The organism is Arenibacter certesii DSM 19833, assembly GCF_000429545.1.
GTDB classification, from domain to species: Bacteria; Bacteroidota; Bacteroidia; order Flavobacteriales; family Flavobacteriaceae; genus Arenibacter; species Arenibacter certesii.
Window position 1 is genome coordinate 1 of record NZ_AUCB01000018.1, and the last position, 57,671, is coordinate 57,671.

Annotated in this window: 43 protein-coding genes and 2 pseudogenes (1 of these 45 running past the window's edge); 33 read left to right on the plus strand and 12 right to left on the minus strand. The window is 36.3% G+C overall.

Annotated elements, in window-relative coordinates; all coding sequences use genetic code 11:
* The first annotated feature begins 100 nt into the window (after window positions 1–100).
* The 16 genes and pseudogenes from G466_RS24705 (at window position 101) to G466_RS21785 (ending at window position 15,502) form a co-directional block, all read left to right on the plus strand.
* Window positions 101–370, plus strand: coding sequence for a hypothetical protein (locus G466_RS24705; protein ID WP_034235316.1), 270 nt, complete (start codon window positions 101–103; stop codon window positions 368–370).
* 238 nt (window positions 371–608) lie between these two features.
* Window positions 609–1,604 carry a hypothetical protein gene (locus tag G466_RS0110655; protein ID WP_026813657.1) on the plus strand — a complete coding sequence of 332 codons (996 nt, stop codon included), beginning with the start codon at window positions 609–611 and terminating at the stop codon, window positions 1,602–1,604.
* 116 nt (window positions 1,605–1,720) lie between these two features.
* Window positions 1,721–2,272, plus strand: coding sequence for a hypothetical protein (locus G466_RS0110660; protein WP_026813658.1), 552 nt, complete (start codon window positions 1,721–1,723; stop codon window positions 2,270–2,272).
* Between the two features lie 433 nt (window positions 2,273–2,705).
* Entirely contained in the window at window positions 2,706–3,272 is a 567-nt protein-coding gene (locus G466_RS0110665; protein ID WP_026813659.1) for a Crp/Fnr family transcriptional regulator, read from the plus strand.
* Between the two features lie 84 nt (window positions 3,273–3,356).
* Window positions 3,357–3,674: a DMT family transporter gene (locus tag G466_RS0110670; protein WP_026813660.1), complete on the plus strand. Its 318-nt coding sequence runs from the start codon at window positions 3,357–3,359 to the stop codon at window positions 3,672–3,674.
* A gap of 739 nt (window positions 3,675–4,413) precedes the next feature.
* On the plus strand, window positions 4,414–5,121 hold the full coding sequence (locus G466_RS0110675; RefSeq protein ID WP_026813661.1) for a toll/interleukin-1 receptor domain-containing protein: 708 nt from the start codon (window positions 4,414–4,416) through the stop codon (window positions 5,119–5,121).
* Window positions 5,122–5,711: 590 nt separating this feature from the next.
* Window positions 5,712–6,113, plus strand: coding sequence for a lipocalin family protein (locus G466_RS0110680; RefSeq protein ID WP_026813662.1), 402 nt, complete (start codon window positions 5,712–5,714; stop codon window positions 6,111–6,113).
* Window positions 6,114–6,587: 474 nt separating this feature from the next.
* Complete coding sequence (locus G466_RS0110685) at window positions 6,588–8,258, plus strand: RNA-directed DNA polymerase (RefSeq protein WP_026813663.1); 1,671 nt, start codon at window positions 6,588–6,590, stop codon at window positions 8,256–8,258.
* Window positions 8,258–8,902 carry a hypothetical protein gene (locus G466_RS0110690; protein ID WP_026813664.1) on the plus strand — a complete coding sequence of 215 codons (645 nt, stop codon included), beginning with the start codon at window positions 8,258–8,260 and terminating at the stop codon, window positions 8,900–8,902. The genes G466_RS0110685 and G466_RS0110690 overlap by 1 nt, the downstream gene beginning before the upstream one ends.
* A 148-nt stretch (window positions 8,903–9,050) precedes the next feature.
* Window positions 9,051–9,206, plus strand: a pseudogene (locus G466_RS24470) (site-specific integrase); the annotation flags it as partial.
* Window positions 9,207–9,680: 474 nt separating this feature from the next.
* Entirely contained in the window at window positions 9,681–10,136 is a 456-nt protein-coding gene (locus G466_RS0110705) for a hypothetical protein (RefSeq protein WP_026813666.1), read from the plus strand.
* A gap of 1,000 nt (window positions 10,137–11,136) precedes the next feature.
* The gene (locus tag G466_RS0110715) at window positions 11,137–11,718 is read left to right on the plus strand and encodes an EndoU domain-containing protein (RefSeq protein WP_026813668.1); all 582 of its coding nucleotides are present in this window, start codon (window positions 11,137–11,139) and stop codon (window positions 11,716–11,718) included.
* Window positions 11,719–12,329: 611 nt separating this feature from the next.
* Window positions 12,330–12,617 (plus strand): helix-turn-helix transcriptional regulator, encoded by a 288-nt coding sequence (locus G466_RS0110725; RefSeq protein ID WP_026813669.1) that lies wholly within the window; start codon window positions 12,330–12,332, stop codon window positions 12,615–12,617.
* Complete coding sequence (locus G466_RS0110730; RefSeq protein ID WP_026813670.1) at window positions 12,614–13,807, plus strand: VapE domain-containing protein; 1,194 nt, start codon at window positions 12,614–12,616, stop codon at window positions 13,805–13,807. Before G466_RS0110725 ends, G466_RS0110730 begins: the two co-directional genes overlap by 4 nt.
* Window positions 13,808–14,035: 228 nt before the next feature.
* A complete protein-coding gene (locus G466_RS0110735) occupies window positions 14,036–14,911 on the plus strand; it encodes a toprim domain-containing protein (RefSeq protein ID WP_026813671.1) in 876 nt (291 codons plus the stop codon).
* A gap of 232 nt (window positions 14,912–15,143) precedes the next feature.
* A pseudogene (locus G466_RS21785) lies at window positions 15,144–15,502 on the plus strand (BfmA/BtgA family mobilization protein).
* A gap of 139 nt (window positions 15,503–15,641) precedes the next feature.
* On the opposite strand, the gene G466_RS0110745 reads toward G466_RS21785, so the two are convergent.
* Window positions 15,642–16,751 carry a Fic family protein gene (locus tag G466_RS0110745; protein WP_026813672.1) on the minus strand — a complete coding sequence of 370 codons (1,110 nt, stop codon included), beginning with the start codon at window positions 16,749–16,751 and terminating at the stop codon, window positions 15,642–15,644.
* A 355-nt stretch (window positions 16,752–17,106) separates the two neighbouring features.
* On the opposite strand from G466_RS0110745, the gene G466_RS0110750 reads away from it, so the two are divergent.
* The 3 genes from G466_RS0110750 (at window position 17,107) to G466_RS24710 (ending at window position 18,460) form a co-directional block, all read left to right on the plus strand.
* A complete protein-coding gene (locus G466_RS0110750; RefSeq protein ID WP_026813673.1) occupies window positions 17,107–17,403 on the plus strand; it encodes a type II toxin-antitoxin system HigB family toxin in 297 nt (98 codons plus the stop codon).
* A 4-nt stretch (window positions 17,404–17,407) separates the two neighbouring features.
* Window positions 17,408–17,770, plus strand: coding sequence for a helix-turn-helix domain-containing protein (locus tag G466_RS0110755; protein WP_026813674.1), 363 nt, complete (start codon window positions 17,408–17,410; stop codon window positions 17,768–17,770).
* A gap of 456 nt (window positions 17,771–18,226) precedes the next feature.
* On the plus strand, window positions 18,227–18,460 hold the full coding sequence (locus tag G466_RS24710; RefSeq protein ID WP_084418803.1) for a GNAT family N-acetyltransferase: 234 nt from the start codon (window positions 18,227–18,229) through the stop codon (window positions 18,458–18,460).
* 429 nt (window positions 18,461–18,889) lie between these two features.
* On the opposite strand, the gene G466_RS0110760 is transcribed toward G466_RS24710, so the two are convergent.
* A complete protein-coding gene (locus tag G466_RS0110760; RefSeq protein WP_026813675.1) occupies window positions 18,890–19,144 on the minus strand; it encodes a hypothetical protein in 255 nt (84 codons plus the stop codon).
* A gap of 432 nt (window positions 19,145–19,576) precedes the next feature.
* Between G466_RS0110760 and G466_RS23125 the strand changes: the two genes are divergently transcribed.
* The 4 genes from G466_RS23125 to G466_RS0110780 all read left to right on the plus strand — a co-directional run bounded on the left by G466_RS23125 (window position 19,577) and on the right by G466_RS0110780 (window position 21,731).
* The gene (locus tag G466_RS23125) at window positions 19,577–19,990 is read left to right on the plus strand and encodes a lipocalin family protein (protein ID WP_051315607.1); all 414 of its coding nucleotides are present in this window, start codon (window positions 19,577–19,579) and stop codon (window positions 19,988–19,990) included.
* A gap of 141 nt (window positions 19,991–20,131) precedes the next feature.
* Window positions 20,132–20,485, plus strand: a complete 354-nt coding sequence (locus G466_RS0110770; RefSeq protein WP_157373854.1) for a hypothetical protein — start codon at window positions 20,132–20,134, stop codon at window positions 20,483–20,485.
* 87 nt (window positions 20,486–20,572) lie between these two features.
* On the plus strand, window positions 20,573–20,812 hold the full coding sequence (locus G466_RS0110775; protein ID WP_026813677.1) for a hypothetical protein: 240 nt from the start codon (window positions 20,573–20,575) through the stop codon (window positions 20,810–20,812).
* 304 nt (window positions 20,813–21,116) lie between these two features.
* Window positions 21,117–21,731 (plus strand): class I SAM-dependent methyltransferase, encoded by a 615-nt coding sequence (locus G466_RS0110780; protein WP_026813678.1) that lies wholly within the window; start codon window positions 21,117–21,119, stop codon window positions 21,729–21,731.
* Window positions 21,732–21,887: 156 nt separating this feature from the next.
* Here the strand turns inward: G466_RS0110780 and G466_RS0110785 are convergent, their stop codons facing one another.
* From G466_RS0110785 to G466_RS21800, 3 genes are all read right to left on the minus strand, one after another.
* Window positions 21,888–23,594: a potassium channel family protein gene (locus G466_RS0110785; RefSeq protein ID WP_026813679.1), complete on the minus strand. Its 1,707-nt coding sequence runs from the start codon at window positions 23,592–23,594 to the stop codon at window positions 21,888–21,890.
* Window positions 23,595–24,098: 504 nt separating this feature from the next.
* On the minus strand, window positions 24,099–25,133 hold the full coding sequence (locus G466_RS21795) for a phytase (RefSeq protein ID WP_308427536.1): 1,035 nt from the start codon (window positions 25,131–25,133) through the stop codon (window positions 24,099–24,101).
* Between the two features lie 55 nt (window positions 25,134–25,188).
* Entirely contained in the window at window positions 25,189–25,752 is a 564-nt protein-coding gene (locus G466_RS21800; RefSeq protein WP_051315608.1) for a metallophosphoesterase, read from the minus strand.
* 345 nt (window positions 25,753–26,097) lie between these two features.
* Here G466_RS21800 and tyrS point away from each other — a divergent pair, with 345 nt between their 5' ends.
* The 4 genes from tyrS (at window position 26,098) to G466_RS0110820 (ending at window position 31,089) form a co-directional block, all read left to right on the plus strand.
* Window positions 26,098–27,306, plus strand: coding sequence for a tyrosine--tRNA ligase (tyrS, locus tag G466_RS0110800; RefSeq protein ID WP_026813680.1), 1,209 nt, complete (start codon window positions 26,098–26,100; stop codon window positions 27,304–27,306).
* A 505-nt stretch (window positions 27,307–27,811) separates the two neighbouring features.
* A complete protein-coding gene (locus tag G466_RS0110805; protein ID WP_026813681.1) occupies window positions 27,812–28,246 on the plus strand; it encodes a DUF1801 domain-containing protein in 435 nt (144 codons plus the stop codon).
* 39 nt (window positions 28,247–28,285) lie between these two features.
* Complete coding sequence (locus G466_RS0110810; RefSeq protein WP_026813682.1) at window positions 28,286–28,888, plus strand: YdeI/OmpD-associated family protein; 603 nt, start codon at window positions 28,286–28,288, stop codon at window positions 28,886–28,888.
* 158 nt (window positions 28,889–29,046) lie between these two features.
* The gene (locus G466_RS0110820; RefSeq protein WP_026813683.1) at window positions 29,047–31,089 is read left to right on the plus strand and encodes a BCCT family transporter; all 2,043 of its coding nucleotides are present in this window, start codon (window positions 29,047–29,049) and stop codon (window positions 31,087–31,089) included.
* 127 nt (window positions 31,090–31,216) lie between these two features.
* Here G466_RS0110820 and G466_RS0110825 read toward each other — a convergent pair whose 3' ends face one another.
* The 4 genes from G466_RS0110825 to G466_RS23130 form a co-directional block, all read right to left on the minus strand.
* Window positions 31,217–31,948 carry a 4'-phosphopantetheinyl transferase family protein gene (locus tag G466_RS0110825; RefSeq protein WP_026813684.1) on the minus strand — a complete coding sequence of 244 codons (732 nt, stop codon included), beginning with the start codon at window positions 31,946–31,948 and terminating at the stop codon, window positions 31,217–31,219.
* 109 nt (window positions 31,949–32,057) lie between these two features.
* The gene (locus G466_RS0110830) at window positions 32,058–34,466 is read right to left on the minus strand and encodes a condensation domain-containing protein (protein WP_026813685.1); all 2,409 of its coding nucleotides are present in this window, start codon (window positions 34,464–34,466) and stop codon (window positions 32,058–32,060) included.
* Between the two features lie 6 nt (window positions 34,467–34,472).
* The gene (locus G466_RS0110835) at window positions 34,473–39,122 is read right to left on the minus strand and encodes a non-ribosomal peptide synthetase (RefSeq protein WP_026813686.1); all 4,650 of its coding nucleotides are present in this window, start codon (window positions 39,120–39,122) and stop codon (window positions 34,473–34,475) included.
* 27 nt (window positions 39,123–39,149) lie between these two features.
* Window positions 39,150–40,424 carry a HupE/UreJ family protein gene (locus tag G466_RS23130; RefSeq protein ID WP_051315609.1) on the minus strand — a complete coding sequence of 425 codons (1,275 nt, stop codon included), beginning with the start codon at window positions 40,422–40,424 and terminating at the stop codon, window positions 39,150–39,152.
* 760 nt (window positions 40,425–41,184) lie between these two features.
* On the opposite strand from G466_RS23130, the gene G466_RS0110845 reads away from it, so the two are divergent.
* The 3 genes from G466_RS0110845 to G466_RS0110855 all read left to right on the plus strand — a co-directional run bounded on the left by G466_RS0110845 (window position 41,185) and on the right by G466_RS0110855 (window position 48,595).
* Window positions 41,185–45,582 (plus strand): non-ribosomal peptide synthetase, encoded by a 4,398-nt coding sequence (locus G466_RS0110845; RefSeq protein WP_026813687.1) that lies wholly within the window; start codon window positions 41,185–41,187, stop codon window positions 45,580–45,582.
* Window positions 45,583–45,607: 25 nt separating this feature from the next.
* Window positions 45,608–46,066, plus strand: coding sequence for a hypothetical protein (locus tag G466_RS0110850; RefSeq protein ID WP_169720750.1), 459 nt, complete (start codon window positions 45,608–45,610; stop codon window positions 46,064–46,066).
* Between the two features lie 297 nt (window positions 46,067–46,363).
* On the plus strand, window positions 46,364–48,595 hold the full coding sequence (locus tag G466_RS0110855) for a TonB-dependent receptor (protein WP_026813689.1): 2,232 nt from the start codon (window positions 46,364–46,366) through the stop codon (window positions 48,593–48,595).
* A gap of 229 nt (window positions 48,596–48,824) precedes the next feature.
* On the opposite strand, the gene G466_RS0110860 is transcribed toward G466_RS0110855, so the two are convergent.
* Window positions 48,825–51,032: a S8 family serine peptidase gene (locus tag G466_RS0110860; RefSeq protein WP_026813690.1), complete on the minus strand. Its 2,208-nt coding sequence runs from the start codon at window positions 51,030–51,032 to the stop codon at window positions 48,825–48,827.
* 866 nt (window positions 51,033–51,898) lie between these two features.
* Here G466_RS0110860 and G466_RS0110870 point away from each other — a divergent pair.
* The 3 genes from G466_RS0110870 (at window position 51,899) to G466_RS0110880 (ending at window position 55,442) form a co-directional block, all read left to right on the plus strand.
* On the plus strand, window positions 51,899–54,391 hold the full coding sequence (locus G466_RS0110870; protein WP_026813692.1) for a hypothetical protein: 2,493 nt from the start codon (window positions 51,899–51,901) through the stop codon (window positions 54,389–54,391).
* A 107-nt stretch (window positions 54,392–54,498) separates the two neighbouring features.
* The gene (locus G466_RS24235) at window positions 54,499–54,747 is read left to right on the plus strand and encodes a hypothetical protein (protein WP_026813693.1); all 249 of its coding nucleotides are present in this window, start codon (window positions 54,499–54,501) and stop codon (window positions 54,745–54,747) included.
* Window positions 54,748–54,908: 161 nt separating this feature from the next.
* Entirely contained in the window at window positions 54,909–55,442 is a 534-nt protein-coding gene (locus G466_RS0110880; protein WP_026813694.1) for a carboxymuconolactone decarboxylase family protein, read from the plus strand.
* Between the two features lie 111 nt (window positions 55,443–55,553).
* Here G466_RS0110880 and G466_RS0110885 read toward each other — a convergent pair whose 3' ends face one another.
* Both G466_RS0110885 and G466_RS0110890 read right to left on the minus strand, forming a co-directional pair.
* Window positions 55,554–57,284: an FAD-dependent oxidoreductase gene (locus G466_RS0110885; protein WP_026813695.1), complete on the minus strand. Its 1,731-nt coding sequence runs from the start codon at window positions 57,282–57,284 to the stop codon at window positions 55,554–55,556.
* 191 nt (window positions 57,285–57,475) lie between these two features.
* Window positions 57,476–57,671 carry the final stretch of a carbon starvation CstA family protein gene (locus G466_RS0110890; RefSeq protein WP_026813696.1) on the minus strand. Its footprint extends 1,253 nt past the window's final position, so only the last 196 of its 1,449 coding nucleotides appear in the window; its start codon lies off the right edge, out of view; its stop codon occupies window positions 57,476–57,478.

The following is a 57,671-nucleotide window of genomic DNA, read 5'->3' on the forward strand; positions in this document are numbered from 1 at the left end:
CTATCTTATTTTTCAAAGGGGGGTCAGCATCCGCCAGAACGGCAGTTACTTATTGATTAGGCTTTAGAGGGGTCAGCATGCTCCAGTATATCCAGGCGGCATGCCGCTTATAGGTTCCCCCGTTGGTGCGGGGGTCACGCTCGTGCTAAAGCCATACAACCTAACAATTATATACATTGTGACAACCGTAACCAAGGCTGGTATACGGGGGTTCATATTTCTACCAGAAAATTTTGCGTATATCTATACTGTTTCCAAACACCTAGCACACCGTGAAATTAGATCTACAGAGATCTATGCCAAAATCATTGACAAGAAAATGAAGGAAGTTGCGAACCTACTCCCTAAGTTGAATTTGGAATTGTTGTAATGGACAAAAAGGTTCCAATATCACGCGATTCATAGTATAGATTTCTAAACCTCATTGCAATTTCCTAGACTCTGATATTGCATATCTTCAACGATCCTAATTGGTTATAAACACCTGATTGTTATTTACTTTTAAGCAAACAATTGGTTGTTTTGGGAAATAAGGGCTATGTTAGTTACCGATAAAATTAGGGTATAGTAACTAATTATTATATCCATACGTAAGCTGCAATCTAAAAATGGAATCACCCTTAAATTTCTACAGAAACTTTAACGAAGAGACTTTCGATGATGTAAGTTGTTTTTTATGTGGAAAAGAATGTGATTCAAAAACAGCTGAACATATCTTTCCAAAGTGGCTTCAACATAAATTCGATTTGTGGGACAAAAAACTAACGATAACTAACGGAACAGCTATTCCATATAGAAACCTAACTGTGCCTTGTTGCTCGGAATGTAATAATGTACATCTTTCTCGGCTGGAAGAAAAATTTATGCTATTACTTGATAAATCTTTTCACGAACTAACTTTTGACGATGAAAAAATAATCTTTCAATGGACAGCAAAAATCTTATATTCTACTAGGTATAAAGAACTGTCATTACTCGTAGACAGAACTAATCCAAAGCTTGGAAAAGTAATTAGTCCTCAGGAATTAGAAAGCTATTCAAGCTTGCACTTATTTCTCCAATCAATCCGGTTTAAAACTAAATTTAACGAACCTAAACCGTGGAGTATTTTTATATTCCCTTGTAAAGATGAAGATTTTTGGTATCACAATAATATCCCTGCTCTTTGTCTGTCAATGAAGTTTGGAAAAATTGCCATAACAATTGTTTATGAAGAAAATAATTTGATTTCAGATTTTATGGCTCCCCTCAAAGATTTGTCTAAAATCGAGCTTAGTTTTCCTCAATATTTAGAGGCAAATGCACACATCTTTTATAGTGCAATGTTAAAAGAAAAAGTACCACATTATATATCTTCTTTTAATCAAAATACAGAAATCTTAATCGTAAATACCGTAGGTACTTTAAATTCAAGAAAGTGGGTCGATGAAGAATTTGCATCAGTATTAGATTTTATGCTATTTAGTTGTGGTATTAATATTGGAGCTAGTGTATTACAACCTGATGGACTAGTCACTACTTTTTTAGTAGATGAAAATAACGTACATCTTTTGAAGAAGCATTTCAAAAAAAAAAGACAGCAGCTAATAAGGGTTATAATTTAGTCTTTCATTATTCAAAAGTTAAAATTCATTACTTTTAATCCGCGATTTCATTACTGAAAAATCCTATCGAATTTCTCAAACCGAAATCATAGTCTAAACGTTATCAAATATTTAAAGTGAAGCCTCAAAAATTAGAAATCGGATTATTAAAATTCATCAAATCGAGTAGCAATACATATAATTTTGTGGAGTTACGACCATTTCTATTGCATAATTTCCCTGAAGAGAAAGAAATGCGTGAAAGGTTGAAAATGAAAAGATTTATAAAATTCTTCGAAGACGGAGATTTTATAGAAATTCAGTCTAAAAAGGGAATCTGGATTATAAGGGAGGCTGGAAAGCCAATTAAACGGAATGACATTTCTGTTGTCGCAAAATTAACTCCAAAAGGACTGGAATTACTAAATCAGGAAAAGAATAGTTTTTATAATAGATTTGGAATAATTAGTGCATTTCTAATAAGTCTATTTTCCTTGGGCTACAGCTACATTGAATCCCAAAATTCAAAACAATTAGAAACAGAAATAACTAAGATATTCGATACTGTAGAAAGCCTAAATACTGAATTAAATACTCAAAAGGAACTAATAAAAAGTTATGAGGCAAAGAATTCTGAATTACTAATTGAAATTAAAGATTTGAACAGAAGAATTAAAGCACAAGAATAAAAAATATTTGATAGTCGAGTAGGTAAAGGGAGTCTCACATCTAAACCTCTCACCCCCGTTGGTGCGAGCGTCGCGCTCGTACTAAAACAATACAACCTAACTACTTTATTCAGTGTAAATGCCTAAGCAAGAGTGTTATATAAGGGTTAATAATTCTACCAGATAATTTTGCAGACATCTACAACATCTCCAAACGTCTGGGACACCGCGAAATAAAAACTACGGAGATCTATGCCAAACTGATAGATGAAAAAATGAGGGAGACTGCCAACTTACTTCCCAAGTTGAATTTGGATTTGTTGTAGGGGTGGTTTAAATACAAATTGTTTAGCCTAAAGAAATAAGACATATATTAGATAGCGGTAAAATGGAGATGTAGTAACTTAATATTATATCCACTTGTTATGTGCTATGCCAAAATGACAACGTACTAATGACGACAATAAACAAAATTCTTGACAACATATATCCGCTTCCCGAAACGTCTAAACAGATGCTACAAAAGCACATTAACAAAGTTAGTTTTCCAAAGGGACATATCTTGTTACGAGCGGACAGAATTGAAAAGAACATTTACTTTATTAAACAAGGTATTGTTCGGGCTTATGCTAAAACAGCCGACAGCGAAATAACTTTTTGGTTTGGAAAAGAACACGACACCATTATTTCTATGAAAAGTTATATTGAAAATTTGAAAGGATATGAAGACATAGAATTGTTAGAAGATTGTGAACTGTATGAACTAAAAGCAGAAGACCTGAAAAGACTTTTTGAGGAAGATATAAGTATTTCAAATTTTGGAAGAAAGTTGGCAGAAAAAGAACTTATAAGAACCGAAGAAAAACTTATATCACAACAATTCAAAACAGCTACGCAAAGATATAAGGAACTGATTAAAAATAATCCCGATTTAGTCCAACGAGTGCAGTTAGGATACATTGCTTCCTATTTAGGTATAACTCAAGTCAGTTTGAGTAGAATTAGAGCACAAATAAAGTAAATAGCTATTATTTTTATCATTTGTAAAATTTACCCTCAATTTCATTTCCGACCTTTGCCAATAAAATTTTAAAGGAATGAAAATATGAATTGGATTTTCTTGATTGTAGCCGGGATTTTTGAAATAGGGTGGCCCTTAGGTTTAAAAATGGCTCAACAGACAGGAAGTAATAAACTTGGATGGATATTGTTTGCTGCAACATCTATGGCGATTAGTGGTGCATTATTGTTTTCTGCCCAAAAAACAATACCTATAGGTACGGCTTATGCGGTATGGACAGGAATAGGAGCTGTTGGAACTCTATTAGTTGGGATATTCTTTTTTAGCGACTCAGCCAATGTTTTAAGATTATTATCAGCAATGCTCATTGTTGCAGGAATAGTGGGGTTAAAGGTATTCTAATTATTTTTGCGATTACCCTTTATTACTACGCTAATAGCTCTATTGTTGAACTAAAAGTAGTTTCTACTAATCCTTACCAAGCACATAATCAAGTAGGTAAAGGGGAGTCTCACCCCTAAACCTCTCACACCCGCCTGGATAGAACGGGCAGGGAACCGTACGTGAACCTCTCGATTCATACGGCTCTTGTCATACAGTCGGTAGGCCTAAATAGTTAGACCAGCTTGTATCCCAATTCCCAAAACGTTTTCGAAAACCATAATTCCTTAATTAAATCCATGAGTACACCTTCTTACCTTTTTCCAGGCATACCAATGGGTTACAGTTATTAGAAAATGATGCAAATATCTATTCCGTCTCCAAACACCTTGGACATCGCGAAAAATGAACTACGGAGATCTATGCCAAAATCATTGATAAAAAGATGAAGGAAGCTGCGAACTTATCACCCAAGTTGAATTTGGATTTGTTGTAACACTCGTATAAATTCCTATTTAAAGTGGTACCAAAATTAGTGTTCTCAAACTTTATGGGCTTCTGATCTATGCTGTTCAAAATTTTTCACAATATTATTCGATTATAAACATTTGATTGTTAACTACTTTATAATAATCACTAGGATACTAATTCAAATAAGGCCTATGTTAGTTGACAATAAGATGGAAATATAGCAACTTGTTTTTAGATCATTACATTGTGCATTTAATTCCAAAAATCCGAACATATTAAAAAAGAAATTATGGCAAGATGCACAGCACCATCAAGAGGACACAGAACAGCTAGCGGAGCAGCTGCCTGCCCTGCCTGTGGAGGACGTTCACGCGGATATAGTTCATATCAAACTTATACTTTACCTTACTCTTCAAATAGCAGTGGTTATGGTAGTAGAAATTCCGGAGGTGGAAGTTCAAGAAGTAGAAAACCAAGATGGTCCAATCCTACATCTAGTGTTTACTATACACAAACTGAAATTCGGACTCTAACACCAGTTCGTGAGAACATTGAAAAACGTTCAATTATTCCTGACCTTCGAGATGTTTTTCTTTGCCACGCTTGGGATGACCGAAAAAGTGCTGCAAAGGAACTTCACGATTTGCTCGAAGAAAATGGAGTATCGGTATGGTTTAGTGAAAAGGATGTTTTATTAGGCTCATCTTTACTTCGAGAGATTGATAAAGGGTTAGCAAATTCAAGAGTTGGGTTAGTTTTGGTAACGCCATCGTTTATAGAACGAGTTAGAAATGAGGGAATTGCTGAAAAAGAACTTTCAGCTCTTTTGGCACGTGATTTACTTGTTCCAATTGTACATAATACAACATTTGACAAGCTTCGTGAAGTAAGCCCTTTACTCGGTTCAAGAAGTGGTCTTGACACCAATGAAGAATCAATGCTTAAAGTAGCATTGAAATTAGCAGAATTAGTGGAAGTTGAAGAAGAAGCTGTATAAAAGAACTAAACACAACAACGGTAACCGCTGCACAAGCCTCCAATTTGACAAAAAGAAACCAATCCAAGCTGTTTTTAAGTAATGGAAAATTTAGCCCGGCTTAGAAAACAGAATATATCCAGTGCTTTAAAAAGGCGGCCGAACATTTTTGGAAGCTTATTTTGGGCAACAAAAACAAGGCAAGGCTATTTGCCCCGCTGGTGTTAGCCTGCCTATGTTGACAGAAAGGTGTCACGCCCTTACTAAAGCAATACCAACTATACACTCTTTAAAATGGGACTACGATACCCAAAGCTGGTATATTAGGGTTTAGAATACAAAAAGAAAATGGTGCGGATATCTATACTGTTTCCAAACGTCTTGGTCACCGTGAAATAAGAACTACGGAGATCTATGCCGAAATTTCTACAAAAAATTAAGGAAGCCGAAAACATACTCATTAAGTTGAATTTGGATTTGTTGTAGTGGTGATTTAGAGGTACATTGGAGGTTCTAATAAAATAAGGCCTATATTAGTTATAGACAATATAGCTATGAAGCAACTCGTTACCATATCCGTACGAAGTAAAACATAAATCCAAACTTTACGAATGAAAAAACTGAATTTAATCTGCGGACTTTTAATTGGATTTCTAATATTAACAAGTTGCTCAAGTAATGATAATGATGAAAGAGAAAATGATGCTTTAATAATTGGAACTTGGAATGGCAAAACAACAAGTGATGGAGAAATCCCGGAAAACGATATTATAACATTTAATAGTAATAATACAGCTACTTTTATTTGTAGAAGTTTTTGCATAGAATACAATGGGATAGAAAGTAGTGTTGACGGTACTTGGGAGCTTAATAAAAACATTCTAAGTTTATTTTGGGATGAAAATGATGTCGAACACATAACAGTTTCTGAAATCACAAAATATACACTAACACTTAAAACGATTACCCCAAACGGAAAGGAATATATAGAATATTACGAAAAAGAAATTTAAATTCTTGGCTTCATGCTTACCGGCATCATAAAATACATCACCTTTAATTCCGCCAGGCATGCCAATGAGGTGTTGTTATTATAAAATGGTGCGGATAACTATACCGTTTCAAAACGATTGGGACACCGTGAAATACTAACTACCGAGATTTATGCCAAAATCATTGACAAAAAAATGAAGGATGCTACGAACTTACTACTCAAGTTGAATTAGGATTTATTGTAACAATTTTTTAAAGTTTAACTTAAGATAGTTCCAAAAATAGAATCCTCAAAGTCTACACGTTTCCGAACTTTGCTATTCTAAATTTTCTTCAATACCGTTTGTTATAAGCATCTGATTGTTAATTATTTTTAATTTATCAATATGGTATTTTATAAAATAAGGCCTATGTTAGTTACCTATAAGATGAGGGTGTAGTAACTAGATATTATATCCATACGTTGTATGCAATTAAGAAAACCAAAATAACTAATGAACAGTAAAGGTTTTAAAAAATGTTTTTCAGCAGACTCAATACTTCTTGCGTGGGAACGAGTAATATCTAGCGTTGGAACTGATGCAAAAGACTATTTTGGGATAAGTATTTACAGCGCTAATTTAAATCAAAATCTAAAAAAACTTTCCGAAGAATTATATAATGGCGAATATAACCCTACGAGACCTTTTAAATATTTTGAACCTAAAATAAATGGAACACAAAGAACAAAAACGGTACTTGGAATTAAAGATGCAATTGTTTACCAAGCAATTGCAAATTATGTAGCAGAATTAACATATGATTATTTTACTGAGACAAGACATTTTGTATTTGGTAGCGTGCTTAGTCCTGATGTAAAAAAAGGTACAAGCCTTCTTGAAGAGGATGGAATTGATTACTATTTTTTTGAATACTATGTTAGTCTGTATAATCGCTTTGTAGAAAGCATAAATGAGACAGTAGATAAACATTTTATTCAATATAGATTGGAAACCGATATAACTAGTTTTTTTGATACAATTCCACACTCTACTTTAATTATTGAACTTAATAATTTTCAAATAGATAAAGATATATTAGAATTATTCAGTAATTGCCTGAATTTCTGGTCTGGCACTAGAGATTCTGAAACTATTGGTGTCGGTATACCACAAGGACCAGCTGCTTCTTATTTTTTCGCAAACCTAATTTTAGACAGCCTAGATAGGTTGGCTATGAAAAATGGCTTGACCTATTTTAGGTTTATGGATGATATAAGAATTTACGATTCTAATAAAAGTAATCTTAGTTCAGCTTTAATAAGTTTTGATAGGCATCTTAAAAGTAAATCTCTTTCTATAAATATTAAAAAAACCTCGATACAAGAGGTGGAGCACTCAGAAAGTGAAAAAGGCAGATTACTTGATTCTTCTGGAATAAAAATTAAGAAGAATAAAAAATCTAAAGAAATTGATGTAGACATTCTAGAACACGATTCAACTCAAATAAGTGGTGATGAAGAGAAAAACATTAAAGCCTTAAATAAAAGAGAAGCTTTAAACTTTTACTATCAAGCTATTAGTCAAATTGAGGATGAATTATTAGATATTTACTCCGAAACAAAAAATGAAAATATTCTAGAATCTTCTTTTTTAACAGATGTTAAACTCGTTAGGAGATTTTTAACTCTAGCACAAAAATGGAGATTGGTAAGCAAAAATCTAATTGATATGGATGACAAAATTCCTGACTACAAAATGGTTGACATTTGGCTGTTTGGAATTTCACGAATTCATTGGAAAGCAAACAATCTTATTTGGAATTTGACTTATTATATTGATTTGAGTGATTACCACTCTGAGTTCAATAAATTATTGAATGATTTTAAAGACTACGAATGGGTGAAATATCAATTACTTGCTGTGTATGGTAAAACTATCAATTTTAACAGTTCAAAAATTAACTCTATTATAAAAAAAATTAATGATGAAAAAAGCCCTCTAGTAAGATTAGGCTATTATAAAATGTTGGTAGAAAAGATAAAGGTTAATTCTCAAATTGCAGATTCTCTAACATATTTAATAAAATCAGAACCTGAAATTTATGTGCAAGAAACGATTCTTAATTTGATACATCAAAAGCATTTAAATATCCCAATTGATAACTTAAAAACTTGGTTTCTATAATGGATTATTTAAAAACCCTTGATAACATAAAGAACTCTATAAGTAAAGGTGAGGAACTTAATGCAACTAATAAACTTATTGCAATTGGACTTATAGAAAAAGAAAAGGAATCATACCGTATAAATGAAGAAGATTCTTTTGTTTATTTCTATGAAGATGTAATTGACAGCGAAATTGCCTTTGATTTTGAAGAAAAACTAACCGCACCAGTCTATGAAGTTGCACAGAGTGATGCAACGAATTGTATTAATACTTTTTCTTCGATTAAAAAACTTGAAGAAAATTCATCATTGTATTCTTGGCTTCAAAATGCTATCCGATTTACAGACCACTTAGCTTTGCATTACCTTCAAGAAATTATCAATGAAGTACCAGAAAAACAAGGTGATGCAGGAACCGAAAGGTCGAGATATATTCAAATTAATCAAAAGAAAAATGATGCTGAAAAAGCAGGGAGAATAATGGACAATCTATATGATTGCAGAAATAATTTGGAACATCGAAAAATTAAAGATTCCGAAGTTTCTGATTACCAAAGAATTATACCACCTAATTATAAGAGAGCTAAAAAACAAGTAATAAAACGCTATCCCGAGGCGTTAATATGTTTTAGGGATTCATTCGTTGAATTTTACGCAAAATAATTGCATACAATCTACTAGACAGGTCCGGTCCTCGCTGGTGCGAGCCTGTCTATGTCGGTAGACAGGCTTCAAGCTCGTACTAAAAAAATTCAACCTAACCACTTTATACATTGTGATAACCGTAACCAAGACTGGTATAAAGGGGTTCATAATTCTACCAGAAAATTTTGCAGATATTTACACCGTTTCCAAACGTTTAGGCCACCAAAAAATTAAAACTACGGAGATCTATGCCAAAATCATTAAAAAGAAAATGAAGGAGGCCGCGAACTTAATTCTCAAATTGAATTTGGATTTGATGTAATACCATAAGGATTCAAAAGAAAATATTTCATAAGATAGAATTCCCAATCTGCATGCCTTACGAACTTTCTGTTCCAATTTACCCTCACACAATTTGTTTATAAACATCTGATTGTTAATTACTTTCCAACAATCAATGGATTGTTATACGAAATAAGACCTATGTTAGTTACTTCTTAAAAATGGGGGGGGGTAGTAACTTGTTATTATACCCATACGTTGTGAGCAATCTGAAAAATAACAATCATAAAGTAAAAAATATGACATATTCAGTAGGACAAAAATTAATATTCACGACACCGAACGGGAATAAAGAAGAAGTAACAATAATCAAAAGAAAAGTTGATTATAAAGACGGTTTTATTGATGAGCCGAACTTTAAAGGAAATTTCGACTATTTCGCCAAAGTCGAAATAAATGGTCAAATGGAACATATTTTCTGCCAACATAATGAACTGTCTTAATTTTTGAATATATGGGCTCATTAACATTTGGAACGGATACCGCAAAAGATAAGTATCAAGAATTTTTAGAAGAATATGCCGAATATAAAGATGACGAAACCTCAATAAAAAAGGCGAGTAATTTGGCTAATTCTGCTTGGCATCTCGTCGATTGGGCATTTGAAGATTATAAATCAATCCATAATTTTGATAAAATTGGAGATTTTAGAGAAACGCTTTATCCGAATTGCCAATCATTAAAAATTATGCACGATTTAGCGAATGCTAAAAAGCATAAAAATTTGCGCAGACCAAAAGCAAATCTAAGGAATACTAAAAAGCATAAAGGAGATTTCTCAAGTGATTTTAGCTCTGATTTTGATATAACTTATTTAGAGATTGAATTGGAGGACGGAAACAAATTAAGTTTTGAAAATGAAATTGATAAGGTAAAAGATTTTTGGGTAGATTATTTTGCTGACAAATAAAGATAAAAGACTGCTCATAGTCGAGCAGGTAAAGGGGAGTCTCACCCCTAAACCTCTCACAGAACCGTACGTGAACCTCTCGATTCATACGGCTCTTGTCACACAGTAGGTAAGGCCTAAATAGTTAGACCAGTTTGTATCCCAATTCCCAATGATAGAACAAATTTGGATATGACTTTGTAATAAATCGAAGCCATTTTACGGCTTTAATCTTGCTTCCCTTGAAGCTTTTATACTTGTTCAATATCCATCTGATCATACGATTGTGCAGGTAATAGAACACTGGTTGCAAGCTCCTATGAGTATTTCAGTTCGTTTTGTGCCAGTGTTATCGGTCGGGTTTGTGCCAGGCATATCGGTTTAAATTGTGCCATTTCTGGCTGAGCGTTGAACTTATAACGGTTCGTTTTGTGCCACTGGCTTTAAATCGATGAAGTTGTAACGGTTCGATTTGTGCCACTTTTGTTGTGAACGGGACTTATAGCGTTTCGTTTTGTGCCAATGGCTTTAGATCGATGTGTAGGCTTCCCTGCTGATGCGAGCCTGCCTATGCAGCCAGGCAGGCGTCACGCTCGTACTAAAGCAATACAACCTAACCACATTAAACATTGTGATTGCCATAACCAGGATTGGTATACTGGGATTGACATTCCAATCGGAAAATGGTGCGGATATCTATACCGTTTCCAAACGTTTAGGCCACCAAAAAATTAAAACTACGGAGATTTATGCCAAAATCATCTACAAGAAAAGGAAGGAAGCTACGAACTTACTTCTCAAATTGAATTTGGATTTTTTGTAATGCTGGGTTTAACGGTCATTAGACAAACTATTGAAAATATATTATATTAGATACTTTTAAGTAATTGAGGTATGGCTACATGCTGCTATATTTTTACGTTAGACACAAGCTCAACAAACCAATTTGAAATATCAATACTACATACATAAGGATACATTTACGACTAACAAACAAGGACTGAAAGTTGGCGTCACTATTATGAAAGTTCCAATATTTCACAAAATAGATTTTTTGGAAAGTGACGGACCTTTTGAGGACCTTTATAGTCTTAGAAGAAAATCTACAATCTATAGGAATCTTGTACTTAGAAATCCAAAAAGAGCTCAACAGATCTGCGAAGAAAGAAACATCGACGTAATGAAAGATTTCGTGTTTACAGAAGAGGACGTAAGTGTTTCTAAAGATTTCATTGAATTAATTGAACATTGTACAAAAGGAAAAGTCTCAAAAGGAAAAATATCTGGAATACATTTTTACGACGAAAAACATGTTAAAATTTTGAAGGTTCTAGAAAAGAACAATGTAAATGGAGTATTTGAGGCAGAAATAGAATATTTTGATTTAAATAGTAACAGATGGACTGAAAAAGAAAAATCCACTACTTTTTTTCCTTTGTCATGGTCATTAAATAAATTATTTCATGAATGTTTATTTGCTGTGAATAATAAACAGAAAAAGGAGAATTCAGAAAATGTTTACGTTTCTAAAACTGAATCTGGGATTGAAGTCGAAATTATTAAAAAACAAGGTTTATTAAAGTCAATTTACCCCTTACTATAAATAAAAAGCCAGTTCCTAATAGATTAGACGGGTCCACCCCTAAGTAGAAACGGACTGCGCCTCTTAAATGCCAAAGCATTCACGAATACCTTTTATCCAAAATAAAATGCATGAATGCACCACTGTACCCTTCCCCTCTCCCCAGACATCCCAAGCAGGTCTCGCCCGTCAAGGGATATATGGAGTATGCTGCCCCCCCTTCGAAAAAGAAGATAGTTGAATTATTAAATTTTTCTGGAGCATGTTGACCCCTCTGGATGATTTATTTGGGAGCATGTTGAACTAAATCTGCCCTTTTTCCACCTCCAAATCTCCAATCCCCTCGTTTTCAATTGTTAATAACTCTGTTTTCAACCCTAAAATTGCCATTATAACTACCTTGCAGATCGGTATATTTTAATTTTCTATGATATCATATAATACCAAATGATATTGCTTATTATATTAGGTTACATCAGTTAACACAACATCCTGTACACCAATTGGTTGTGGATAACTATTTGTGTTTCTCATGGCTTACTGCTCACCTATTACCTACTTTTATTTTAACAAACCTATAGAAGGTAAACAAAAGCGCTTTTGTTCATTTCTTAATCTTAAAAGAGAAACAAATGGACACTATTTTAATTTTTGATCGCTTAGATCGTTTGGAAAAACTGTTAACCGCCCATAAAGAGGTGTTAACTTTTGAGGAAACCTGTGACTATACCGGAATATCGAGAAGCTATCTTTACAAACTGACTTCCTCCGGGACTATCCCCCACTCCAAGCCCAACGGAAAAATGATTTTCTTTGAAAAAAGAAAGCTGAACAATTGGCTCCTACAGAACAGTAGAAAATCCAAGGCCGAAATTGAGAACGAGGCCCTGAGACACACTTTAAAAAATAGACGGCCATGATTGTCGGTGACCATCAGGGGCAGCTCTACAAGGTAGAGGATGCCAAGAAAAAGACGATCTACGATTATACCATTGAATACTTGGAAGGGAAGTACGATATTATGTACAATGAGATATCCCATGATTTCCAGATATCGTTCAAGAAACGAGCTCAATGGTCCTATCTGAACCTCAATTCCCTGATTATTGAACTTGCCAAAGCTGGTGTCGATATCAGTACTGGGAAACTAGAAATCCTGATCCGGTCAGAACTCATCCCGAAATACAATCCCATTAAAGCGTACTTTAAATCCCTCCCCAAATGGGATGGGGAAGACCATATTCAAAAACTAGCGTCTTACGTCCCTACCTATGATGATGAGGCTTTCCTTTACCATTTAAAAAAATGGTTGGTCCGTGCCATAAAATGTGCATTGGAACCGGGCTACTTCAACAAACAAGCTTTGATCATTAGCCATAAGGGACAAAGCTCAGGGAAATCTACCTGGTGCCGTTTTATCTGCCCTCCAGAACTCGCCGATTATATGGCGGAGGATATCAGTAATGATAAGGATGCTAGGATCCAGTTGTGCCGCAACTTTCTTTACAACCTAGATGAATTGGCCGTACTGACCAAAAAGGATGTGAACGCCCTTAAGGCTTTCTTTTCCAAGACCTTCATTAACGAACGCCTGCCCTATGACCGAAAGAACACTACCCTACCCAGAATCTGTTCGTTTTTGGGTTCTACCAATATGTCCTCCTTTCTAAACGATGAGACTGGATCTGTACGCTGGTTGTGCTTTGAGCTAATGGATAAAATAGATTTCTCCTACTCCAAGGAAGTGAAAATCAAGAACGTCTGGATACAGGCCTACCACCTCACCTATCATGACCCTGACTTCAATCCAGAACTCACACTAACGGATATTAGGGAGAACGAGGTACGCAATAAAAAATATACCAAATTGACCACCGAGGAAGAGTTGATTTCCAAATACTATAAAAAATCGAATGATATGAACGACTTCGTTACCGCCTCGGATGTATTGGTGAAGCTAAGTATCTTGAAAGTAAGACTGAACCAAGTAAATCTAGGTCGCGCCTTATCGGGATTCAACTTCCAACGGGTGAAACATCCCGAACGTCAGGTGTATGGATATCTGGCCAAATCTGTGTTTTCCAAAGGTCCTTGGGAATTGGAACTGTAGAAAAAGTGCAATTCTACTTACCTAGTTACCTAACAGGCCATGACCGCCCTAACTGCGGGAGCTTCCATAGGTAAGATGTATTAACCCCAAGTTACCTAGATCTTACCTATCCTACCTATTAGGGTAAGATAGGTAAGATGAAAAAATTACCTACCCAAGCTCTCATCCCTTATAAATAGGGACTTAGGTAAGAAGGTAAGAGAAAACGTAAAAAAAAGATAATTGCAGATGAAAAAAGAAAGAACTATTAAGCTGACGTGTGAAAGAGCCCGGGCTTTTCCCATCGAAAAAGCGCTGGCAAAACTAGGGCACTTTCCAACCAAAGAATCTGATAAAGAAGCTTGGTTCCTGAGTCCGTTCCGCTCAGAAACCCAAGCCTCTTTTAAGGTATCCAAGAAACTGAACCGTTGGTACGACCACGGAATTGGGAAAGGGGGAAATGTAATTGATCTTATTTGCCTGGTCAACAAAACCTCGGTAAGGGAAGCGTTGGATTGGTTCCAAAAAGATCAAATCTCTTTTTCTTTTCAACAGCCCCTTTTAAAAGAGGATAAACAGGATAAGATCGAGATAAAGTATGTTAAGGAACTGGGCCATTTTGCGCTAGGGGAATATGTAATGAAAAGAGGGATTTCCATCTTTACTGCCAGAAAACTGTGCAAGGAAGTCCATTATAGGTTTAAGGACAAGATGTATTTCGCCATAGGGTTAGCGAACAACTCCGGAGGTTGGGAACTGCGGAACAAATACTATAAGAATTCCAGCTCCCCAAAAGATGTCACTCACCTCAAGAACGGAAATAGTAGGCTGATCGTTACCGAGGGCATGTTCGATATGTTGAGCCTGATAGAGCGAGACAAACAACTATTAGAAAAGTATGATCTTTTAATATTAAACTCTTTAGGCTTTTTATTTAAAACGTTTGAAATGTTTAAACCCTATGAGTCCATTGCCCTTTATCTAGACAATGACTCCGCAGGAAAAAATGCTGCTACCCTGATAATGCAGCAACAACAGTATTGTAAAGACAGATCATATATATACGAGAATTTTAAAGATGTGAATGCGTGGTGGACCGCACAAAAAAATGATCTGATAAGGTAGTTATCCATGATGAGCCTTATTTTCCAAAAAGCTAATGCGAACACCGAAGTGTGAGCGATTAGGAATAGCAAGAGGGTAACGGGCAAAGCCGCGTTACGTATTTATTTTAGCACTCAAAGTGTTGATTGTCAGGAATTTGCAAATATATTAATTTTTCGGATTTTACCAATTTGCGTCAAATGCCCTGTAAACCCCCATGTTTAGGGAATAATTTGCGTCAAAACATAAAATTATGGACTCGTTTAAAAGTATTCGTTTAAGAGGGAAACCGTCAAACGTTTCCAGAAATTCTCATGCACTCATTTTAAATCCCATACGGAAGCCATGGCTACTATGCTCGACTTTTTCTACTATAACGAAATCTCCCCTAAAGAAATATATGGTCCCACTGGAAGGACTATTGAACAAACATTAACAAAACGGATGAATGCTCTTATCGCCATCCTGAGGAATATTGAAAAGACACAAACTAAGCCCACCGTGGAGATGTTAACATCCTTGTTCGAAATGGAAGAGCCCAAAAAGAAGCGATTAATCCTGGAGAAGAAAAGGTTTAAAGAGAATGAATCAAACTTTCATGAACGCAAGTAAGATAGATGCGCCCTATCCGATTTTTGCTATACGTTTATCTGCCCGAACACTACAAAAATCCGACAGGAACCAGGCGCAAAGTTCTTGGGTAAGATTTGGGGGTGATTTTCTGTCAAAGTGATAATTTGGCCTAGGCATTTTAAAACTTTTTCAAATTCAATTCATAATGCACTCCCCGTCCAGCACCCATTGGTAGAAAACATTGTTTTTCAACCAAATCCTGCAAATCTCGGGTAGCAGTTGCCTTGGAAGTTTTGGCGATGGCCATATATTTCTTAGCCGTCATCCCCCCCTTAAATCCTTCAATGCCATAAGCAAGCATTTTCATAATTACCTTTATTTGACGATCGTTTAATTTCGATTTATATTTATCTAGAAACTTGGCCTTTTTCAGGGTGAACCTTATAATGGTCTTGGCCTGTTTTTGAGCATTCAAAATAGTTTGAGTGAAATACCGGATCCACTCAGTAATATCCAATGTTCTTTGGGCCTGCTTAAGAGCATCGTAATATGCCGTTTTGTCGTTCTCTATGGAGGTGGAGATACTCAAAATCAGCGGTCGCCCTAATGATTCCGAGAGACATTTTTCAGCTATTGCACGACCTATGCGACCATTGCCGTCTTCAAACGGGTGTATCGACTCAAAGTACAAATGTGCAATAGCTGTTTTGATTAAACTCTCTTTAATGTTATTGGAGTCTACACTATAAGCGTTATACCAATTGACAAACTGAGTCATTTCCTTTTTTAGTAATTCTGATGGGGGAGCTTCGTAATGAACAACCTCCTTACCAATACTACCGGAAATAATAACCATAGGTTCCGTTCCAGTTCTATAGGTTCCTATTTTTATAGTACGAGCGTTTGAAAATAAAATCTGGTGCCAGTTTATAATTAGGGTTTCTGATAACTCCGTTGCATAATTTTCACGAACTTCAACCATCAGTTCTGAAATACCTTTGGCTTTAATATCTCTGATATTAGATGATACAGCATGAATCCCCAAACGGTTTTGGATGGACGACATCACATCCTGTCGACTATGATACTCCCCTTCTATTTCCGAGGTCTTTATGGCTTCATTGATCATAAATTGAAGAATGGCTTCTTGTTGTTCTTCTTTGGTTAAGCCATCAATTAAACCTTTCACTTCACCAGTTTCCAAAGCAAATTCTAAAACGAGTTCATCAATTATTGATGCATCATAGGCGAAATTAGGCCAGTTTTTATGTTGCCAATTGTATTGCATGAGCCAATTTAAAGTTGTTATCGGCTCAAATATAGTGAAAATATGAGCCGATTACGAGGTATAATTGGCTCATATGGTATTATTTTGAGTTTTTATTGCTTTCCCCTATCTAATTTTTACCTAACGACCTCCCTGAATAGCACGGGATGGCCCGCCTAAATAGTACGGGCAAGCATGTCTGATGGCGAGGCGGGTTTATCTTACCGAGATAAGATAAATACCTAACAGGTACTAATCGCAAAAGTTCTGCGGTAGGATTTGGGGAGTTAACACAGATAATTACATTTATTGGAAATAAATATCCATAAATGTAATTTATATAGTACCTTTACGTTTAAATTGAACATTATATCAAGTGCACGTTATTTCATTTAAAAAACTAAGAGAGTATTTTTCGAAAGAAACCAATGCTAAAGTAGCACTGCAAGATTGGTATAAAAAAACAAACAAGGCTGAATGGGATAGTTTTGCCGATTTAAAAAACACGTTCAATTCAGCTGATAGTGTGGGAAACGGGAGATTTGTTTTTAACGTAAAAGGAAATCATTATCGGATAGTGGCTATTGTACGGTTTAAATTTAAGAAAGTCCTAATTAGGTGGGTTGGCAATCACCGGGATTACGACAAAATTAAGAATATAGATAAGTTATAAAGAAATGGGAAAATCAATTACACACGAAGCATATGTAAAAGCAAATCTTCGATTAGAAGAGTTGATAGATGTTGTGGATGATAATATGTCAGCGGATAACCCTTTGGCAAAAGAATTTCTAGAGATTACCGATATTATCGAACAATACGAAGAAATTCATTTCCCCATCGGCTTGCCTACCTTACAGGAAATGATAGAACTACGTATGTTTGAAATGGGACTTAAAAGAAAGGATTTAGCAACTCTCTTAGGTACAAGCGCCTCGAGAATAAGTGATTACTTAAACGGCAAAAGAGAGATTACTTTGAACGTTGCCAAAGCCTTACATCAAAAATTAAATATTGATAGTGATATAATACTTCAATAGTTGACAATTGTATTACATGAGACCATTTCAAATTGTTATCGGCTCATATGGCATTATGTTATTTATTTATTCCTAAATCTCTCGATTCACATAAGATCCTGAAAATAAGGTAAGTATCGTTTTTAGTTGAAATCTAGAAATGAAGTTTTGTACCCCATGTGTACCTCGAAGCATGGGAACCCCTGTAAAATATGGGTTCGTCACTTTCTGTATCGGGAAATAACCTCGCAAAATAACCACTCTAAAACATACTGCAAAACCTAGATAACAATGAGTTTTTCGTTTTTACAATTTCTTGATTTAGATTTTATCAACTCCCATTTTATAGGCAGACTACACTAGCTTACTTCCCATATTGAGTTTAGAATTATTATAACTATGGGTTAAACGAAATTGGAGGTCTTAATTAAATACCCATTATTTTAGTTACTACAAAAAAAGGATAAATCTGGACGAATTACGTGGATTTTCTTTAACCTAAGTTACTCTGGAAAAGGATTAGGAAAACAGTCAGTAGAATATTGTTTAAAAATATTAAGTAAAGATAAAAGAGTAGAAAATTTTATTGTAACCACATCTCAACATGCATATAAGTTTTTTGAAAAATTTGATTTCAGCATTATTCAAAATGAAAAGAATTATTGGGGAAAGGGTCTGGATGTATATGAAATGGAAAAATCAATAAAATAAAAAGCACCCGCTAATCGAATAGGCTTAGTCGTCCCTAAATAACATTAAAGTACTACTCTCAACCTCCGTATTCATCAAGAATTTGGATAAGCCCGACAGGCAAGGTATACGGCGGGTCGCATCCAATTTTTCCAGTCGCGCTTTACAACAACTTACACTAATTTGTAATTTTTTAAACAGTCACAGCTTATTTATAAAAAAGATCACCCAACTACGAAAACCGATGCTCCCCCTAGAAATTACCATTAGGTTTAGATGAAGATCCTCCCCAAACCACTAATTATCAGTTATTTTTAAACCTAAAACCAGATGTATATAAATTTAAGTTTATGAATACACCTCTTTTAATTCCCTTGAATTTATTTCATCGTAGTTATTAGAACGATAAAAAGGTTCTCCGTCAACAAGACTGAGCCAGGTATCAGATTTTTACTCAAATTCAAACTCCATTACTTCTTCGATGCTTTCACTATTATTGTTAAATACAATTTGTAGCCTGTCCTTTTCTTTAAAGGTGATTTCCTTATCGAAAGTGTTTCTTTCTGAAAGCGCTTTGGAGATCCTAAGTTCGTTCTCCCCATGATTTTTAGGAAAATACATTTCGAATGGTAACATCACCTGCCCCATAGTGACTACATTTGTCTTTGTCGTATCTAAATAAAACCCAATACTGGTTGAGTTCATAAATATCTATATTAGATTCAATACAGATACAAAATTTTATTTTATCTGAAATTACACACATAATTGATTATCATATTTAAAAATCTCCCTCAAGCAACTTCACTTTGGCTACCCTTGTTACTATTAGTAGTTAGACTGAAGATAAAATCATATTATCCATTACTTGTAATTACTTTTTTTGAATAATATTCTTATAATCAGGCACTACACAGTAAAGAAAACAGAGAAAGTTGAATACCAATATATCTCACAACAGACCTGGGAGCCTCTAGGAAAACGCAGAGGTCCTAATGAAATAAGAGTTATATTAGTTACTTTCATTATCCAGATATAGTAGCTAGTCACAATATCTGAATATTGGCATTCATTTTGATTCACTTAAAAACGGCGGGTAATAGTCCGAAAAAGGAAATAATATTTAATAACATAAAAATGAAAAAATTAGTGACCAAGGCGAAGGTAATGCACATCTTATTTTTAATTGTCGGGGTACTCTTATTGGGTTCTTGTAAAAATGACAGAAAAAGTACCACTAAAAACGAAGAGAGTTCCAAAATAGAGGAATCAATAGTTGAAAAAGAGTTTCTTGTTGGGTCTTGGAAAGACACCTCTAAATCGGCATTACATTTTACTATTTTTAAAAATGGTACTGCAAGATCCGATAATATGAAAACGCTTCTCTATAAAAATTGGAAGGTTAAAGGGAATCAAATTACATTCACGATCGAGAGTCTAGGAAATGGTACATCCTCTATAGACACTGTAACCTACATTATTGAAAAATTAACTAAGGATAAGCTCATTCTCAGAAAGGGCACTTATCTATCTGAATATACAAAGAAATAAAACCGAACTGCTAACATGCTTTATAAAAATTGGGGAGGGAAATTGTTATCAGGTTACCTACTGGCATAAGGTGCAGTATGGGCTGACAGGGACTAAGTACGCTTTCCCGAGCAGTTCATTCAGCTGTTTAATACAATCCATATGACCGCAAAACAGACATTAGTGATATTTTTTACAATTCTGTTCTTGATGGGCTGTATTAATAAACAGTCCGATTTAGAATTTGAAAGGTCAGTTGCAAATGAGATTTTTCCGGCTTTGCTTGATTCAGGTCATTATGATACGCGAATGGCACCACCTCCACCTCCACCGCCACCATCGGGTTTTGAACTAAATGATTCCTCAAAAATCGAATGGAGTGAAACAGAATTTATTAAATTTTATGAAAGACGTAAGGCTATATTAGAAAAGGATACCACAAAATTAATTGTTGCCATTGCAGATAGCACATATAATTTTGATGAACGGGCAAGAAAGAAATTCATCGAATTTTAAAAAGAATACGCTATAGAAATAGGTGGGATTAATAAGAATAAGCCTTATAAAATTACCATTTCATAATTAAATCACGATGGGGAATTCATGTTAAAATACCGCTCTGAATTTCCTGCGAATAATGATATCTGGAATGAAAAGTACGATTTTCATTTATCCGGAACAACTGGTTATTCACGAATTCAATTTGACCGGACTAAAAAATTTGGAGTTTTCATAAGCGGATTCGGATGCGGGAAACTTTATGGTTTTAGCGGAATTGTTTTAATTCGAAATGTGAATGGAAAATGGAGAATCGACAAAATTGAGGTAACGGAAGTATCCTGATAAAATATACAAAGGTCCTAAGAACAGAAACCTATTACAGGTCTGATTTACCTAAAGAACAAAGGCTGAAATACCATTTATAAATGTCTCGGACAGCGTGTAATAAGAACAACAATGATTTATGCCAAAATCAGAGATAATAAATGATGGAATTCGGCATCAACTGGATGGTAAATTTCGAAACACAACAACTCGGATAATAAAAACGAAGACCACACCATGGCTATAGGTATTTGCGTGTTCTGGTCAACTTCTGAAAATCCGACCATAATCCAAAAATAAATCGTGTAAAAAAAATCTAAAAATGACTGAATTTTGGGATTCTGCTTATAAGGGTAACGAAAAAATGTGGGGAGAGAATCCAACTGATAATGCGATTAATGTCCTTAAGCTATTTCAGAAAAACAAAATTAAAAGCGTATTAATTCCAGGGTTCGGATATGGAAGAAATGCAAAAGTGTTTTATGATAAAGGAGTTAACGTTTCAGGAATTGAAATCTCTAAAACCGCAATTGAAAGAGCTCGTAAGTATTTTGGAAGTGATGCAATAGTACACTGCGGTTCTGTTACTGATATGCCATTTGATTCAGGTCGCTACGAATCAATCTATTGTTATTCTCTTATTCACCTTTTGGACAAAGCCGACAGAACAAAACTTCTACAAGACTGTTTTTTACAGTTAATTCCTAATGGATTAATGGTTTTTGTTGCATTGTCTACAAGCGATAAGCGATATGGTGTGGGAGAGGAAGTGAGTAAAAACACCTTCCATACTCCACAAGGACCAAACCTTTACTTCTATGACGAAGCATCTGTAAAAGAAGAATTTGAAGATTATAACATAATAGAATTAAAGGAAATTAACGAACCTGAAAAAAATCCAAATGAAAGACATTGGATGATGGTATGCAAAAAATAACTTCCTACAATCATAATAGACCGGTCTGCCTCCTAATCGAATTGGACTATGCCTCTCTAGTACCTAAGCGTATATAAATACCTTGTTGCAAAAACAAATTGACTGGGTACTAGGCTAGAAACATAAAGGTCTTGGGGCAAGATAACATTACGGCTATTAATTGGTGTTAACATATATCTTATTGAATTTATGTTTCATTTCGATGTTTCCAAGCATTACTATTTCCGCGCCATGAGGGAGTACAGTAGATGCCGATAGTAATGTTTTCGCTTCAGAATTTTCTTTAATGGCAATCACAGATAAGCCAGTCTTAGTGCCTATCTTAGATTGGGAAAGAGTTAACCCTTCTAAAGATTTTGGAATGGGGATGATAAATAAAGTGAAACCCTCCCCTAGAACGGTGAGTTCCTGACCTTTAGAAATGGATAAAACGGCTTCAGAACCTAAGGTAGAATAACTCAATACAAAATCAGCCCCAGCCTTTTGCATTATATCTACATTTCGAGCTTCCGAAATACGGCTCACAATGCGTACGTCGTTATTAAGTCGACGACAATAAGAGGCCAAATAAATATTGGTGGTGTCATCATGGGTAGAAAGCAATACCGAGGGCGCTTCAAGAATTCCTGCTCGTTTTAGAATTTGATAATCAGACGCGTCCCCTGAGAATACCTGATGACAATAGGGCCTTACCTTTTTGCATACCTCTGGATCTTTATCAACTACATTCACCAAAACTCCGTTTTTATGCAACGCTTTGGCTGCCGACAAACCAACCTTACCAGCCCCAATTATCAGTACAGGATTGGGGTTAATACTATAATCATTAAAAAGCTCATCAATCTTATGGAGCTGTTCTTTGTTACCTATGATTACCAGCACACTATCATAGGTCAGTATTTCATCACCTTTAATAGGTTGTAATCTTCCACGCTCCCAAATTCCTACAATACTCACCCCAAATTTTTGTCTTAATCCAGTTTCACGGATCCGTTGTGAAGCCAAAGGCGTATTATGGACGGGCAACTCAGCGATCAATAAATCTTCATATTGACCTATCGCATGTGATTCTGCATGCTGTGTGTTTACCCTATTAGCCAACTGCTCTCCAAGCCACTTTTTTACTGGTAGCACATGGTTGGCGCCGCTGAGTTGCTGTACGTCTACTGATTCAATATTGGTAGCAATGGCAACAATGGGAATCTCAGGGGCTATTTCGCGTATCGTGAGAATAATCTTGGTATTTAAAAAATCATCTCTATTGACTAGCACTAATTTAGCATCCTTTATATTGGCAAGGATATAGGTTTCTTCATTATCTAATTCCCCAAATAGTACAGGAACCTGGTCATCGTGATTTTTAAGCGCATTTTCCATACGGTTCTCAATGACATAAAATGGAATGTCCTCCTGTTTTAATCGCTCCGTAAGATCTCTTGCTATCACATCGTAAGAACAGATCAAGATGTGGTCTTTTGTTCCAGCAGGCACTTCACGAAGCACCTTGTTATTCTTTCTCGACTCTAAAAGAGGGATATAAAAGTGCCTAATAAATGCAAAAGGCAAAACGATCATTAACATAAATATACCCGAAAGCAAAACCACAATACTGAAAATGCGACCAAGATCGGATGCAAAGGTTATGTCACCAAAGCCAAGGGTGCTCATAACGGTAAGTGTCCAATAAAAACCAGTGACCCATGAATGATGTTGTCCTTCAAACTCCATTATAAAATGGAACAGAATGGAATAAATTCCAATAACAAATCCTAGAAAGATCAAATACTTAAATAGAATCTTGTAGTTTCTTTTAAAGTCTCTGTCCCTCATATAATGAGCCATCTGACCACCGACAAATTTCATAATCTGTATTATTAAAAAGGGCTTACAGCTTGTATATTCTTAATCTATAGAATTCACTTCCTGCTCACCTGTTTATAAAAATGACTTTAGCTACCAATTTTAAAGGAGCAAAGATACAGTTTCAATTAGACTGCAGGCAGTTATTTGTATTAGAAGAGATATTAGAATTATTATCGGTGAAGGTTATAATGAGCAATGTGTTTGACTTGGTGGTTCTATTGATGATTTAATTTAAACGGTAAAAGGGAGATTACTCTGAACAGTTCCAAAGCCTTGCATCAAAAGTTAAATATTAATAGTGATATTATACTTCAATAGTTGCCAATTGTATTACATGAGCCAATTAATAGTTTTAATCGGCTCAAATGATAAGATTCTAGTATTTTCATGATCATATTTAACTGACTTTCATTTAAATACGTATAAACAAAAAGTACCTAAAATGATTTAGACTACTCATCTAAAATCATTTTAGGTACTTACCAGATCCGCACTAGATTTTCCCTATAATTTATTCTTTAAGGATGTATTAATCTCATTTTGAATTGGTCTCCAATCGTAAAAATGAAATGCCTTACCGTTGGTCATTGATACCAACATACCGTTAGGAAACTGTTCTCCTAAGTGTACACTTGTAGCTTCTGCGCCATCACATTCATTTGTAGAAACCAAAACTGAGGTTATTAACTTATGGGTGTGTTTATCTTCAGAAGAGCCGTCTAAAGGATAAACTAAGAACTGATTTGCCTGTTGATCAGATATCAAAATATATCCAGTGTCTTTTCCCGTGCGATAAATTGCTATTCCTTCATGGTCACGTTTTGCATCTTCCTGCCCGAAGAAGGCCAATTGTGAATTATCCTTTAATTCTGGATCAGCATAGTATTTGCGAATACCTGCTATTTTATCTGAGTAGTACACATATCCCGATTTATTATCTACCGCTATAGCTTCAATTTCCTTCTTCCCGCTAAACTCTCCAAATTCTCTTACTTTTTTTCCTTTCACTACCTTATTTTCGTCGGTATAAAGTTCGTATTGCCATAAATAACTTCCTGAAGGTCCTGATTTTCTTCCTATTAGTGCATATACTGGGTTTGTTGAGCCGGTAGCCTTTGTGTATAAGGAAATTCCCATTGGTTCGTTATGTCCCTTCCCTTCTTCATCTTCAAAAACTCTTATTCCACCATCATCAATAGGCTCCAAGTTGGGTAAACGAAAAACCCGAATACTATTTGCTTTTCGTTCTGTAACCACTGCAATATCAATTTTCTCATTTCCCCACTCAAATCCATAGGCGATATCTACGTTATTTGGACGCTTTAAATTCAGCACTTTATTTATGATCTTTCCGTCTAAATTATAAGCGTACAATCCTCCATCAATATCTTTATCAGTTCCTAAAACTATACTTTTTGTAGCATCTTTAGGATGAACCCATATTGCAGGATCGTCAGTATCGTGTTGTGTTTGCCCGGTTATAACAATCGGTGTCAGTGCCTTTAATCCTGATATTTCAGTGCTATTCTTACAATAAATTTAACTTGTAAATCCAAACCCAAGCACCATTAATTTATACATAGTATACTTCATTTTAATTCTTTTTCAATTCCATGTTGTGTAATATTTCAGCACTGTTTTGATGCGCCTTTATGGATTGAATCTGCATTGACTCACCATTAACTGTAAAACTCATAAAACCTAGTGCTGCTTTCGAAAAAATAGTTCCTTCCCGATTTCCTGCAGGTCGTGTTTCACTTCCTCCACCCGATAAGAACTGAGTCGTAAATCTCCCTTCGGGTTGTATTATCTGTAAGTCGTGCTCATGTCCGCAGATGTATGCATCTACTTTTAATGAATCGAACAAATCCGCAAATTGACTTTCAAAGTCTTTGGTATCCTTATGTTCTTTTCGCTTTCCGCCACTATAAAGTGGGTGATGCCCTACTACTACTTTCCAAGCAATATCCTTATCCATTGGACTTAAAGTTTCAATTAACCACTTCTTTTGCGTATCGGCATCTAGTGACTTTAAATGTGGATATTTCTCATGTTTATTCTGATAACTTTGAATGAAGGGGCTGGTATCCATAACCACTAATAGCAACTTTATCCCATCATGTAATTGAAAGATTTTACTGTAATAAGGAGCTGGCATATTCCAACGACGACTTAACGCCCGCCTATGCAGATCGGGCAAGTCCGCCTATACATAACCTTGAATAGTTCGGGCAGATTCATGATGGAATAATCTAATTTCACTTAGTGAGTGAATTCCTATTTAATAAAATTTGTTGCGTATCAAGACATTATGAGCTACATTTGCAGCCAGAAATGAAAAAATTAAACAACATATTACGTCTTCCTTTTTTCAGCACTTATTATTACCAAATAATAGCTGCTCGGAACCGTTATGTGTATACGTCAAGTAAAATCTAATATTTTAAAAATATATCATAACCTAAAGCCCGAGCAATTGCTCGGGCTTTTTTTATTTCAAAAAATGGAAACAATAAGCAAATTAAAAGAGAACGTAGAAATCATTCTTCCAGAAAATGGATTGGAACAGAAGTTAGATCAAGCCAAAAAGGAAAACCGAAAATTAATTATTAAACTTGGTTTTGATCCAACCGCGCCAGATTTACATTTGGGACATGCGGTGGTACTGAAAAAACTTAAGCAGTTTCAAGATTTAGGCCACCAAATCGTCATCTTAGTAGGAAATTTTACAGCACGAATTGGAGATCCAACAGGAAAAAATAAAAGTAGAAAGCCTTTATCCACAGAGGAGGTGCAACATAATGCACAAACCTACCTGAACCAATTATCGCAAATCATAGATATTGATAAGGTTAAAATTGTGTTCAATTCCGAATGGCTAGACCAACTTTCTTTTACCGAAGTAATACAGATTTTATCTAAAGTCACCGTGGCTCAACTTATGCATAGAAACGATTTTAATAAACGATTTACAGAGAATACCCCCATTGCCATGCACGAGTTGGTTTACCCTATTCTCCAAGGATATGATTCTGTTGAAATTAAGGCTGATATAGAAATGGGTGGAACAGACCAACTTTTCAATTGTACCATGGGAAGACAGCTGCAAGAAACCTTTGATATGAGCCCACAAATTATAATGTGCATGCCGTTACTTAAGGGGCTGGACGGAAAAGAGAAAATGAGTAAATCATTAAACAATATTATAGGACTCACGGATGAACCCAACGAAATGTTTGGGAAGACAATGTCTATTCCTGATAGCGTAATTGAAGAGTTTCTACACTTAACAACTGATTTCTCTATCTCAGATAAAGAAGCTTTAAAAGAGCGTTTGGCCAATGGCGAAAACCCCATGAATATTAAAAAGCTAATTGCTAAAAATATCATATCACAATACCATAATATCACTGAGGCTCATAAAGCGGAAGAATTCTTTATGAATCAATTTCAAAGCAAAAAATTTGAAGAGAAAAGCTTTGAACCTGTCTTTATCGATGGTATTGAGCGCGAAAATGGCTCCATCAGTTTAGTAGAGTTATGTTTTCAACTTAAAAAAGGACAGACAAAATCTGCCATTAGAAGACTCATTGAGAGTGGTGCCGTGAAGATTAACAATGAAAAAAATAAAGACCCTTTTGCAGAAGTTGGACTTAAAGAAGGCGTAAAAATAAAAATAGGAAAAAGGGATTTCTACGAATTAAAAGAATAAACCCTATCACCGCTTAATAGAGAGGTCCGTTTCTTAATAGGAGCGGACTGCCCTCTACCCTACCAAAGCTTCACGATTACCAGTTTCCAAACTTGCTATAAAGCTTTCAGTCACTAAACTCGCCCAATAACTTCCGTTATAATTTTCTGCAAACCACTATTTTTAAAAACAGCTAATTCTTAGACTGTATTTAAAAGATCATTTTTTTTATGCAAAAAGACTTATATTAGTTACAGGCAAATAGCTTCAATCACCTCATGACAAGACATAAGGCATCGGACAAAAACGTAGGTGAACATTTCAACGCCTGTCTGAATGGAACGGACAGATATGTGCTGAAGCATAGACATAGCAATTATTGAGTAGATTGCTGCTATACCTCTTGATATCCTGTGGTGTTGGTAGACAGCACAATCACGTTTCCTTATAAAATTAGGTAACGTCCTTATTTTCGTGAAATAAAAAAGGTGATAAAGGCTTTCATATAGTAATCCTAATCAGGCTGATGGCAAAAAACAAGACAACATACACAGAAGAGGTAATAGATTTTGTTGACTCTTATGTGGAGAGCGAACAGAAAAAGGCGGACAGTTTTCGTCTGATAGAATTAATGCAGGAATGGTCTAACGCTGAACCCAAAATGTGGGGATCTTCTATAATAGGGTTCGGTAACTACCAATACAAATATGCTAGTGGACACGAAGGAGATGCACCAGTTATTGGATTTTCTCCACGAAAAGCAGCATTCTCGCTTTACGTCTATTCTGATACGGTAAAAGGCAAACTATTATTAGATGACCTCGGGAAATTTAAAATGGGAAAAGCCTGTATCTATGTAAAAAAACTCTCTGACATTCATATTCCAGTTTTAAAAGAGCTTAGTATAGAATCAATTAAATATATCGCTGAACATCACGAATGTTCTTGTAGAATTAAATAAGCCAAATAACAAATCATTTGCAGTAATATACACACCAAAATGAATCCAAAACTAGATTGGTTTTTCGATAAGGAAACTAAGTGGAAAAAAGAATATCAAGAGCTACGTAATATTGTTTTGGACTGTGCGCTAGAGGAAGAATTAAAATGGGGAGTTCCTTGTTACTCTTTTAGAAAAAGAAACATCCTATTAATTTATGGTTTTAAAAGGTACTGTGCCTTACTCTTTCATAAAGGTGTTTTATTGAAAGATCCCAATAAAATACTAATCCAACAAACCGAGAATGTTCAATTGGCTCGACAACTTAGGTTTACTGATTTGCAAGAGATAATTGATTTAAAACCTACGATTAAAGCTTATATTTTTGAAGCAATAGAAGTGGAGAATTTGGGATTAGAAGTAAAAATGAAAAAGACTTCCGAATTTAAAATGCCGGATGAATTTAAAAAAGCGTTACATGATAATCCGGATTTAAAAGCTGCCTTTTATGCATTAACACTAGGACGCCAACGTGGTTATTTACTACATTTTTCACAAGCCACACGATCAAAAACACGAGCATCAAGAATTGAAAAATCAATTCCAAAAATTTTAGGTGGACAAGGATTGAATGATGATTTTAAAAAAGAACAATCCAAATGATTACTATAGAATTCATTAATACTTTAAATATGATTAGCCAGGAATATTTTTTATTTAGCTATGAAAAGCAAATATTATTAAAAGCCAATTTTAAATTAATACCAACATCTTCATCTACTTACAGAGGACATCTATTATAAAACGTTTAAAAAAGTTTCATGGAAGGAATACCTAATAATAAAATCACATTAAATAAAGGAATCACTATTCCTAGTTTGGTATTTATTTTATTAACCTCTTTATTAGCAGGCTTATTTCCCCTTGAAACAGGGGTTATTTTGGATCATATAAAGAATTTTATCTTCGTCAACCTTAACTGGATATATGTATGGTCTGTAAACATTTTTATATTTTTCTTGTTCTACCTAGTACTGAGCAAATACGGGAATATTAAACTAGGAAATAACGATAGCATACCTCAGCATTCCTATTTTTCATGGATTGCGATGCTCTTTGCAGCTGGTATGGGAATTGGACTCATGTACTTTAGTGTAGCAGAACCAATGCAACATTATACCGCTCCAGTTTTTGCAGCTGAAGATGCGATTACTAGGGCCAAGAATGCACAACTATACACCTTTTTCCACTATGGTATACATGCTTGGGCGATTTATGGAGTCGTTGGATTATCCCTATCTTATTTTACCTATAGATATAAGCTACCTCTTTCTTTGCGTAGTTGTTTTTATCCACTACTAAAAGACCGCATTAATGGTGTTTGGGGAAATGTGATAGATATTTTTGCACTGTGTAGTACATTATTTGGTATAACAACCACATTAGGATTTGGAGTTTTGCAAATAAATTCTGGATTGGTAAATATGAATGTTTTTCCAGATACCAGCTTCACTTATCAGGTGATTATTGTGTGTGTTTTGGTTGCAGCTGCCATCCTATCTGCAGTTACAGGGGTAAGCAAGGGTATAAAAATACTGAGTAGTATTAATATCGTCGTAGTGGTATTATTATTACTATTTGTACTTGCTGTAGGGCCTACCACCCTCCTAATAGGAAGCTTCACAGAGGGAATTGGTTATTATATAAGTAGTTTTATAGAACTAACCTTTAACACCCATGCATATAAAACAGATGAATTACCCTGGTTCTATGATTGGACCATCTTGTATTGGGCATGGTGGATTTCTTGGGCTCCATATGTTGGGGTGTTTATTGCGAAAATATCCAAAGGACGAACGATAAGAGGATTTGTTGCGGCAGTGCTTTTAATCCCTACAACTTTCAATTTTATTTGGATGACGGTATTTGGCAATAGTGCTATATGGGTAGATAGTGCCGTAGCGAATGGCGCGTTAAGTAATATAGCGGGGAACCCAGATGTACTTATGTTCAGTTTCTTGGAATACTTACCCTTATCTGGAATAACAAGCTTTTTGGTTATTTTTATCATTATCATATTCTTTGTAACCTCAGCAGATTCTGGCATAGTTGTTATGGATAGCATAGCAACTAAGAACTCTACGAAGTCTCCTAAATTACAAATCGCACTTTGGGGAGGTCTGTTGGCTATTATATCCCTTGTTTTATTAAATGCTGGAGGTTTAGGCGCTTTGCAAAGTATGACGCTTATTACGGCCTTACCTTTCTCTATTATTATGATACTGTTTATTGTGAGTTTGGTAAAAGCGTTACGCATCGATTATAAATACTATAATAGAGATTTTTCGGCTACAACAGATTTATGGTCGTCAGATTCGTGGGAAGATAAATTAAAGCAAATAGTAACTTTTAAAAATAAGTCCGCTATTGATAATTTTATCAGCACTACGGTGAAAGAAGCCTTTACAGAAATGAAGGAGGTCTTATCCAAATATGAGATAACCTCTAAAATCAATGCGCATCAAAGCCCGTATAGGATTGAAATAGAAATAGAACATCATATCTTAAACAACTTTAAATACGGTGTAAAGACACAATCTAGAAACTTACCCGAATATTTGTTGGAGGAACAGAACCTGCCCGGTGTAAATAAGGATGAATCATTTTTTCCCCTTTCTTACTTCGGTGATACCAGAGAAGGTTATAGTGTGCTTTATTTTTCCAAAAACGAATTAATTATAGACGTTTTAAAACATTATGAAAGGTATTTAAAGTTGTTAACGGAAGAGAAGAACGTCATGTTTACAAGTAGTAATAGTCATCATGAAAAAATAAAAAAAGTAAAGAAAAAGTTTAAAAGCTAGAAATAGTGGAACTGTGGAAAATTGAATTTCCGCAAAAACTCATGCTTCAAAATATTTCGAAACTGGATAAATATACCCTGTCAGGTTGATAGCTGAAGGATAGGTCCGATGGCAATCTAATATAGATTTATAATTCTAACAATGTCAGAGCCTTGGATGATATATGTCCTATATTACCTTCTACCGCTACTGCCGCCAAATAATCGACACTAAGCTTTATTGAAAATAATCGCCACTTTTCCTTGTTCAGATCACCATTCGACATTTCTATTAATTCCGCCTTATCATCAGAATCTATAGTAACCGAAAATGTATTCAAAGGGAACGACATTCCAGACCCGTCGGCCTTGATAATGGCTTCCTTTCGAGTCCAGCAGCGATAAAATGCCACCTCTCGTTTATATTCTGGCAATGTTAAGAGCGTTTCAACCTCCTTCTTAGAAAAAAACTTTAATGCAATGTCCATAACATTAAAATTGGACTTAAACATTTCTACATCCACACCGATATTGAAATTCTTTACAAATCCAAAAACGATCATATCTCCTGAATGGGAAAGGTTGAATTTAATATTCTGATTCGTATTGAAGAAAGGCTTACCAAATTCACCGTATTTTAGAATCATCTCTCCAAAATCCAATTCCAAATAATTGGACAACAAAGACCTCAGTAACCACCGAGCAATAATAAATCGGTTTTGGTCTGTTTGAAATTTAAATTGTCCTGCCCTTAATTTTTCATCTGAGGTAAGCCTTTCCTGCATGACTCCGACTTTTGAAATAAAATCATTTATATCAGCATAGTAAAAATGAATTTCATTATTGGGTAGAATAAGCTTTTCTAAATTTAATGATAGCATCCTTATAATTTCTAACTAATTAATTGGTCTAGACTCCAAATTCACATAGAAATCCCATATCCAAATAGGAACCGATAAGCTATAAAAGGGATTAAGATTGCATACTAACCTAAAGGCAATGTAATTCTACATGTGCACCTAGAGCCTTAATATGAGGCTCTTCAAAGAGGTTTAAGTGATTTCCCGTATTATAACAAACTTCTACCTTAGACGTGGACCAATACTTCCATAATCGAATCTTTTCTTCTCTGGATTCTAGGGGTTCTTTTTCGGTTAAAATAAGGGTAATTGGGCTATCTATTTTTTTCCATTGGTAGTTTCTATGTACATCGTTTAGTTGTTTTCTAATTTTAGCCAGATTAATAGTAGTCTGATCATTGGTCAGCTTAATATAGGTGGGCTCTAACAATTGTCTATATCGAAATACGACTGAACTTTTTAGCGTCATTATTGGGGCGTGCCGCATTTTTAAAAAATAATTCTTAATTCTTCCCTTAACATCTGGTTGCCTTATGAACGTCGTATTTTGTGCCGTACTATCCACAATGATCAGGTTTACCTGCTTCTCCATTCCTTTAAAAAGCAAAGCCATTTCAATAGCAAGGGCACTATAGCAAAAAAACATAATATTATAAGGTCCTTCTTCTTGTACTTGTATCATTTCAGTCAAATAATCAGCACACATTTCCTCTATACTTTTATGCATAGGTGACTCTCCATTAATACCTTTTGGCTGTAGAAGATAAACCGGTCTTTCCGCACCCAAATAGGTAGGGAGTAGTTTATAAAACAATACATGTCCTTCTCCACCGTGCACACAAAAAAGAGGTTTTTTAGCTCCGGTTATCTTAAGTGGAACTATATACTTCCAATTCTTCAATTCCGTGGTTTCTTTTTTTTCTAGCAATAAGCCTATGAGTTCTATTGTAGGGTTAAAAAGCAGTGTTGTTGGAGGCAATTTTACTCCAATTTTATTCTCGATTAAAGCAAACATTTTAATGGCCATCATGGATTTACCCCCGAGCTCAAAATAATTGTCTCGTATCCCAACTTTATCTATTCCTAGTAGATATTCCCAAATGGTAACCAGCTGAACCTCGATCTCATTTCTTGGGGCTACATAACTTGCGGATAAAGCTTCCACTGCATGAGCTTTAATTCCGTTTATGGCAGATTTATCCATTTCGAACACTTTAATACCCTCTAAAACCTCATGCACTTGGGTAACCTCATCTGATAGTATTAATTTTAAAACTCGGTTCCAATTCGCGATAATCCATTCCTTAGTTCTCTTATCTATCTGAGCATTCTTGAAAATAAATTTAAATTCTATTTTTTCATCAGGAACAATAATTAGGGTAATAGGATAATTGGAAGTAATTCCACTTCCATATTCACTTATTTTTAAATCCCCACATTTAAGATCTTTCCAAGGAAAATTTTCGAAGACCATTAAACTATCAAACATGTTTCCCCCAATGGGAACTTCACTTATATAGGATATTATATCGTTAACTGGGATAGTCTCATATTGCAAACAGGCTATCTGTCGTTTTTGAAAATTTTGATACCAATCTTTTAAGGTGATCCTCTTATCAATAGTACCCATCACCGGCAAAATATTCATGAACATCCCGGTAAGAAGGTCCATATTAGGAAAATCATTAGAGCGGCCGGATACCGAAGTACCAAAAACAACATTATCAGTTTGGAAATATCCGCTTAAAAGTAAAGTCCATGCCCCTTGCATCAATGTATTTACGCTTACCAAATTAGATTGGGCTTTAGCAATGATATTCTTTGATTCAGTTTCTGTTAAAAGCCTATTCTCCATGGTACTCCTATCCAATTTATTAGAGACATTAGCCTGCGCAAAAAGATTGGTGTTAGAATATCCAGCAAAATAATCGGCCCAAAAATTGGCTGCATCTGTTTTACTTTTACGTTTTAGCCAAGAATAATAGGATTTTAATGATGGAAGTGTATCTAACTTTGGCTGAGTATTATTACATAGGCTTTCATAATAGGTAAAAACCTCTTTTATAATAGTACTACTCGACCATCCATCCAATAAAAGATGATGACATGGCCAAAGAAAAAAATTCTCTTCCTTACCCATTTTTATTAAAGTGAATCGTAACATCGGATTCTGTTTTATATCCAACCCCGACACTTTTTGGGCAAGTTTCAATTTTTCTAGCCGCAATAATTGTTCCTCAATGTTTATGTCAGTCCAATCTAGTATAGTCCAATTCATTTCACCTCTATCCCGGACAAGTTGAACAGGAGTAGTGATTTTCTCCCAATGTACCGATGACCTAAGTACTTGATGTCTATTCACCGTACGCTCCCAAGCCTTTTGAAAAAACTGCATATTAAAAGCTCCATTCATTCTAAACCCAACGTGCAAAAATCCTTCATCTTGCATAGGATTAGAAAGGTGATGAAGAAGCATAACTTGTTGCATTTCTGTAAGGGGTAAAATGGATTCAATATTAGATTTTTTTTTAGTTTCCATGCCTGACTACAAATTATCTAAAAGGTGGTTTAAATCGTCTTGACTAATGCTTGCTTCAGGAAAATCGGAAGGAGTATACTCTCTAGATTTCTTATTTGCGCAGTGAACAATTATTTCCTGTAGTGCTCTCTCGTAATCAGCAATCAATTCTTTTACAGTGGTTTCCGTGTATAAATCGGTACTATAACTCCAGTATAAAAACAATTGCCCATTCTGGATATAAGCATTTATTTCCAATCCGTAGCTTCGTTCACCTTTAGGATGCCTGCTCCCTTCCCAAATTAAATCATATACTACATCCGTACTATTCCCAGTATTGGTTTTATTTCCCAGGTAATTGAATACCAATTGAGGTTGCTGATTTAGTTCATCTCTAAGTTTACCATCCTCACTTAAATATTTTAGAATTCCATAACCCAAACCGTTGTTGGGAATATCCCTGAGTTGTTCTTTTATCGCCTTAATCTGTTCCCCTAATTCGGCCTGTTCTGTAATTTTTAAAGAAACCGGAAAATACGAGGTAAACCATCCAACCGTTCCCGACACATCCATGTCCGAAAATTCAGCATTACGACCGTGTTTCTCCATACCGAAACAAATACGTTCTAATCCGCTCCATTTCCGTAGGATTTTATGAAGTGCTGTTATCAATAACTCTTCTATTTTTGTGTTGTACGCCCAATTTGCTTCCTGCTGCAAACTCTTGGTGTCCTTTTCATTTATCGAAGCTTGGAGGATTGCTATGGTATGCTCTTCAAAGCAGTTTTTTTCTACAACAAAATTAGAAGGAAATTTATGCGAATCATTCTTTTGGGATTTCCAATAAGGCAGTTCATCTAAAAGGATTTTAGATTTTGAAAGTTCAATTTGATAAGCTCCCCATTGTTTAATTGACGCTGTCTTCCCCTTAAGTGTAATAGGTTTATCGTTTTGAACCTGTTTAATGGCAGTATTAAGATCATTGAATAAGATATTCCATGAAACTACATCTATAATCAAATGATGAGCAACCATAAATACCTGATTATCCTGTGTTTGCCCACACTTAAAAAAGAAACATTTAAAAAGTTGACCATCGGCTAAATTGGTCATCTCTTGAGCGGAAAATAAAAGTTGCTGGATTTTTTTATTCTGTTCCTCAGCATCCGGAATACCACTAACATCCTTTAAATAAAATATGTTGTTTACGTCTCGGGAGGCTACCAATGCCTTCCAATTATCAGTTTTAATAAAACGAAGACGAAGTGCATCATGGTAACTAACCAATTCCTCAATTATCGTTTTAATAATCGCCCGACTTAAAGAATCTACATTGGACAAACGGACTATTTGATTCCAAAAATTAGGTGCATTGTGGTGCGTATTAAAAAACCAATGTTGAATGGGGGTTAAACTAACATTCCCTTCAATATTTTTCTCATTTATGGTATGCTGCTGCCCAAAATTAGCAAAGAGTGAAAGCTCTTCAATAGTTTGATTTTCAAATATTTGGGTAGGCTTTAATATTATATTATCCCCTCTTGCCTTGGCTACTATCTGTATACTCAAAATAGAATCTCCCCCAATTTTAAAGAAATTATCATAAATACTTATAGGCGATATATTTAACACTTCTTCCCATATTCTTGTCAAAACAACTTCCAATTCGTTTCTTGGACCTTGAAAATTTACTTTTAATGCCTTATTATCATTTAATTTAGGTTCGGGAAGCTTACTTCTATCAATTTTCCCATTTGGCAATAGAGAAAAATTAGGGATTGGAATAATTAGAGAAGGAACCATGTAATTAGGTAAGCTTTCACTCAGTTTATACATAAGCTGTTCTGGCTCAAAATCTCTTTTGCTTTCCACATAAGCAATTAAATGACCACTATTTTCGGCTGTACTTAGATTATTCCTATTCTCTGATTCAGCCATTATTACCAAAGCTTTATTTACCGAAGCATCTTCCTGTATAACCTCTTCAATTTCACTTAACTCCACTCGGAATCCCCGAATCTTCACCTGCTGATCTGCCCTTCCCAAGAATAGCATCTCCCCATCGCTTCTATATCTTCCCAAGTCCCCCGTTTTGTATAGTTTACTGCCTGTTATCTCAGAAAATGGATTATTTATATATGCCTCCTCTGTTAGATCGGGCCTGTTCAAATAGGAATTGGCCAATCCAGGACCGCCCACATAAATTTCCCCGACTGTACCAAAAGGAACCAGGTTAAGATTAGGGTCTAGAAGGTATATCTCAGCATTGGCCACTGCACTTCCTATTGGGACTCTATTATATAAATCTTTACCTTTTCCTATCCTATAAGCCATACACCAAACAGATGCTTCGGTGGGTCCGTATTCATTGTAAAAACCTATATTCGGCAACTTGTTAAAATGGCTATTGATTGTAGTTCTAGAACACGCCTCTCCTGCGACAATAACGGTAGTCAAAGATCTCAATTTTAATAAGTCACTATATTCCAAAAGGATATTGTAAAGGGAGGGTAACATCAGCGTATGGCTGACTTTATTACTATATATTATTTCATTTATTTTGGCAACATCCTGCTCCAATCTCTTCTCGGAAATTACCAAAGTACCTCCGGTGCATAGAGTCCAAAAAATTCCTGCTTTGGAACTATCAAAAGCTATGGAAGACATCAGTAAAAATACTTTTGGATTTTCAGGATAAAATAGGAGTCGGCCTTCCGTAGAATTTATGATATTGGAATGTGTAATAGGTACACCTTTTGGCTTTCCAGAACTTCCTGAAGTATAGATCACGTAAGCCAAATCTGTTCTTTTAACCTTGGGAAAGTCAATGGAATTGGTTATCCCGGTATCAAGGATATCCTTAAGAAGGATTTTCGTCCCCTTAAAGGATATAAATTTGGATACTAGTTCGCCATGGGTGAGTATAAGAGGCACTTTGGAATCCTCCAACATAAAAGAAATTCGCTCCAAAGGGTAATCCGGGTCAATGGGTAAATAAGCGCAACCCGCTTTTAAAATACCGACTAAACCAGCGATCATATGGTTAGACCTTTCTAAACAGACTCCAACGATCTGATTAGCATTATTTGTATAGGATAGTATGTGCTGGGCAATAGTATCCGATAGTTCGTTCAGTTCACCGTAGGTCATCTGGTCCTGCCCATAAACCAATGCTACGGCATTTTTATAATCCAGGGCTGTACGACTAATGATTTCATGAATACCGTTGTACGCTTCAAAAGGTTTAGGTCCAATATTTTTATTTGGTAAAAGAACTTCTTTTTCTTTAACGGTCAACATAGGAATAGCACCTATGTCCATCTCAGGATTAGCTGTTACCCCGGTTAAAAGCAACCTATAATGTTCCTGAAATTGTTCAATGGTAGCCACATCGAATAAGTCTGTTGAATATTCAAATTCTGACAGAAGCTGTCCATTTTCATTAGCAATATAAAGTGTTAGGTCAAATTTAGAAACACCAGTATTAAAAAAATCGTAAGAAATCTCCAAACCCTCACCAATAAATGGCATTGGTGGAACATCATGATAAATAAACATTGTTCGCAAATAGGGATTTATTCCAGCTACTCTATCGGGTTTTAATTCCTTGACCAAAACATCAAATGAAATTTCATTATTACTGAAAGCCTCTAATACGGTTTGGCGAACGCGATTTACTAATTCAAGAAAGGAAATGGTTGGTGGAAAATCTGTTCTTAAAACAATTGTTTCATCAAAAAAACCAATTATATTCTCAAGGACTTTTGATGTACGAATTGATATTGGCGAACCTATAATTATATCATTTTGGCGACTATAGCGAAATAGTAATACATAGTAAGCGGACAATAATAATATGTACGGTGTACATTCCGCTTTTCTGGATAGCTCAATAATTTGATCAGATAATGATTTTGATAAAATTTTTATGTTGCAATCACCTCTAAAGGTTGGGGTTGCTGGCTGTGGATAATCAGTAGGAAGTTGGAGTTGGGGAATATTTCCTGAAAGCTTATTTTTCCAATACTCCAATTGACCCTTATTAATGTTCCTGTGATTTTCCCAATAAGCATAATCAACAAATTGAATCTTAGCTCGTATTTCCCTAATTTCAAGTGATGTGGGAACATTCTGATAATATTTGGCAAGTTGTTCGCGAAAAAGTCCCATAGACCATTTATCTACAATTATATGGTGCATGGTAATAAACAGAATGTGTGTATTTGTATCTACCTTAATAAGGGAAGTACGTATTAACAGAGGACTACGCAATTCAAAAGGCTTCAGTGCATCGCTTGTCATAATTTCCTTTAGCCTCCCATCTTTTTCTGAGGTTGAAAGATCACTTATATCAAACTCTATCAAATTAAGCGCAACCCTATCGGCTACAATTTGAAAAGGTACTCCTTCCTTTATATGAAAAGAGCATCTAAACACATCATTAAGATCTAATATGGTCTGTAAACTCCTTTTTAGGTCTACTACAACAAGTCGACCTTTGAACGTATATATTTCAGACGAATTATAAACAGGGTTATCGGGATAAAGCGATTCAATAAAAAATAGTCTTTGCTGCCCACCACTAAGAGGAATAACGGCCTCCTTGGGTACCTTTTCTATAAGGTCCTTGGCCATTTCTCCTTTATCCCTATTCTTCCATCTACTTAAAATAGACATAGTACCTTTTCCTTTAAGATTACAGCTTTAAGTTTTATAATAGTCTTCCCTTAACCCTAGAGCCCTTAATATATCCCCTCCAAGTCTTCTAATTTTTTCATCAAGAACCATATCATAATCAAATGCCCGTTCTATAAACCAATACAATGAAATAACGATGAGCAGGATGGACAGATAAACTAGTAAACGAGGATAGAATTTAAACTTTCGAATAAAAAACAGCACTGGAAAAATTAAGGCAATGATGACTACCTGTCCAATCTCCACTCCAAGGTTAAAGCCAAATAAGGTTAGGGTAAGAAACTCCCCTTTTATACCAAGATCCCCTAAGACACTGGCAAATCCAAAACCGTGAAAAAGACCAAATACAAAGGCAATAATCCAATCCCTTCCCTTAAAAATTGGAGTGATGTTATGATACGCTGCAAGACCAATAGATAATGCGATAATGGACTCTACTACCCTAGAAGGTAAACTTACGATCTCTAGTGATGCCAAAGTTAGCGTTATAGTATGGGCAATGGTAAAAAAGGTAATTACCGTTATAATATAGATAAATGCAGGTTTAAATTTTTTAACCGGCTCCCATCCCCATATATAATATCTAGATTCCGTTTTCCCAGGTGCAACCTCAACCATCCTCTTTTTTCGACGAACCACGGAAGGAAGTATCAATGCTAGTAAAAAAAGAATATGATCTAGCCCTATCCAAATGTGCCAAACTCCTTGTTTCACCATGGCAACAAACCCTTTCCAGATGGAAGAATCGGTTAAGGATAAAATCTTGGTATCGTTCCCCTTGGTAAAATCCAAGGCTACTATGGATTCGTTATTTATTAAACCGGCCTTCCAATTATATTCATAAGCCAACATGTTAACGTGATTGGGATCTTCCTCTAAAAGCACCGAATAAGTAACCTCTATTTCATCAGGTAGCTCCTTAGAATCCTCCAAATAAAAATGAAATCGTACAAAGGTGCCTTTTACTACGGGCAATATGCTTATTTCCTTCGTGAAAACGATCTTATAGGCTTCGTTATTCGAGGTAAAGCTACTGTGTTTAAGCAAATAATCCTTTATTTGGTCATAATGAGGCCTAACGTCATCAGGCATTGGTGTATCTTTAATATCCAATCCAAAATAGGTTTTTAGATCACTATTGTGGATTTCAAATCTACCTTCCACATTTTCATTCTCGTATACCCTTAAATAGATAAAGCTTTGGTTAGGTTGATGTGCTTGCCCACTCAATGGCAATAAAAAAAATAAAATTAATACTGCAGGGTAGGTAAGGTATTTCATGGTAGGTAAAATAATTGGTTTTTGAAAGTTTACATTGAAATAAACTTAACTATAAGGTAATTTACATATAAATATTCTTTTATTTTTTTATATTTTTTGAATTATTAGCATTTTATCGACGAATACATTGTTTTATCTGTTAATCTACGCACCCAATATTTGGTAGTCAAATCAGAATTAATTTAACTTTACAATAACAGGATTTTTCCACCCTTATCTTGTTAAACAGTTTAAGGAATAATTCTTTGGCCCCCGGCTCTCTTGTCTGATACTTACACATAAATAGTGTACAGACTCCTTTAAATTATCGCCATAAAGAGCCTCTACTGTATTTAGAGAGTACTATTATTAATTCAAACTATATCAATATTTCAGATTAACTAAAGTCTATTGTTTTATGGGTTTGGGCAATAAAATGGAAAAGTATAGTACTAAACTCAGGACAACTATTCCGTTCACATAAACTGGACCAATTAAAAATATCAATACAACAACAAAAGGAGGAGAATTACATTTTTATCTAAAAAAAAAAGCATTCGACTTCTTCTTATTACATATTAAAATATCGACCAAGGAATTAGCAATCGATCCCTACAAATGAAGGCACAAAAAAACAGACAATTAAATCAAAGCATAGCAATAAGGTATCGGAAGGAATCACAGAAAAAAATATGAGGCTTATCTGCTCAACTCGTTCAGGTTAGTGTCGAAGCTTGTTAATCTCGATAATCGAAAAAATGATATAACCCAATCAAATAGTATGAACAATAAGATCATAGAGTATATAAAGACGGAAATTGCCATGGCACCATTGGAAGATCTTGGACCAAACGAAAACCTTTTGGAAAGCGGAATCCTTGACTCTATTGGTATGGCTAAACTTATTGAGTTTCTAGAGGCGGAATTTGAAATTAAGGTTCCAGCAGAAGATATGAACATGGAAAATTTTATGTCTGTAGAAAGCATTGTTCAATATATCTCTAACAAAAGGTCCCATAATAAACTGCAAAACCAGATTAGCAATACGTTGTTAGACTTATCACAGGCACAAATGTCCCTTTGGGTGGGACAACAATTAAATCCAGACGTTCCGCTTCACAATACCGCCTATGCCTTTAAATTGGATGGGGCACTAAATGTGGATACCTTTAAGGCGGCCTTCTATAAGGTAATTTCCCAAATAGATGCCTTTAGAACCATTTTGCTTGTAGGGAACAACGGGGAGCCCAAGCAAACCGTGTTGCAACGTATGGATTACGACCTTGAGGTAGTTGAATTTCCTGCAGATACGCCGTCAAATATAGTAGAGGAATGGCTACAACAACGGAGCTTAAGACCTATCGATATATCCAAATGTGTTTTTGATTCCGTGCTGCTAAACCTGGGCGAAGAGAAGTATATTTGGTTGCTGAATATGCACCACTTGGTAACCGACGCCGTCTCCATGGCGCTAATTTATAACCTTACCCAGAAATATTACGGAAATATCAAAACTGGCACCAGGGTAATGATTGCTGATTCCCCAAGCTTTCAGAACTATATCCAATATGAAATATTAGAACAACAAAATTCAAAAAACGATAATAGCAAAGCCTACTGGGCCAATAAAGTAAAAGAATTAAAAGCGGTACCAAAACTTTATGGTGTCCATAACAATTTTACAAATACCGAATCCGCACGAGTGGTCCTACCATTAGGTGCTGAACGCTCGCAAAAACTGAGAAAGTTGTCTCAACAACCAGAAATCCGTGGGTGGACATCACATGTAACACTTTTCAATATTTTCCTAACAATACTTTATTCGTACCTCTATAGGGTAAGCGGACAAAGGAAGTTGGCCATTGGGGTGCCCAACCATAACCGGATGACCAAACAGTTTCAGCAAACCGTGGGATATTTTATTCAATTTTTTCCTATGGTTACGGAAATTCAAGAAGAGGACACCTTCATTACCCTGCTGAACAAAGTGAAATTAGAGACCAATGACTATTTAAAAAATGCCATTTCCGGATTAGTAACCCCTGAAATAAACAAAAGTTTCCATACTATATTAAACTATATTCCCAACAGTTTTCCTGCATTTAATGGAATCCCACAAAAGACCATGTGGATCTTTAACAACCATATGGAAACTACTCATAATCTACGTTGTCATGTCACCGATTTTAACAATACGGAAGAATTTGAAATTCTAATGGATTTTAATCATGCTGTTTTTAATGCCGATCTTATTTCCAATGCCCCCACTCATTTCCTTAACCTTTTAGATGCCTTCCTTGAAGATTGCTACCAACCATTGGACAAACCTGGACTAATTAGTGAAAAAGAAAAAAAGGAATTGATAGGTAACCCAATAAAACCGTTTGAAGGTTATAGACCTATTATCCAGCAATTTTCGGAAACCGCAACTTCTAATTCCAACCAAACTGCATTACATTACAAAAACGAACTTTATACCTATGCTGACGTTGACCAAAAATCCAATCAACTTGCCGCTTTTTTAATCTCCAAGGGAATTAAGGAAGGGAAACGGGTAGCACTTTATATGGACCGAAGTCCTGAGTATATTATTGCCGTTTTGGCGGTGCTTAAAACCGGAGGAACATTTATTCCGATACCATCGGACCAACCCACCCAACGCATCGGATATATTCTAGAAAATTCAGAAGCCCACCTTATATTGTCCAACAGCCGATTACAACAAAAATTACCCGTCAATTCTGTTGAAACCGTAATCCTGGATAAAAATGCCGCTTATTTAAATCAACAGAAGAAAGAAATAGGGAACATAGTGATCGCTAGTAAGAGTATCGCTTATATTCTGTATACCTCCGGATCTACCGGAAATCCTAAAGGGGTACTTATTTCCCACGGGGCCGTATATAATTATATGGAATGGGCTAAGAAGGCTTATGCCATGGAGAAAGGGTTTGTATTTCCCCTATTTACCTCCATTGGCTTTGATCTAACTATAACCGCCACTTTTCTACCATTGATTACAGGAGGAGAACTAGTTATTTATAAAGAAAGTCATCATGGTCCTGATATCTCCATAATGGAGGTCCTACAGGAGAATAAAGTAAATAGTATAAAACTTACTCCTTCTCATTTGGCTTTATTACAGGGAATGGACTTATCAAATTCTAAAATTAGATTAATGATTGTTGGTGGCGAAGACCTTAAAACCGCCTTAACTAGGTCCATACAAAACGGGAATGGCGGTTCACTACGGATGTACAACGAATACGGTCCTACGGAAGCAACAGTAGGTTGTATAGTAGCCCAATATGACAAAGCTAAACATCTTGGTTCATCGGTTCCTATTGGACACCCTATCTATAATATGGATGTTTATATTTTAGATGCCCGTCATAATCTGGTTCCCAATGGGGTTACCGGTGAAATATATCTCAGTGGCGCCAGTTTGGCGGAAGGATATGTTAATTCGCCACGGATGACCGAAGAGAAATTTGGTCCCAATCCTTTTGTAAAGGGCACAAGAATGTATCGCACTGGAGATTTGGCCAGAAAAAACAGCTCAGGGGAATTGGAATACCTTGGAAGAGTGGACGAACAAGTAAAACTTAGGGGTTTCCGGATAGAGCTATCCGATATAGAGGCCAATATGATAAAGCATCAAGGGATACAAAATGCTGCTGTGGTACTCATTGAAGAGGAAAAACCGATTCCTGAAAATGAAGTTATAAATTGTACAGCATGTGGACTTCCCTCCAACTATCCAAATGTAGATTTCGATGAAAATGGTGTTTGCCATATTTGCAACGCATTTAAAGGGTACAAGCAGCAGGCGCAACGCTATTTTAAGACTGAGAACGAGCTAAGAGACTTATTGACCTCCAAACGTGGCAATAGCCCTAATTACGATTGCATATCTCTTCTTAGTGGAGGCAAGGATAGTACTTATGTATTGGCCAAACTTATAGAATTAGGACTTAAAGTACTGGCGTTTACACTTGATAATGGCTATATCTCCGATCAGGCCAAGCAAAATGTAGACAAAATTGTCACCAAACTAGGGGTAGATCATATTTATGGGAACACCCCACATATGAACCGGATATTTGTAGATAGCCTGCACAGACACAAAAATGTATGTAATGGCTGTTTTAAAACTATATATACCTTAAGCAGTAAAATTGCCTTGGAGAAACAAATTCCCTTTGTGGTAACCGGACTTTCACGTGGACAATTTTTTGAAACTCGCTTGACAGAAGAGCTGTTTTGGGACAAAAATATAGATGTTGCCACTATAGATCGCACCATTTTAGAAGCCAGAAAACTTTACCATCAGGAAGAGGATGCCGTTAAATATTTATTGGATGTTGACGTGTTTAGTAAAAATGAGACTTTTGAAAAAGTTCAGTTCGTGGACTACTATAGGTATAGCGATGTAAGCTTAGAAGAAATGCTCGTCTTCCTTAAGGAAAAAGTAGGATGGGTAAGACCTACTGACACAGGTCGCTCTACAAACTGCCTAATCAACCAAGTAGGTATCTATGTGCATAAAAAGCAGAAGGGATATAGCAACTATTCCTTTCCCTATAGCTGGGACGTGAGAATGGGCCATAAAACGAGAACAGAAACCTTAGAGGAAATCAATGAGTATATAGATGAAACCACAGTAAAACGGATCATGGATGAAATTGGTTACCAGGAGCCCAATGAAAGTGAATTGGGTAAAAAACGGTTAATGGCCTATTATTCCGGAGATCAAATATTAGGATCCAAGGAGTTATCTACTCATTTGATGAATGAATTACCAGATTATATGGTGCCCACACATTTTAAGTATATGAAAGAGCTGCCTTTGACCGGCAATGGGAAAGTAGATAAACGTGTACTTAGAGAACTTAACAGCTCGCAGTTAGAAATGGATGTCCCATATATTGCCCCCGAAGGGGAAATAGAAGAACTTTTAGCGGGAATTTGGAGAGAGGTCCTAAATTTAAAGCAAGTAGGATCTCAGGACGATTTTATCGCCTTGGGAGGTCATTCCTTGGCAGCTATTAGGGTTACGGCGAGAATAAATGAGGAAGTAGAAATGAATTTCCCTCTGAACAAAATATTTGAGCTCCCCACCATTGCAGAATACGCCAATTATATAGAAAAAACATTATTAACTCTTATGGAAGAATAGCATGTTAATTGGGTTTAAAAAAGGCTTGAAGCCATTCATCTTTAAATACCTAGCCATTATTATGGGGCTTTGTTATTTACTGAACCCAGTCCGCCAACATTTCCTTCCTGTTTTCCATTCCTTTTCTCACCAGCTAGAGTTGCCTAATTACCTCATCCCCCACTCCCACTTATCCAATTATCAAGAGGTACACAGAAATCACGACACGGTTACAGAAGATTTTCCCCATGAACATGCTATTTTAGAAACGGTTAATCTCTTGTTCAGTACGCAGGAAGATAACAAACAATCCCAAGATTTGTTTTTATTCACCATAAAACTATGCATACTTCCATCCTATACAGGAGTATTAAAATCCAAAACCCGTATAGTTGAAACTAACGGCAACTATAATATGAATAGCAAAAGCAGCAAAAAGGGGTTTGTAACGATATTGATAAAACCTCCTTTATTTTCCGGCCCCAATATTCTTTGGCTTTCCTAATCCTTGTCACCGTTTTTTGGCATGGCATATCGATTTCCTATAGTACCTCCCAATTGGCATCATTTGTTCCCAAAAATCTGGGCAATGTAGCTGTTTACAATATTTTCTATAAACAGACTATTGCCATGGTGTACCCCAGGGACAACCCTTGATTATAACCAGTGCTGAATTTTACTTGGGTGCCATCGGAATCATTCCCTCCTTCTCAATGGCTATCAGGGAGCAAAAGTTTAAAAAACCCTGTCTATGATGGGCGTATCCGTGGATGCAGAAATTACATTATATAAAATACAGACCATGAAAAACTATATACTATGTTTCGTAGCCCTCATGCTATTTGGAGGTTTAAGGGCACACGACCTAAATGGGTCAATACTTTCCGAAAACCATGTACCTTTAGATGGTGTAGGGGTTTACAACAAGACTACCGGCGGGTATACTTATTCCAATGTATCGGGCTATTTTGAACTAGACGATATTTCCGTTGGGGATATCATTTACTTTTATAGCCTTGGTTATCAAAACTATAATTTCACCATAACGGAAAATCAGCTGGATGGAACCATTAAAGTAATCCTCAAAGAATCGGCCGTATCTTTAGACCAGGTAATCCTGGTCTCCAAAGTCAATGCCTTGAGTCAATTTGTACATGTAGATGTAATGGCTAACCCTGTTAAATCATCACAGGAAATATTACAAAAAATACCAGGCCTTATCATTGGTCAACACGCCGGCGGCGGCAAGGCAGAACAGATATTCCTAAGGGGATTCGACATTGATCACGGAACCGATATCAGCATAAATGTAGATGGGCTTCCCGTAAACATGGTTTCCCATGCCCACGGGCAAGGCTATGCCGATATGCATTTTATAATTCCCGAAACAATAGGCAATATAGATTTTGGAAAAGGAGCCTATTATACCGAAAAAGGCAATTTTAATACGGCCGGATATGTGGATATTAAAACAAAGGATAAAATAGCGGACAATTTGTTTTCATTGGAGGCCGGTATGTTCAATACCATCCGCACCATAGGCATGTTCAAAATTACTGAAGGCGATTTCAGCAATGGCTATGTGGCTTCGGAGCTGGTACTTTCGGATGGTGCCTTTGATTCCCCTCAAAATTTTAATCGCATCAATATAATGGGGCGCTATAATTACAACAATCGGGAAAATCAAGAATTAAGCCTTACCATATCACACTTTCAGAGTAAATGGGACGCTTCCGGACAAATACCGCAACGTGCCATGGACCAAGGGATTATAGATAGGTTTGGTGCAATTGACGATACCGAAGGAGGCAATACTAGCAGGTCTAACTTCTTAATAAACCATAAAAAATTAATGGACGAACATTCTTTCCTAACCACAAAGGCATACGTATCTAAATATGATTTTGAATTGTTTTCCAATTTCACGTTTTTTTTGGAAGACCCCATTAATGGGGATCAAATAAGACAAAAAGAGAACAGGACCATAATCGGGACAGAGACCAAATATGCCCATTCTGTGCACATAGGTGACCATGATTCCCAACTAAAGTACGAAATGGGAATTGGTTTTAGATATGACGATGTAAATAAGGTGCAGCTTTCCAGAACTAAAAACAGACAAGAACTATTGGAGCGTTTGGCCTATGGAAATATAGATGAGCTAAACGGCTACGGTTTTTTCAACCTCAATTATAAAAGAAACAAATGGACTATAAACCCTGGCCTTAGGATAGATTATTTTAAATTTGATTATGAGAACCTTCTATCTGAAACCTATGATAATAAAAGTGAGAACAAGTTTTTTATAGGACCTAAACTTAACATTATCTATGCCCCCTCTAAAAACGTACAGTTTTTTGGGAAAACAGGTATAGGGTTTCATTCCAATGATACTAGAGTAGTAACGGCCAATAATGGGAAAGAAATACTCCCAGCGGCCTATTCGGCAGATTTAGGTGCAATAGTAAAACCGTTGGACAAATTAATGCTGAATGTAGCATTTTGGACACTCTTTTTGGAGCAAGAATTTGTATATGTTGGCGATGCCGGAATTGTGGAACCCAGCGGGAAAACAAAACGCATGGGAGTGGATTTTGGCCTTCGCTATCAATTTGCAGATTGGCTTTACTTCTACGGGGATATCAATTACACTTATGCCAGGAGTACGGAAGAGCCAGAAGGGTCCGATTATATCCCCCTATCCCCAGACTTAACCTCCTCGGGAGGAGTTTCTTTTCGGGATTTAGGTAATTTCTCGGGAGGCATCAATTATAGGCTGATAAAAAATAGGCCCGCCAATGAGGATAATTCCATTGTAGCTAAGGGATATACTGTAACAGATATGAATCTCAATTACGCGTTTAAGAATTGGACCTTCGGTTTAATTATAGAGAATCTATTTGATACGGAATGGAACGAAACGCAATTTGCGACCGAAAGTAGGTTGCAAAAGGAGACAACTCCTGTAGAAGAAATTCACTTTACCCCTGGAAATCCCTTTTATCTTAGAGGAAAGGTGTCAGTTAAATTCTAGGTTAAATATGGTAGGAGATTATTCTAGAAATGTTAATGGTAAAGCAGGAATTGCCCTAACACTAAATCGATTGACCGTCACGCTGACGATAGCTTAACAACAGTTGAAAAATAGAGCACTGTTAAATTAAAGATACTACTTAACTTTTAAATAAGAATAAAAATGGCTGTCCAGCATAGGTGGACGGCCATTTTTAATGCATACTATTTCTTAAAAACTTACAAATCAATTATAAGCCTACCCTATCCCACAGTTCTGGTCTTATTACAAAGGAAAATCCCCCCGTCACCGTCCAAGCAATACCAAACCAAGTTGAATCGGTGCCGGACCACCTGCGGATTTTTATAGTATATGTTTTTCCCGGTAGACCTGTAAATTCTGCAATCTCATAACTATTATCCCAAGAACCACTGTAAGCAACCTGTGTTCCATTTTCATCATATATCTTTAGATCTAAGTCTACTTTTAGTTTAGACATATACCAGCTAATAAACAAAAACGACGACTTGGTGGCTTTTGATGTCCACGCCAATGCCACCTTTACCTTTCTAGGACCATAACGGTAATTAGGTACAGATATCTTATAGTCGAAAGTGGACAGTTTATCGTTACCAAAATTTGATGAGGTAAGCAGACCAACATCCCATCCCCTTGAACTTGGAGCTGAATTCACCGATTTTTTATTTAAAGCTATAGTACTACCTTCAGCAGCATTTACCGCACCAGCACCATCCAAAGCATCAATACCATTACTAACATCTTGCCACCAGGTATTACCGGTGATATTTTTGGTTGCACTGGCAAGGAGTATTGCCCTACACCCTTCTGGCCAGTGTTTCAGCATTGTATTTCTTCCCTGTAAAAGCGCTGAAACTCCAACCACTGCTGGAGAGGCCATACTGGTTCCACTTTTTATAATTCCATCAGCAGTTACCCCAACGCCATTTGCGCAAATTTCAGGTAGCTCGCGGTCTCCATGAGAAGAACTTGGATTTCTAAATACGGAGCTGCCCGACATTGCAGAAGCATCGTCATTATGATTTCCTACGGATAGCGTATTATACCCTTTATGATTCACGTATTCACTACTAGGTGGATTAATATTATCTGAATCTCCATTCCAGAAATTACCAGCTGCGTGAACAATTAGTGGATATGGATACTTCGTTGCAAGGTAATCTCCGTAAATATCATCACTAGATAATGTACTGGATCCCGGTTCACTGGACCTATGAAAACTTTGATTGATTACAGTACAATTTTTATCATTAACCGCCCAAGTAAGCGCATCCCTATCATAATCATTGGCGGAAAATAAGCTACATCCCGGAGCATGCCCATTAGGAGTATTGGATTCGTTGTTTCGAATTATGGCGTGTACATTTTGAGAATGATCGGATGTAGACGGATTATTTTTAAATTTCCCTGCTATAACAAGATTAGAATTGCTGGTAGGCCCATTTTCCCAGACGGCTACTTTTACACCACTACCGACTTCACCATTGAAATGAACCACGTTAGAACCGGCTATGGCAATAGAATTTTCAAGGTCTTCAATACCTTCAGTTTCGTGAAGTAATATACCCGCAACCAACTTATTGGAAGTTAGCTCCCTAAGAACAGAAGTTTCAACCTCTGCCGTTATCAAAGGTGCCAATTCGTCAACCTTTACAACTTTAATATTGACTTTCAGTGATTTACTAAACTCTAGCGAACGCTTATGCATTTCTCTTTGTTCTTCTTTTGCCCGTTTCTCAAATGATTCTTGGTGGCATTCATCTTGGTTCCGATCAGTAGGCAAAGCTTCAGATTCCTCAAACTCGTACCAAATATCTACGAGGATAGTTTTAGGTGGATTTTTAGAATGGATTAAGGAGTAAAGTGTTGGATGTAGTTTCCCGAATTTTGAATTCAGTTTTTTTCGATGATCCTCAAGAATCTTTTCTCCATCAACCGCTTTTCCATTATGGTCAAATTCCAATGAAACTGGCTTACCGCTTTTACGATCGGTAGCTTTAAAAAATTCCAAATAATTTGTGTCTTTAAATTTGTAATTACTTAATCGTTCAACACCGTTTTCCACTAGCTTTATCCTTACAAAACTACCAATGATCAAGCGGTTATCGATCTCCGCTTTAGTGGCAATAACTGTGAATGGAATCTCCATAGCATCACTTAATTTTTGTGATTTTGAATTCGATATTGGCTCAATCACCAATTTATGTTGCCCCGGTGATAATCCTTTTTCTGAAGTCCATCTATAACCATCCCTTTTTCTCGTAGGAGTCACTTTTCCGTCAATACCTTGCACACCTATACTTCTTATAACCACATCCATATCTGCATTTGATGGCACAATGAACTCTATTGACGCATTTGTGGTTAAAATCTCATCTCGTACTAGATTTACCCGTACTTTGTTTTTTTCATTTCCCATAATCTTATCCTTTAGTTAATATAATTGTAATTGTTAATTATTTTATAGCCTGATTAACGCTGAAGGGAGATTATTTGGTAAGGCAGAAAGTGTAAATAAAAATTGCCAAACTTTGTAAGTAGAATAATTGTTATAACACCAAGAACTTGAGTTAACTTACAGTATAAAATTACAGTTTGTTTAGATATTATATAGAAGTAATGTATAAATCGTAAGAATCTACGTGTGTTTTACAATTATGCGTATATAATCATAATTATTAAGGGGTTGACGAGCGTATTACCAATAACACAACCTTAAATACTTATTTTTATGATGTGCAGGTATACCATAGAGTGGCCAATTTATAATGCCAATAGCTTTAATTTTACAATGCATCCGCTAGTTGCAAAAATATCAGACTTCCCTCTGCCTATCCTTATTCCAACCGCATTAAATTAGACCAAAATTATGTTTTGTGCATTTATATGCCCTTACTTTTTCCATGTCGTCAGCTATACAAAATTACTGACCAACTATACAAAACCCCTTTAAGATTAGGTAGAATAGAACTACTTTTAATGTTGTATTTATTAACTACCGTAACTCAAGCTATATTATTTGATATAGAAGCGTCAACTGCCAAGATTCTCGATGGTAAGGATTAAACGGTCTAAATTGGGTGTATACCATTGTACTATCCCCCTACCTTTACATACATTATATCAATTCCGTGAACTTTTATAGTCGCATCTCCCTTATTTATTGGTTTCGAATCCATTAAAATCAACCTAAGGCATATATGTACCAAGATTTTCCCTCAACGATCTAGATCTAGGGAGAAACCTTATGATCGAATAATGAATAGTTTTCTAAAATAAAATGTTATGGCAAAATCAAGAAAACAGACGCTACTAGGTAGTGTATCTGATGAAAAATCCGGTCATCCACTAGGAGGGTTGACCATAGAAGTGATAGATAAGGATCTACGAAAGGTAGCGCGTTTTAAACCGGCCACTACGGACAATAATGGCAGATTTAAAATCATCTTTGAGTCCGATGAACAAGAAGACACCGATTCCGCCTATTACTTACAGATCTTAAATAGAAAGGGAGCGGTAATTTCCATTCAAGAAGAGAGTTTTGTAAATCAGAGCGGATCTTTGGAAGAGTTAGATTTTAAAATACCTGAAGCGGCGACAAAAACGGCAACTTTCCATTACACAAGGCATCAATTTAAATCCTTGGTGGCTATTAATCCAAACTACTTTGGGGCCTATGAGAAGATGGATTCTCCGGATATTGGACCTGCCGTTTATCCTCAAAAGGGGAACACCAATTATGAGGAATTAAAATGTATAGGTATATTCCCAGAGAAGGATGAGGTTGAGGCAATATTTAACGTTAAACTACCTTATGGCTTCGGCGGAAATCTCTGTACCGACGGAAGCAAGGAATACGTTGCCTTCTATATTGACTATGGTGCTGGTTTCCAAGCTGTAGGTCCGGCAGTAGCCGTAAACACTCACAATATGGCTGCAGCCCGTAAACGGCCACTTTGTTATGCAGTAAAGCAAGTAGTAGATTTTAAAAAACGAAACTGTCAGAAACCTTATCTTGTGAGACTGCGGGCAATACTCAGTTGGAACACGCCCCCTACTGGTCCTAATTATAATCCAACTTGGGGTAACGCCGTTGAGGAGTGGATTCAAATTGAACCCTTAAAAAAATCATGGGAGCTCATAACATCCGATTTGACCGAAATTAGCTTGCAAAAATCCTATAGTGATCTTCAGTTTTCAAAAAAAGAACTCATTGAATCCTTGCAAGGCTCCTTAGATTATAATATGGACGGCCTTGAAAAAGACCGTGTGGGGTTTAAGGATAATATCCTGAAGAACCCTAATTATTATGGCGGACTTGCAGATAAGGACAACCTTCATGAGGCCATTGAGGCAATAAATAGTTTACCTCAAGAGATTTTAGAGAAATTTAAGCCGATGTTGGTAAATCCTAAATGGCTTATTCCTGTAAATCCGTTTAATTACAATACCACATATGAAGAGCTCACCTGTGTGGGATTATATCCTGAACGCGACCTACTCGAGGCCACCATAGCCATAAAGAAGCAAAATGGGTATAAAGGAAATCTCTGTTCTGTAGGTAGTGAAGAATATGTGGCATTTTATGTAAACTGGGGCGACGGAGCGGGATACCAACACGAAGGTACCACCTACTTTAAGGCCCACGACATACCAAGGGATGTAAACCCGCTTATGTACGCTGTCAACTTACGGATTCAGGATATGGAGAAAAAGTTGAAACGATGTAAGGAAGAGAATGTGGTACGTGTTCGTGCCATTTTAAGTTGGGAAGTAGCTCCCACGGGGCCAAGTTACAAACCTGCTTGGGGTAATGTGCTGCATTGCACTATCCAGATTAGAGCCATTGACGGCGGAAGTGCAAAATGCGAAATTCAGCACATCAACAAGATATTGGTAGAGGATATTAACAGTCAAGGGTATGCTAGAAAGGTTATAAATGACACTACGCTATCGCCCACTATTTTCAATAGGCCATTTGGTCTGATCGTAGCTGTTTGGGGTAGTGTAAATGTACCTGCAGCCTACTATTATCGTTTGCGATTCAGTGATGATAATGGAACGAACTGGAACACCGTCATGAATAAAAGAAGGTATAAAGTGAATAATTTCACCGTTGGCTTTAGTACACCGGATTCCGATGGTTGGTTCAGCAAAAGCATTTACTTGTCCGAACTAGGAAATTATAGCGATACTCCTTTGGTCGAATGGCATACCGGAAGCCGAAGCGGAAAACATATCGTACGGTTAGAATTGGCCAACATCTTCAAGAATACGATACCAGGGCAGGTTTGTGAGAAAACCGTATTCCTGGACAACCAGAATGTTGACCATTACTCTTTTATAAATTCCACTATACCACAGGTGGGGGTAACTGTAAAGGACGCAAGCGGTGCTATTAAAAAATGCGATAAATATGTAGGGAGTGACCAAGTTATGGTTTATGGGAATTTTCATGATAAACATTTTAATGCATTTTCACTTGAACTGTTTGGAGGAAATCTTGCCTCCAGCGGTGTTGGTATTACACCAGCCATCCATAAATATGATCAAGGGGGAAATTTAAATAATAATGGCACTATAGGAGCAGTAGATCCCGGAAACGGAGTGGTGCTCACTACGGTCAATATGGTTGCAGCCGGTGCCAATATCGCCTGTGCCTATGGCGTACGGATGGTTACAAGTGACAGGACCATTAGAGGATATTTTTCGACCTATGTCTTCAAAACAACCTCACATTCAAGGGATGCCTATGTCACTTTTAATTGGGAGCCATAGAATTTTCTCGATTAGGTATAATAATCCGGCCCATTGTATTGGGCCGGATTTTTTTATGACCCGAAACCTATGGGAGGCATTATGTTTTTGGTAGCTAATCATGAAAAATGGGAGTAGACTTTAATGAAAATAAATGTTCCATAAAACCATCGAACGAACTTACGTCATATGTTAAAAGGGCTGCCTCTCGTCTTTTAGCCTATCAGGATAAGTGTATAGAGTTGGATGGTTATAATACTACCTTTACACAACTCATTACCAAAAGAAATCCAACTTTTTTAGAAACAGGATGTGGTCCAGGAAATATAACTAGATATCTATTAAAAAAAGGCCCAATTTTAATATTTCGGCTATAGAAAAGTGATAAGGGTGACGAAATCCATACCATCTTAATAGTCAAAATGTAAGCCTAATAGTCATTAGAAAGATAGGAACCCATGCTAATTCGCTTTAATATTATTCTATTTGTATATTTGATCTTATCGATAATGATAAATAATATTAAAATTAGTTTATAATGACCACTTTTAATGTTCCAACTAGGGACGAAGTTTCTTCAAACAATCAAGCGATATTCGACAATTTTAAAAAAGAAATAGGTTTTGTACCCAATATTTATGCAGCTGCGGCGTATTCAGATTCTGCATTAGACAACTACTTGCCTTTTGAAGGTGCAAAATCCTCACTATCAAATAAAGAAAAAGAAGTAGTGAATATAATAACCAGTCAATTAAACGATTGTAAGTATTGTCAGGCTGCACATACGGTTATTGGCAAATCCAATGGTTTTACCGACAAGCAAATTTTAGAATTAAGACAAGGGTTTTTCTCTTCCGATAAAAAATTTGATGCACTGGTTAAGACAACCAAACAAATGAATTTAAACAAAGGAAAAGTAGACGATGAAACTTTAAAAACATTTTTTAAAGCAGGTTATACAAAAGGTACTTTAGTGGATATTATATTAGCTATTAAAGCGATTGGCGTTACCAACTACCTTCATAACTTAACGCAGGTAGAAATTGATTTTCCACTTGCTCCAGAGCTATAGTCCCTAATTTAATAGTAATAGAACGTTAGGTAGGAAAATGCTATCTAACGTTTACTATTCAAAATCATACTCTTAAAGGTTTCAATTGAGGATAGGGACATCCCACGTGGTTTACATGCTATCATAAGGCCAATGGGTATCCACACCCTGACTTCGAATAAGCTTTTGAAATTTCTCTACGGCGCTACTATCTTTATAAAGTTCTTGCGGACTTCTCCCAGATGCCATTAAAAAAGGAACAAACATCCCTATTGCCTCCCCTATGCTCCATTCCACCGGGTGAAGCCGATAACATCCATTGGTAAGATGTGTGGTACCAATATTTTTATTTGCTGGAAAGATATTTTCCATCCGCTGTGGAATTAACGCTCCCAATGGAATTTGAAATGGCAGGGAAGAAAAATCGATGTAGTTATCCCCTCCACTACTTGGGTGCAAATCAATGTGATAATATCCTATTCCTACACTATCCTTAAAATCTGTTGCGCTGGCCTCAGCTTCAGGTACTCTTTGGATAGCGGCTCGTTGGGTTCTTCCCACATGATGCTCAGTGATACGGAATAAGGGCTTAATCCTTCTTGCTTCCCGTATATAGGGATATTTTGCAAGTCCGTCATTGGTTCCCATTACATCGGGGCGTAATCTAATTCCAGGCCAGCCCCTCCCTCCATCCGCCCTAGGAGCTTCAGTTTGTAGCCAGTACAATAAGGAAAGACTGAGTTGTTTGCCCCTATTAAAATGATGATTGACTTCCTTAACACTTACATCTACCACATTCCCTAAGAAATAATCGTTCTGGGGGTAATTAACTAGGGTGATATCCCCGGTTAGAAATCCGTCTTCAAAATTATCCTTCGCAAGAATTCTGCGATAAATCCATAGGTTAAGAACATCCTTCATATGGTTTCCCCTAGGGTCAAATCCCAAATCCTTGGGCAGCAAGGTGCGTGGATTAGAGTAGTTAAGCTCCAATAGTTTTCCAGCCCATGGCGATTTCATAACAGGTTTATAATCACGCCAAAACTCATATTCTTCCGGTTTGTCTATCGTCCAATCCTCATTAGGTCTGTAATCCATTGCAAAGCAGACCGTAAAAGCCTGATTATTGGTGGGATCTGCAATTTCCGCGGCATGCAATTCCCCAGTATCGGATTTTGCTTCTGCGCCACAAACGTACTCTGTACCTGTCATAGGCAATAAATCCCCCAATTCCGTTGCGTCTGCAAAATAAGGTGCAACCAAGTTCTTTATCTCCCCAGACGGTTGTGTTTTAACCCGTACAGATTGTACCTTATTTCCTAAAGTAGCAGCGTCCAAAGCCACTGTGTCCTTTAAAAGGACCAGTTTGCCCGCACTAAGATAGGGATCTAACATGGTCTCTAAAACCCTAAGTGACACTTTTGGTTCATGACTAATCTCTGAAACGCTGGCGTTGCCCGGATTAAATCTTTCGTTTTCCGCATACTCCTGCTTTAAAGGATAGTTATTACGGTAATATGCCCTTACTTTTTTTCTAAATTCCCTATATAATGCGGTAGCCCCAAAGTCGTTTATCCACTTATGCTCATCTGGTGGCACACCCTGCTGCGTTAATTGTCCGCCTATCCAATCTGTTTCTTCGGTCATTATTACGGTAAGGCCATTACGGAGAGCTGCCAATGCAGTGGCACATCCACCTGTTCCCCCACCAATGATAACTAGGTCAGCTTTAATAGTCCGACCCTTTATTTTGATACTGTCCTCCTTATCATTATTAGACTTTTCTCGAGAAGCATAAATGGGGTTTAACAACACCAATCCGCTCCCTGCGACCAAATTGCCAAAAAAATTTCTTCTTTTCATCTATAGATTTTTATTTTTTTTACGATCCTACTTCGGCTGGGCCTGGCTACCGGCAGTCCGGTGCATAAATCTTTATTCCTATTTTAGACCAAATTTCCGTCATGCTCATTTCATTCCTTTATATAAAAAATACCCGAACCACTTTAGCGAGATTGGGTCATTACATAAACAACTAAACTACCTCAAAGCATTTAATTCACCTCCACGGGCTTATAAAGCTTTTGTTTGTTTATGGTAACTATCCAAAACAGTCCCGTTATAAAAAGGGTGATGACAGCCCCACCTAAATAGGCCAAGTTATTGGATAATTTGAATCCTTCAGGCGCAATTAAAATGTAAGTACTGCACACCATTGTCATAAAAATAGCTGGCAAAAGGGTAACCCAG

Excerpts from the sequence above, each read along its gene's own strand:
- G466_RS24705 (WP_034235316.1), top strand. The coding sequence starts at position 101 with ATGCCGCTTATAGGTTCCCCCGTTGGTGCGGGGGTCACGCTCGTGCTA.
- G466_RS0110655 (WP_026813657.1), top strand. The coding sequence starts at position 609 with ATGGAATCACCCTTAAATTTCTACAGAAACTTTAACGAAGAGACTTTC.
- G466_RS0110665 (WP_026813659.1), top strand. The coding sequence starts at position 2,706 with ATGACGACAATAAACAAAATTCTTGACAACATATATCCGCTTCCCGAA.
- G466_RS0110670 (WP_026813660.1), top strand. The coding sequence starts at position 3,357 with ATGAATTGGATTTTCTTGATTGTAGCCGGGATTTTTGAAATAGGGTGG.
- G466_RS0110675 (WP_026813661.1), top strand. The coding sequence starts at position 4,414 with ATGGCAAGATGCACAGCACCATCAAGAGGACACAGAACAGCTAGCGGA.
- G466_RS0110680 (WP_026813662.1), top strand. The coding sequence starts at position 5,712 with ATGAAAAAACTGAATTTAATCTGCGGACTTTTAATTGGATTTCTAATA.
- G466_RS0110685 (WP_026813663.1), top strand. The coding sequence starts at position 6,588 with ATGAACAGTAAAGGTTTTAAAAAATGTTTTTCAGCAGACTCAATACTT.
- G466_RS0110690 (WP_026813664.1), top strand. The coding sequence starts at position 8,258 with ATGGATTATTTAAAAACCCTTGATAACATAAAGAACTCTATAAGTAAA.
- G466_RS0110705 (WP_026813666.1), top strand. The coding sequence starts at position 9,681 with ATGGGCTCATTAACATTTGGAACGGATACCGCAAAAGATAAGTATCAA.
- G466_RS0110715 (WP_026813668.1), top strand. The coding sequence starts at position 11,137 with ATGAAAGTTCCAATATTTCACAAAATAGATTTTTTGGAAAGTGACGGA.
- G466_RS0110725 (WP_026813669.1), top strand. The coding sequence starts at position 12,330 with ATGGACACTATTTTAATTTTTGATCGCTTAGATCGTTTGGAAAAACTG.
- G466_RS0110730 (WP_026813670.1), top strand. The coding sequence starts at position 12,614 with ATGATTGTCGGTGACCATCAGGGGCAGCTCTACAAGGTAGAGGATGCC.
- G466_RS0110735 (WP_026813671.1), top strand. The coding sequence starts at position 14,036 with ATGAAAAAAGAAAGAACTATTAAGCTGACGTGTGAAAGAGCCCGGGCT.
- G466_RS0110745 (WP_026813672.1), bottom strand. The coding sequence starts at position 16,751 with ATGCAATACAATTGGCAACATAAAAACTGGCCTAATTTCGCCTATGAT.
- G466_RS0110755 (WP_026813674.1), top strand. The coding sequence starts at position 17,408 with ATGGGAAAATCAATTACACACGAAGCATATGTAAAAGCAAATCTTCGA.
- G466_RS0110760 (WP_026813675.1), bottom strand. The coding sequence starts at position 19,144 with ATGAACTCAACCAGTATTGGGTTTTATTTAGATACGACAAAGACAAAT.
- G466_RS23125 (WP_051315607.1), top strand. The coding sequence starts at position 19,577 with ATGAAAAAATTAGTGACCAAGGCGAAGGTAATGCACATCTTATTTTTA.
- G466_RS0110770 (WP_157373854.1), top strand. The coding sequence starts at position 20,132 with ATGACCGCAAAACAGACATTAGTGATATTTTTTACAATTCTGTTCTTG.
- G466_RS0110775 (WP_026813677.1), top strand. The coding sequence starts at position 20,573 with ATGTTAAAATACCGCTCTGAATTTCCTGCGAATAATGATATCTGGAAT.
- G466_RS0110780 (WP_026813678.1), top strand. The coding sequence starts at position 21,117 with ATGACTGAATTTTGGGATTCTGCTTATAAGGGTAACGAAAAAATGTGG.
- G466_RS0110785 (WP_026813679.1), bottom strand. The coding sequence starts at position 23,594 with ATGAAATTTGTCGGTGGTCAGATGGCTCATTATATGAGGGACAGAGAC.
- G466_RS21800 (WP_051315608.1), bottom strand. The coding sequence starts at position 25,752 with ATGCCAGCTCCTTATTACAGTAAAATCTTTCAATTACATGATGGGATA.
- tyrS (WP_026813680.1), top strand. The coding sequence starts at position 26,098 with ATGGAAACAATAAGCAAATTAAAAGAGAACGTAGAAATCATTCTTCCA.
- G466_RS0110805 (WP_026813681.1), top strand. The coding sequence starts at position 27,812 with ATGGCAAAAAACAAGACAACATACACAGAAGAGGTAATAGATTTTGTT.
- G466_RS0110810 (WP_026813682.1), top strand. The coding sequence starts at position 28,286 with ATGAATCCAAAACTAGATTGGTTTTTCGATAAGGAAACTAAGTGGAAA.
- G466_RS0110820 (WP_026813683.1), top strand. The coding sequence starts at position 29,047 with ATGGAAGGAATACCTAATAATAAAATCACATTAAATAAAGGAATCACT.
- G466_RS0110825 (WP_026813684.1), bottom strand. The coding sequence starts at position 31,948 with ATGCTATCATTAAATTTAGAAAAGCTTATTCTACCCAATAATGAAATT.
- G466_RS0110830 (WP_026813685.1), bottom strand. The coding sequence starts at position 34,466 with ATGGAAACTAAAAAAAAATCTAATATTGAATCCATTTTACCCCTTACA.
- G466_RS0110835 (WP_026813686.1), bottom strand. The coding sequence starts at position 39,122 with ATGTCTATTTTAAGTAGATGGAAGAATAGGGATAAAGGAGAAATGGCC.
- G466_RS23130 (WP_051315609.1), bottom strand. The coding sequence starts at position 40,424 with ATGAAATACCTTACCTACCCTGCAGTATTAATTTTATTTTTTTTATTG.
- G466_RS0110845 (WP_026813687.1), top strand. The coding sequence starts at position 41,185 with ATGAACAATAAGATCATAGAGTATATAAAGACGGAAATTGCCATGGCA.
- G466_RS0110855 (WP_026813689.1), top strand. The coding sequence starts at position 46,364 with ATGAAAAACTATATACTATGTTTCGTAGCCCTCATGCTATTTGGAGGT.
- G466_RS0110860 (WP_026813690.1), bottom strand. The coding sequence starts at position 51,032 with ATGGGAAATGAAAAAAACAAAGTACGGGTAAATCTAGTACGAGATGAG.
- G466_RS0110870 (WP_026813692.1), top strand. The coding sequence starts at position 51,899 with ATGGCAAAATCAAGAAAACAGACGCTACTAGGTAGTGTATCTGATGAA.
- G466_RS24235 (WP_026813693.1), top strand. The coding sequence starts at position 54,499 with ATGGGAGTAGACTTTAATGAAAATAAATGTTCCATAAAACCATCGAAC.
- G466_RS0110880 (WP_026813694.1), top strand. The coding sequence starts at position 54,909 with ATGACCACTTTTAATGTTCCAACTAGGGACGAAGTTTCTTCAAACAAT.
- G466_RS0110885 (WP_026813695.1), bottom strand. The coding sequence starts at position 57,284 with ATGAAAAGAAGAAATTTTTTTGGCAATTTGGTCGCAGGGAGCGGATTG.